The sequence below is a fragment of the Streptomyces sp. NPDC001443 genome, assembly GCF_053597355.1.
The window spans coordinates 115,344-172,547 of the sequence record NZ_JBSFIA010000009.1 but is presented as its reverse complement, the minus strand read 5'-3'; the positions used below and the strand labels follow the sequence as shown (position 1 = coordinate 172,547).

Sequence of the window (57,204 nt, the reverse complement as noted above, 5' to 3'; positions counted from 1 at the left end):
AGTGGATGGCGTTGGCGGCGTCGCCCAGCAGGAATCCGTACGTACCCGGAGTGTTGGCCGTGGGCGGCAGCAACTCGGCGGTGAAGCGCGGGCGTTGCACCATGTCCAGGCGGAACGAGGTGACCGCGCTCAGGTCTTCGGGCTCCACGCCGAACAGGCGCAGCCCTTCGCCCACCCGCTTCCACAGGGCCGAGCCCCTGATGAGCGCCGGGAGGAACAGGGTGCTGTGCGTGGAGCACTGGAAGTCGCCGTGTTCGTCGCGTGCCATCAGGCAGGGACGGGAGGCGATGCACTCCTCGAAGACACGGCGGACCGGATCGATGCCGACGACCTCCGCGACCTCCGCGTCCGTCAGACGCATGTTGAGGAAACCCTCGCCGCGCAGGGAGTTCAGCAGGAACCGGTTCTGCCCGACGGTCAGCAGTACCGCCATGGGATCGCTCAGGCCCGACTTCACGCGCAGGCCGAGGACCACGTCCTGGAGATGGCGGCCGTCCAGCGAGTAGATGGACTCGTCGGCCTTGCCGAACTTGGCGGCGAAGTGCTCGCGGGTGTGCGACCGGCCGCCGTCGCAGATCGCCAGTACGTGCTGGCCGGCCAGCGCGTCCTGCTGTTCGTCGATGCTGAACCGGGCGGGTACCAGCCGGATGCGGCCCCGCTTCTCGTTCGCCACTTCCAGGAGCCGGTCCTCGATGTAGGCGATCCGCATGTTGCGCGGGTGGTGATCGCCGATCGAGTCGGGGCCGGACGGCCACATCTCGGTGTAGTGGTCCGGGTCGAAGAGCCGGGCCTGTGTCTCCTCGGGCAGGCTGAGGTACTGGCGGCTCTGCACGGTCACCACCTGCTGGCGCCGCACGTTGCCCTGGCTCGCGTCCTTCCAGACGATCCTGCGGCCCTGCTTGCGCCACCTGCCGTCGTAGACGGTGATGCTCACCTGGGCCCCGAGGAGACGCTCCAGCAACAGCGCCAGGGACAGGCCGACGGGCCCTCCGCCCGCGATGGTGACCCGCAGCACGGGTCCGTGTTCGATCTCCTCGTCGCCGTGGGTCAAGGACCTCGGCAGGGAGAGCGCCATGATGGTCTCCATGGCGTCGGCAACCTCGAAGCGGAACGCCTGGTCGCCGATGGTGATGTCGTCACCGGGCTTGAGCAGTCGGGAGTCGATCTCCTCGCCGTTGACCAGGGTTCCGTTGCTGCTGCCGCAGTCGCGCAGCACATAGCCCTGGGTGTCGTCGAGGACGAGCTCCGCGTGGAAGCGCGAGACGCTCAAACTGGAGATGACGACGGTGTTCTCGGAGTTGCGTCCGAAGGTGACCCGGGTGCCGATCACCGGTATGCGTTCTCCGGCCAGCAGTCCTTCGTGCCCAACAAGCACCGGCGCCACAGCACTTCCTTCCAAGGGTTGACCACATTGCCGCTGCCGCGGTGCCACCGGAACGCACCACTGCGCGAGCAGGACCGGGCAGCGTGTGACGGGTAGGGCGGAGGAACTTCCGCGCGACGTAATTGAATTGTGAATGGTTCGGTTCTGGCGACAGGGTAGCGCCGCCTGACCGGTACAGATGACTCATCATGCCCGATTCCGAAGCCGTTCGGGAGAGGCCTTCCGACGACCGCGGAGTGGACCTCACCAGGGGTGAGTTGGCCATCCTGCTCCCCATGCGTCACTCCCGGACGCGCAGCGGAGCATGTCGCAGCGGATATCGACGAACAATGGCGAATTCCGCATCTTTTCGGGCAGTTCTACGGCTCGATTCCGACCGCCCGCACTCCGGAGGAACCGCCATGTACGCACAACCGCCGATCGACTGCGACCACGACGGCCGTCGACTCCGACAGGACTCCGACAGCAGGGCTCCGACAGCAGTACCTCAGCAGCACCTCAGCAGGGGCGAACACGGTCGAATGGATGTACGTTTGAACGTACTGGCTGCGTGACCGCCCGCGACGGCCGGGCCCACGGCGTCCGGTCCGCCGCCGGCGTACCGGAAGGGGCTCCGCATGACGTCGCAGCAGGCACCTTCGCACGGCCCGCGGACCAAGCGGGCACTCTGGCCCGTCCCCCTGCTGACGCTCTCGCTGGCGGCCACGGGACTGGGCGGCGCCGGAGTCTCGCACGCCGCGACCGCACCGGAGGGTCCCGCTGCGGCTGCCGCGAGCGCGACCTGCGCCGACAAGGTCTTCACCGCGATGTCGGAGTCACAACGGATCGGTCAGCTCTTCATGGGCGGCATCAACGCGGCCAAGCCGGACCAGAAGAGGATCCAGGTACTGCGCCAGTACCACGTCGGATCGGTGTTCCTTGCGGGGCGGAGCTCGGCCGGCACGAAGGCGACCAAGTCCCTCACCGACAGCCTTCAGGCGAAGGCCGACACCGTGTCCGGGCATCGCGTGGGCCTGCTGGTCTCCACCGATCAGGAGGGCGGCAAGGTGCAGGTGCTGTCCGGCCCCGGCTTCTCGACCATACCGAGCGCGCTGGTGCAGGGGGGCTGGTCCACGTCGGCACTGAGCAGCGCGGCCGCCGGATGGGCCAAGCAGCTCAAGTCGGCCGGTGTGAACCAGAACCTCGCGCCCGTCGCCGACGTCGTCCCGGCCAGCCTGGGCACGAACAACGCGCCGATCGGCCGGTACGGCCGCGAGTACGGCCACACCGCCTCGGTCGTGACCTCCCACAGTCTCGCCTTCGCCGCGGGCTTCACCCAGTCCAAGGTGCTGACCACGTTCAAGCACTTCCCTGGACTGGGCTACGTCCGCGGGAACACCGACACCACGGCGAACGTGGTGGACTCGGTGACGACGGCCAAGAGCGCGAGCCTCGCTCCGTTCAGCGCGGGCATCAAGGCGGGCGCGCCGTTCGTCATGGTCTCGCTGGCCAAGTACAGCAGGATCGACGCCAAGCACCAGGCCGTGTTCTCCCCCACCGTGATCAACGGACTGCTCCGCAAGACCCTGGGCTTCAAGGGCGTGGTGATCTCGGACGACCTCGGGAACGCGGTGGCCGTGAAGTCCGTGGCCGTGGGCAACCGCGCCGTGGACTTCCTGTTCGCGGGCGGGGACATGGTCCTGACCGTCGAACCGAACCTGGTCCCGACCATGGCCAAGGCCGTGCAGACCCGGATGACGCAGAGCTCGATCTTCCGCACCCAGGTGGACCAGAGCGTCCACCGCGTCCTGGCCGCCAAGCAGCAGGCGGGCCTGCTGTACTGCGGCTGACGTCGACGGCGGGTGGGGCGGGAACCGTGCACCGGCTCCCGCCCCCGGGTCCGCCGCCGACGGCCGGTGTCAGCTCGCCGCGGTGAAGGTGTACGTCCCTGCCGGCAGGTGATAGCCGGTCTCACCCACCGGGACCGCCTGGGGCGGTGCGACGATCGACTGCGGTCGCGAGGTGGGGACGGTCACGGCCGCGCAGGTGTTGACGGGTACGGTGACACGCAGTTCCAGTCGTCCGGCGGAGACCGACCAGCTGCTGGACGCGCTGCCGAAGGGCGTGTCGTACGTGCTCTCTGCGGAGGTCAGGCCGCCGCCGGGCCGCGGTGCGACGCGCAGGGAGGCGTAACCGGGACTCCCTGGGCCGAGACCGCCGACCTGGCGGTAGAGGAAGTCGCCGACCGAGCCGAGACCGTAGTGGTTGAACGAGTTCATGCCCGGGTCGTTGAACGAACCGTCGGTACGGATGCCGTCCCAGCGCTCCCAGACGGTGGTGGCGCCGTGATCGATCATGTAGCCCCAACCGGGGAAGCCGCGTTGCAGCAGGATCCGGTACGCGGTGTCGACGTGCCCGTGATCGGCCAGCACGGGCAGCAGGTTCTCGACACCGAGGAAGCCTACGCTGAGATGCCCGTTCGTCGCGGCGACCTTGGCGGCCAGCTTGTCCGCGGCCGACTGGACCAGGGAAGCCGGCAGCAACCCGAAGGCCAGGGCCAGCACGTAGCCGGTCTGGGTGTCACCGCGGACGGTCCCGTCGGCGGCGACGAAGCGCGTGGTGAAGGCCGACGCCACCTGATCGGCGAGCCGCCCGTAGGAAGTGGCCTCCGCCGTACGGCCGGTGGCCGCCGCCATGCGCCCGACCAGACGTGCCGACCAGGAGAAGTAGGCCGTGCAGATGAGGTCCTGCGCCGTGTCGTCGTTGACATTGAGCCAGTCGCCGAAGGTCTGCCGGTTGCGTATCAGGTCGCTGTCGGCAGTGCTGCGCAGATAGTCGACCCAGCGCGCCATCGCCGGGAAGTGCCGGTCGACGACGGCGAGATCCCCGAAGCGCTGCCACAGCGTGTACGGGATGATCGTGCCCGCGTCGCCCCAGCCGGCCGTGCCGGAACCGCCGATCACCGCGGGGGCGACATCGGTGAAGGCGCCGTCGGCCTGCTGGGCGTCCGTCAGGTCGTCGGCGAACTTGGCGAGGAGCGCGTGGGTGTTCAGGTTGAAGGTGGAGGTGGCGCAGAAGGCGGCGATGTCGCCCGTCCATCCCAGGCGCTCGTCGCGCTGGGGGCAGTCGGTCGGGATGGAGAGCATGTTGCTGCGCTCACCCCAGACGATGTTGTGCTGAAGCTGATTGATCAATGCGTCGGAGGTGTCGAACGTGCCCTGCTGCGCGGCGTCGGTCCACACCGCGCGTCCCGTGACGGTGCCGTCGTCCGGGCTGTACTCGGCCGGTAGGCCGCTGAGTTCGACGTACCGGAAGCCGTGGACGGTGAACCGGGGCTCGTACGTCTCGACGGCCCCGGTTCCGGCGAGGACGAACCGGTCGGTGGCCTGGGCGGCACGCAGGTTGGTGGTGTACAGCGTGCCGTCGGCGTCGAGGACCTCGCCGTGCCGGACGGTGACCGTGGTGCCCGCCTCGCCGCGGACCGCGATGCGGTTCCAGCCGGTGAAGTTCTGGCCCATGTCGAAGATCCACACCCCTGACCGCGGCTGCGTGATCGACACGGCACGGAACTCGTGCTGGACGGTGACACCGTTGTCGATCTGGGCGACCATGTGGGGTGCGGTCCCGTCGCGGACGACCGCGCCGGCCCAGCCGCTGTCGTCGAAGTCGGGGCCGTCCCAGCCGTCGAGGTGCAGACGCGCGTCGTACGTCTCGCCGTTGTACAGGTCGTCCGCCGTGATCGCGCCCGTGCTCACTCGCCAACTGCCGTCCGTCGTCACCAGTTGGGTACTGCCGTCGGTGAAGGTGATGTGCAGCTGCGCCGCGTACCACGGCCGGTTGCCGTAGTGCCGGCTGCCGGCGAAGCCCAGACTGCCGGAGTACCAGCCGTTGCCCAGCCAGGCGCCGAGGACATTGGCCCCCTGCCGGATCCCCGAGGTCACGTCGAACACCTTGTACTGAAGGCGTCTGGTGTAGTCGGTCCACCCGGGGGCCAGCACGTCCTGGCCGACCTTCGCCCCGTTGAGCCGGGTCTCGTGAAGGCCCAGCGCGGTGGTCAGCAACCGGGCGGAAGCCACCTGTCCGCCCACGGTGAAGCGCCTGCGCAGCAGCGGCGCGGGTCCGACGACGCGCACCCCGGACCCCCACGGACCGGCTCCGTACGAGGCGACCACGCGCGCGGCAGGCCAGTCGCCGTCGTCGAACCCGGGAAGCTGCCAGCCTGACGGCGCGCTCCGGTACGACCTCCACGACGCGTCGGAGACGACGGTCGGGCCGCCCGTCACCGTCAGCTTGGCGATGAGCGCCGCAGGCGACTCGCTCGTGTTGCGGCTCTCGATCGCGATCGTGTTGCCGCCGCTCCGGAGGTGGGCGGTGACGTCGACGAGGGCAGCGCTCTTCCACGAGTCGGTCACGCGCGGCGAGGCACTCACCAGGGTTCCGTTGATCCATACGTCCGCGGTGTCGTCCCCGGTGACGACCAGGGTCGCGGCGGCGGGCGCGCCGGTCAGTGCGAAGGTACGCCGGAAGCAGCGGGTCTCGACGGGACGTCCTGTCGCGGGATCGCCCTCGGGGTACCAGATCCAGTCGGCCCCGGACAGATCCGGATCCTCGGGCCGCCCGATGAACGCGGCACGCCACTCGTCGGCCGCGGCCAGCAGCCCGGTCTCGAACCACTGCCGCTCGCTCCACGCGCCCGTCCGGCCCTGGGTGTCCCAGACGCGCACCTGCCAGGAGTAGCGCGTCAGGCTCGCCAGACCAGGGCCGGCATAGGCGATGTCGATCTGCCGGTCCGACGGGACACGGCCGCTGTCCCACACGTCGCCGGTACCGGCGGCCGTGGCCGAGACCCGAATCTGGTAGCCGGCCTGCCGTTGTTGCCGCTCCGTCGAGTCGAGCCGCCAGCCGAACCGCGGCCGTGCGGTGTCGACACCCAGCGGGGCCGCGCGGTGTTCCACGGTGCAGCCGGCCACGCTCAACGGCGACGCGGCGGCGAGGTCGGGGGCGGCGACGCCGGAGTACCAAGGGGCGACACCGTAGGCACCCAGGTCGCGAACGGCGGGCCAGCTGCCGTCGCCGAAGCCGGGCAACTCCCAACCCTCGGGCACGTCCTTGCCCGCCGACCAGCTGCCGTCGGTGACGACGTCGGTCGTGCCACCGGAGGACTGGACGCGTACGCGCCCGATGACTCCCGCGGGTCCGCCTTGGTTGCGGCAGGCGAGCGCAAGCGTGTTGACCCCCGCCGTCACCGCCGGCCGCAGGTCCACGTAGAGGGCCCTGCGCCAGGAGTCGACGACTCTGGGCGATCCCGCCAGCGGCTTCCCGTTCAGCCATACGTCAATCGTGTCGTCGCCCGTGACGACGAGCTGCGCATCGCTCACATCGCCTTCGGCGACGGTGAATCCGGCACGGAAGTACCGGTGTCCCGCGGGGGCGACGGCGCGCGGATCGCCTTCCGGATACCAGATCCAGTGAGCCGGGGAGAGCCCGACGGGCGGCACCTGCGGTGTGCCGGTGGCCGCCTGCGCCGGGGCGGGCCAGGCACCGACGGCGCCCGCGGCGAGGGCGCCTGCGGCCAACGCCGATCCAGCACTGAGGAAGTGGCGTCGGCTGAGCGGGAGTTGGCGGCGGGGAGTGGGCGAGTCGGCGCCGTGGGGGGTGATGTGGCTGACCAACGAAGTACTCCTTCACACACGTGGTCGGGCGAAGCAGAACAGTTCGACTGTGCAGCGGACACGAACGGCATCGGCCTTTCCCGGCACAGGCGCGACGGTCGCGGCCGCCGGGTTCGTTGTCGTGCTGGTCGTGGTCGTGCTGATCGTGGTCGTGCTGTGCTGGTCGTGGTGGCCGTGGCGACGGCGAGGCGGTCGTCGATCCGAGGAACGCGTGCGCACGGTGAAGGCGACGGGATTGAAACGATTCAATTCATCAGTGCGATCGCACCATATGGGCGTTGCCGGAGGCGGTCAATAGGTTCGACGCGCCATTCGACACGGCATTCGACACGGCATTCGACACGGCACCACGCCCCCGCACCCCTGCCGCCGGACACGGCGTCGAACCCGAGGCAGGCACACAGAGCACTACGGCCTGCCCGGCGGATCATGCCGCAGACGCGGGGTGAGACATCGCGGGTTTTTGCGACTCGATCCGCCGGACAGGCCCTAGTCGATCAGCACCGCCAGTCCCGCGATCAGTCCCAGGACCAGGAGGTTGACCAGCACCGCGTACAGGATGCACAGCCAGCCCACGACGATGGCCACCAGTGACAGCCAACGGCCTTCCAGTTTCTGCCTCTTGGCGCGACGGCGCCCCAAGTGCCCGGAGACGATGGCGACAAGCGCGCAGACGATCAACAGGCCCAGGATCGGCACCGAGTACGTCACGGTGAGCCAGCCGCCCATGACGGAACCGCTCGCATAGACCACGGCGGCGAAGGCGGCGTAGACGCTGACGACGGCGGGCTTGTTGCGGGTCCGGTCGGCCGGTTGGGGTGGAGCGCTCATGATCGGAACGATACCGACAGGGCGGAGGCGTCCGTGATGCCGCTGTCTCGACTCCTCACCCATGGGCGCTTTCCGGCCGACCCGGCCGGAAGACGGCTTGCCAGTCGATCAGTTCACGGGAGACACTTCTACAGGACTGTAGATCGTGCAGGGAGAGGCAGGCCCGATGTTCGGCTTGAGTGAGCTGGCAGTGATTCTCGTCGTGGTCGTCGCGGTCCTGGGAGTCAAGAAGCTGCCCGAGCTGACGCGGTCGGCGGGCAAGGCCGCCCGGATCTTCAAGAGCGAGACCAAGGCGTTCAAGGAACAGGACGCTCCGGGCGGGGCATCCGGATCCGGCCAGGTGATCTCCGGCGAGGTCGTCGACCGGGACGGAGCACAGGGCTCCTGAAGGCGGGCCCGGTGCCGGGTGGCCGGACACCGGGCCGCGCGGTCGGATCAGGTCGCGCGGGCGAGTGCCGCGGCCCGGCGCAGGCTCTCGGTGACGGCGTGCGGGATGTCGTCGACCGGGAACAACACGTGCCGTACTACGCGTTCGGCGTCGACGACCAGGATCAGGCGCTTGTGACACAGGCGGCCGGCGGCACGGAAGGTGGGCAGTCGTAGCGCCGTCGTCAGTTGATGAGCGGCATCCGAGTGAAGGCCGTAGGGGATGTCCTCCGTTCGGGCGAACTCCAGCTGTTCGTGCACGGGTTGGGTGCTGACACCGCGCACGTCCACCCCCGCCTTCCGGAAGTCGGGCCAGGCGTCGCGGAATCGCCTGGCCTCCGGCGTACCGCCGACGGCACCGGGAATCTCCTCGCCCCACTCCACCCCCGCGCCCGGACAGGTGAACAGTACGGTCGCCGCGGCGTCCGGGGAGACGAGCGGCAGGTCCGCCCCGTGCGTGCCGGGCAGTATCAGGCCGTCGGGCAGCCGGGTGCCGACCAGTGCGTGGACACGGGCGTGTTCGGCGCCGCCCTCCCGCACGGTCGCGGTGAGACTCCCGTCGCCCAGCACCCATCGGTCGCCCCAGTCCTGCATCGCCGCGAGCAGCGGCAGCAGGGCCACGCCCGCGTCGGTGAGCAGGTACTCGTAGCGCACCGGTCGCCGTTGGTACAGGCTGCGGCGCAGCACGCCGTGGGCGACGAGACGGCCCAGACGTTCCGTCAGGACCTTGCGGGACAGGCCGATCTCGGCGGCCAGCGCGTCGAACCGGACGTGTCCACGGGCGACTTCGCGCAGCACGAGCACGTTCCACCAGTCCCCCAGGACCAGGGCGGCCTGCGCGATGCCACAGTTCTCGTCCGCGTTGTGCATCCTCATGCGCCCATAGTAAGTTCCTTTTCGGGACTCACTTTGTTTCTGGAGAAAACTTTCTGCCCGCGTCAGGCGGGCCCAGCATGAGGAGTTGCACCGTGACCGCCATCAGCCGGGTCGTCGCACGGGAGATCATCGACAGCCGGGGCAATCCGACCGTCGAGGTCGACGTGGAACTCAAGGACGGGTCACGCGGCCGCGCGGCCGTCCCGTCGGGCGCCTCCACCGGCGCCCGCGAGGCGGTCGAACTGCGGGACGGGGATCCGGCGCGGTTCCACGGCAAGGGCGTACAGCGCGCGGTGGACGCCGTGACCGAGAGCATCGCGGACGCCGTGGTCGGTCTCGACGCCGACGATCAGGCGACCGTCGACCGCACCATGATCGAACTGGACGGCACCGACACCAAGGCGCGGCTCGGCGCGAACGCCCTGCTCGGCGTCTCCCTGGCCACCGCCAAGGCCGCCGCGGCCTCGCACCACCTGCCGTTGTACCGCTACGTCGGCGGGGTCGACGCCCACCTGCTGCCGGTGCCGATGATGAACATCGTCAACGGCGGTGCCCACGCGGACAATCCGCTGGACTTCCAGGAGTTCATGATCGCCCCCATCGGCGCGGCGACCTTCGCCGAGGCCGTCCGGATGGGCTCGGAGGTCTTCCACACCCTGCGCGGCAACCTCGTCGCCGCCGGCCACAGCGTCAACGTCGGCGACGAGGGCGGCTTCGCCCCCGACCTGCGCACGGCCGAGGAGGCCCTGGACTTCGTCGTACAGGCCATCACACAGACCGGCTACAAGCCCGGCACCGACATCACCCTCGTCATGGACCCGGCCACCTCGGAGTTCTTCCGCGACGGCGTCTACGACTACACGGGCGAAGGCGTCCGCCGTACGCCCGCCGAGCACGCCGACTACCTCGCCGGCCTCGTGGACCGCTACCCGGTGGCGTCCATCGAGGACCCCATGGCCGAGGACGACCACGACGGCTGGCGCGACCTGACCGCCCGACTCGGCGGCCGTTGCCAGCTCACCGGCGACGACGTCTTCTGCACCAACGAGAGCCTGCTGCGCGCCGGAATCCGCGACGGCGTGGCCAACTCCATTCTGGTGAAGGTCAATCAGATCGGCACCCTCACCGAGACCCTGGCCACCGTCTCCACCGCCCACCGCGCCGGGTACACGGTCGTGATGTCCCACCGCTCCGGCGAGACCGAGGACACCACCATCGCCGACCTCGCCGTGGCCACCGGCTGCGGTCAGATCAAGACCGGCTCGCTGTCCCGCTCGGACCGCACCGCCAAGTACAACCAGCTCCTGCGTATCGAGGAGGAGCTGGGGACGAAGGCGCGCTACGCCGGCCGGGAGTTCCTGGGCCTGCGCCGATAGACGCCGCCCTCCCCCTGCACGCCTCGGCCCGCCGGACATCCGGCGGGCCGAGCTGTTGCCGCGGCGGGCAGAGGGCCCGCCGCGACGCGCGGGCGGCGGCATCGACACCAGAACCGACAACTTTTCTTTTCTTGACAACTCATCCTGTCGGAAGCATGCTGGAGCGGCAGCCGGGCATCACCGCGAACCGGACATCACCGGGAAACCGAGGGAATCTCATGCGCACCTTGATCAGCACGGCCTTCGTCTCGCTCGACGGCGTCGTGGAGGCACCGGGCGGCGAAACCGGGTACCGGAACTCCGGCTGGACCTTCAAAGACATCGAGTTCCTCCCTGCGGCGTTCGACATCAAGGGCCGCGAGCAGAAGGAGGCCACGGCGATGCTGCTGGGCCGGACCAGCTACGAGGCGTTCAGCCCGGTGTGGCCCGACATGGCGGAGTTCGCCGACTACAACGCCATGCCGAAGTACGTCGTCTCCACGACCCTCGCCGAGGACGGGCTCGTCTCCAACTGGGGCGAGACCACCGTCCTGCGCTCACTCGACGAGGTCGCCGCCCTCAAGGAGACCGACGGCGGCCCGATCATCGTCCACGGCAGCGCCTCCCTGAACCACGGCCTCTCGGACGCGGGCCTGATCGACCGCTACCACCTGCTCGTCTTCCCGCTGCTGCTCGGTGCGGGCAAGCGGATGTTCAGCACGACGGACAAGGACACCCAGAAGCTGAAGCTGGTCGAGCACGAGGTCTACGCCAACGGCCTGCAGAAGCAGGTCTTCGACGTGGTCCGCTGACGGCACCGCATGGCCGTCACCATGCGGCCGCCACCACGCGCCCGTCGGTCCGTCGCGGCGGGAAGACGCCCGGTGATGGGATGGACGGATGTTCTACGAAGACCTCAGCACCTACGCGTACACCGATGGCGACGACACCTTCTCCGACCTCGCCACCGGTGTGCGGTTCGTCAGCTTCCGGCCCGCCTACGAACGGCTCGACGTGGGCTGGCTGGAGGCCGGCCCTGGACGCAAGGGCGGGGCCCCGAGAGATTCACGGACAAGTTGCTGGAGATCCTGGCGGCCCAGCAGGTGAACCAGATGCTGGGCCTGCACTATTGCGACCTCTGCGGGGCAGCGCCCTTCGGCGACCACCCGTGGTTCACCCCGCGCCCCGGACACCACTGTGCGGCCGCGGGTACCGGCGAGATCCGTGTCCCCGGCCCGTCCGGCGTCGCCTTCGCCGCTCCACAGCTGATCGGACACTATGTGGCCGACCACGGCTATCTGCCGCCCCGGACGTTCTGTGACGCCGTGTTCGCCTTCGACCCGCGGCAGGCAGCCGCCCCCTCGTACCCCTGGATCGGCTTTCCCTGGATTCCCGACGGCGCGGAACTCTACGACGCCGGAGTCGAGTGACGGCGGCTGCGCGGGGAGGCCGTGCCGCTACCTCACCTGGAGGGTGTACGAGCCGGTCGCCCGGGCGGTCAGGCGCCAGCCTCCGGGCCGCTCCGACAGCTGGACGCCGGTGAGGCCGTGAACCGTGGTCGCCGGGCGGCTCGCGCCGGGGATCCACACGTCCAGGATGCCCTTCCCGCTGCCCGACAGCCGCAGGTCCCGGTCGGGGACGGAGGACTTGAGGGAGGTCAGACGGCCGGGAGCGCTGCGCGGGTACGCCTGGGACAGCGCCGTGATCTCGAAGGCCGGGCTCGCCAGCGGTTTGCCCTCGGGGCAGGTGTAGAGCACGACGCCGCCGCCCGAGGTGGTGGCCGCGGGGTCGTTCTGCGGATCACCGCAGGCCTTCTTCCACACCCAGATCGCCGAGCCGAGCATGTCCGTGTTCTGCCGTTCCAGGTACCGGTCGAAGCGCGCGCGGAAGTCCTCGGGCTCCCCGAACCATCCCCACTCGCCCGACCACAGCGGTGCCCCGTACGCCCGGGCGGTGCGCTCGGCGGTGGTGTAGCCCTGCTCGATCGAGGTCAGGGTGACGCCCAGTCCCTGGTCCATGGTGATCGACTCGCTGTAGAGGTGCGGCGAGAAGACGAGCAGTGGATCGTCGGCGAACCCGGTCGGCGGGGTGGTGTCGAAGCCCAGGCCCGACCAGAGGATCGAGGGCTCGAAGAACACCAGGTGGTGGAAGCCGCCGTGGGTCTTCGTCTCCGCGGCCCGGATCGAGGTGATCGCCTGCTGGTACAGGCGGCCGAGCAGGACCGAGGAGGTGACGCCCGGAGCGTTGCCGGGTCCCGGCTCGTTGAGGAGGTCGTAGCCGGCGACCGCGGGCTCGTCCGCGAAGATCTCGGCGAGGCGGCCCCAGGCGCGGGCGAACTCGGTGCCGACGCCGTCGGTGTCGTCGTAGAGGTTGGTGAACGCCTGCTGCACATTGGGCGCGAGGTCCCGGCCGAGGAAGCCGCAGGCCTGGGCGCCGTCGGTGCGGGTCGCCCACTCGGGTGCGCCGTCGTTGCCGAACTCCGGTGACGCGTTGGCGCGGCACCGCGTGCCCGGCGCGGCGCTGACGTACTTCGAGAAGGTGTCCTGGTGGAGGTCGAGGACGGTGTGGATCCCGTGGGCGGCGGCCTGGTCGACCGCGGTGCGCACCCGCGCGAGGTACGCCCCGTCGAAGACGCCCCGCTTCGGCTCCAGTGCCGACCAGGACAGGGCCAGCCGCTGGACGTCGAACCCGTACCGGGCCATCAGCGCGTAGTCGGAGTCCTCCAGGGGCCACACCGTGGGCTTGGCCGGGTCGGGCTGTCCGTAGTCGATGAGCTGGTTGACGTTCACGCCGCGGAGCAGCACCTGCCGCCCCGCGCTGTCGCCGATCACCGGGGGCTGCCCGTCCTGGCGCAGCACGGTCAGCGGCAGCAGCCCGTCCAGGTCGCGGCCCGCGGCCTGGGTCTGCGCGTCGACGAAGGCCATCGGCGTGTCCGTCGTGGCCGAGGGCAGGGTGCCGGTGGCGAGCGCCAGCACGGCGGCGACCGCGACGGGCGGCGCCCACCGGGCGACATGGGGGAGACGGCCGCGCTCGGCCGAGGGCTGCGTCCGGCGCCGCCAGGCCAGCTCGGCGACCCAGGGGACGCACACGACGCCTGCGCACGCGCCCGTGGTCACCCCCTCCGCGATGCGTACGAGCACGGACGCGACCGGGAACAGCGCCCCGCCGAAACCGTTCAGGACCCCGTCGAGGACCCACAGCGGCACGAACCCGAGGACGCCCGCCGCGATGAGCGTCGTCGCGAGCGACCACAGCGTCGCCCCGGTACGGGCCTGGGTCAGCCCGGGCGACACCACCCGGCGCCACAGCACGACACCGGCGGACACCGCCACGCCTCCGGCGACCAGCGTCGCCACCGCGACGCCACCGGGTATCGGGCCGGCGGCCCAGGCGAACACACCGGTACCCGCCTGGAGCGCCACGGCGACACCGGCGGGCAGCCAGGCGAACCCGGCGATGTGGTTGATGTCCGCGCCCGAATCCTCTGCGGCACGCTCACCACCCTCGACGCCCTTGTCGCCCTCGCCGGCCTTGCGGCGCAGGCGCCACACGCCGATCCGGTACGCCGACGCCGCCGGACCCGCGACCAGCGGCCCGAACGCGGCGTACTTCGCGCCGGTCAGACCGCACTCGGCCAGCAGCGACCCGATCGTGGGAATCAGGTGCAGCCCGTCCGGGCCGGCGATCGCGAGCAGCAGCACGCTGTAGACCAGCTTGGCCAGGAACGCCACCAGGATCAGACTCGACCAGACCGCGCCGAGGACCCAGCGCGCGCTCGCCCGGGGAGCGGCGCGCACCACCCGGTGGACGGCCAGCGCGCCGCCACCGATCAGGAGGGGCAGGAACACCACCGTGGCCCAGGCGGGGCTGGTGGCATTGCCGGGTACGAAGCCCGCGTCCGGCCAGTTCTCCGGGGCGAACAGTCCGGTGCCGTCGACATGGCCGAGGGCAGCACAGAGCACCGCGAGTACGACCGCGGTGGTGAGGGACGCGATGCGGGCAAGCCGACGGCCGCCGCGCTGATCATCGAGCATGGATGGAGAAGATAGAGCAGCCCGAAGACCTGCGGAAGGCCTGTGAGCAGGAATTTCTTCCGGCACGCGCGTCCTGACAGGTCTGGACGACATGCTAGGGGCGGGCTGCGTCCGGCTCCGGAGGGCGGGCCGCCGCAGGCGCCGTCCACGGCGTGTGGCATCCGCGTCATGTCGGACACCTACGGTGCAGCGGTCGCGCTGAGCGGCGGGGGTGGGCGCCCCCTCGCGTGCGTGAGACTGCGTGCGCCGGTTCGCCGAGGAGTGGACCGGCGTCCCGCTGCGCCCGGCGGACGGCTTCACCCGGGAGGGAACTGGGAGGAGCCGAGGCGGAGTTGGGCTTCGGACTGCGCGAGGACCCGGCCGGGAGCGTGGACCACGGCCAGGTGCGGACGGCCGAGGACGCCGGGGATGAAGGTGATCCCGGTGTCGTGGGCGGTGGTCGCCACGGCGGTTCGAAGCAGCCGCGGGTCCCGTAAGAGCTCCGGACGGACGTCCGGGGCGACGACACCGGCGTGCGGGCAGCGCGGCCGCCGCCGTCGACCGGCCATTGCGCCTCGCGCCGGTCGGCGGCGGCCGCTCGCTGTCTCACAGGACCCGGCGCCGACGCCCCAGCCAGGTCTGCGCGACGACCACCACGGCCAGGAAGGCACCGCTGACGACCTGCTGGTAGGCCGAGTCCAGCGAGCCGATCTGGTTGATGACGTTCTGGATGACCTTCAGCAGCAGCACACCCACGAGGGAGCCGCTGATGAAGCCGAAACCGCCGCTGAGCAGGGTGCCGCCGATGACCACGGCGGAGATCGCCTCCAGTTCCATGCCGGTGCCGAGGATGGTCACGCCCGACACCAGCCAGGCCGCGTTCAGCGCGCCCGCGAGTCCGGCGCACAGCCCGGAGAGGGTGTAGACCGCGACCTTCGTACCGGCCACCGGCACGCCCATCAGGGCCCCGGCGTCCTCGTTGCCACCGACCGCGTACACGTACTGCCCGAATCTGCTGCGCCGCAGCACGACCGCACCGAGCACGAACAGGGCCACGGTGATCCACACGGGCACGCCGATGCCGAGCAGCGAGCCCTGGCCGAGGGAGGCGAAGAAGGAGTGCTTGTCGACCAGGTACGTCGTCGAGCCCTCGTCGGTGATCGCCAGGAGCAGGCCCCGGGCGCCCAGCATCGCGGCCAGGGTGACGATGAACGGGGCGAGCCGGACCCGTGCGATGAGCAGTCCGTTGACGAATCCGATCAGCCCGCACACGGCGAGCGGGAGCAGCAGGGCCACCGCGCTGCCGTACCGCGAGCCCCAGGCCGCGAGCACCCCGCCCAGGGCGAACAGCGAGCCCACCGACAGGTCGATCCCGCCCGTGACGATCACGAAGGTCATGCCGAGGGCGACCACGGCGAGGAACGCCGAGGACAGCGCCATGTTCTCCAGGTTGTCGCCGGTCAGGAACGTGTCGAAGCTCAGGGACGCCACGGTCATGGCGATCACCAGGGTCACCAGCGCGCCGTGCTGCTGGGCGAGGGCGCCGAGCCGGTCGGAGCGGCTCGCGCGCGGGGGTCCGTCCCCGGCGGGGTCGTCGGTCGTGACCGGCACGCCGGCCTCCTCGGTGTGCGCGGTCATCGCCTGCCTCGTTCCCGGGCCGCGTAGACGGCGAGGACGATCACCACGGCCTGGGCGATCTGGGTCCACGACGGCGGAAGGTCGTGCTTGATGAGGGTGGTGGTGAGCAACTGGATGAGTACGGCGCCCGCGACGGTGCCGCCGATGCGTACCCGGCCGCCGCTGAGCGGGGTGCCGCCGACGACCACGGCGGTGATGGCGGACAGCTCCATCAGGGTGCCGAGGGAGGTGGGGTCGCTCGCGCTCAGGCGGGCGGTGGCGAGGATGCCGGCGACGGCGGCCAGCGCGCCGGAGCAGACGTAGACCACCACGAGGACCCGGCTGACCGGGAGTCCGGCGAGCCGGGCCGCGGGGCGGCTGTCGCCGATGGCCAGGACCTGGCGTCCGAAGGTGGTGCGGCGCACCACGAACGCGACCAGGAGCGCGAGCGCCGCGGCGATCAGGACCAGGTAGGGCACGCCGAGCACGTCGCCGGAGCCGAGCGCCGCCATGCCGGGATCACGTACGTCCTTGAGCTGTGGGAGCAGCACCAGGGCGAGGCCGCGTCCCGCGACCATGAGGGCGAGGGTGGCGACGATGGGCTGGACGCCGACGAAGGCGACGAGCGCGCCGTTGGCCACGCCGACCACGACGCCGCCGAGCACCGCGATCAGCGCGGCGATCCAGGGTCCGTAGCCGAGGTAGAGGGAGAGCAGCGAGGTGGACAGGGCCATCACCGAGCCCACCGACAGGTCGACGCCCTCGGTGCCGATGGCCAGTGCCATGCCGAGCGCGACGACGAGGACCGGGGCGACCTGGACGGCCTGGGTGCGGAAGTTCTCCGTGGACAGGAAGTACGGGGTGAAGGCGAAGTTGAACAGCAGCAGCACCGCGACGCCCGCGTAGACGCCGTACTCCTGGAGCAGGTGCAGCAGCCGGGCGCGGTCGAGTGTGCCGCGCGCGAGTGCGAGGTCAGCCATCGTGTCCTCCGGCGGGTGCGGATGCGAGGGCGCGCATCAGGCCGTCCTCGGTGACGTCGTCGCCGGTCAGTTCGCGCACCACCACGCCTTCCTTGAGGACGATCACGCGGTCGCTGCCCTCGATGAGTTCCTCGGTGTCGGAGGAGATCAGCAGGACGGCGAGTCCGTCGTCGGCGAGTTCGTCGATGAGGGCCTGCACTTCGGCCTTGGCGCCGACGTCGATGCCGCGGGTGGGCTCGTCGAGCAGCAGTACCTTGGGGTGCAGGGCGAGCCAGCGGGCCAGCAGTACCTTCTGCTGGTTGCCGCCGGAGAGTTCGCCGACCTTCTGGTGCGGTCCTGCCGCCTTGATGCGCAGCCGCTCCATGAAGGTCTCGACGATCCGGTCGATGCGGGAGTCGTCGACGAGGCCGAAGCGGGAGAGCGCGGGCAGCGCGGCGAGCGCGATGTTCTCGCGTACGGAGAGTCCCGGCACGATGCCCTCGGCCTTGCGGTCCTCCGGCAGGAGGCTGATGCCGGCGCGGATCGCTGCGGCGGTGGAGCCGGTGCGTACCGGGGTTCCGGCGACGCTCACCCGGCCCGCGTCGGTGGGCAGTGCTCCGGCGATGGCCTTCGCGGTCTCGCTGCGGCCGGAGCCGAGCAGGCCGCCGAGTCCCACCACCTCGCCGGGCCGCAGCGCGAGCGACACGTCACGCAGTCGATGACGTACCGTCAAATTGTCTGCGCGTAGGACCGGTTCGGCGGTTGCGGTGTGGGAGCCGGAGAACTTGGTCAGGCCCTCCGTGCGTACCTCGCCGATCTCCCGGCCGAGCATCATGGACACCAGCCGCAGCCGGTCGAGGCCGGCCAGCGGGCCGGTGTGCACCACGCGTCCGTCGCGCAGGACGGTGACCGCGTCGCAGATCTCGTACAGCTCGTCTATGCGGTGGCTGACGTAGATCACCGCGACGCCGCGCTCGCGCAGCATGCGGATCACCCCGAACAGGGTGGCCACCTCGCGTGGTTCGAGCGAGGAGGTCGGCTCGTCCATGATGACGACGCGGGCGTCGACGGCCACGGCCCGGGCGAGGGCGACCATCTGCTGGGCGCCGACGCCGAGTTCGCGCAGCGGACGGCGTACGTCGACCCGGATGCCGAGCCTGCGCAGGGCCTCGTCGGCCTCGCGGTGCAGGCGTCCGAAGTCGATCAGGCCCAGCCGGCCGCGCGGTTCGCGGCCGAGGAAGAGGTTGCGGGCCACGCTCATCAGCGGGACGAGGTTGACCTCCTGGTAGATGGTGGAGATGCCCGCCTGCTGGGCCTGCAGGGGGGTGGCGAAGCGCACCGGCACGCCGTCGTACGACACCTCGCCCGCGTCGGGCCGGTAGACCCCGGTGAGGACCTTGATGAGCGTCGACTTGCCGGCGCCGTTCTCGCCGACGAGCGCGTGCACCTGCCCGGCGCGCGCGGTGAAGTCCACGTCGGACAGCGCGCGCACGCCGGGGAAGGTCTTGGACAGCTTGGTGACCGAGAGCACGTCAGTAGGCCTTGCCGAGGTCCGTCTGGGCGTTGCCCTTGGCGTAGGAGCTGTCCTGGATGACGATGTCCTGGCCGACCTTCTGGCCCTGGGTGAAGGTGTCGAGGGTCTGGAAGGCGAGCGGGCCGAAGCGCGGGTTGGACTCGATGACGCCGTAGATCCAGCCGTCCACGATGGCCTGGACGGCGTTGCGGGTGCCGTCGATGGTGACGATCTTGACGTCGCCGGGCTTCTTGCCCGCGCCCTTGAGGGCGTTGACGGCGCCGAGGCCCATCTCGTCGTTCTCGGCGTAGATCCCGGTGATGCCGGGCTTGGACTGGATGAGGTTCTCGGTGACCGACTGGCCCTTCTCGCGGGCGAATTCACCGGTCTGCCGGAACACGATCTTCAGGCCCGGGGCCTTCTCCTTGATGCGGTCCTCGAAGCCCTTGGTGCGCTCGGTGGTGACGTTGTTGCCGGCCGCGCCGAGCAGGATGGCGATCTCGCCCTTGCCGCCGGTCGCCTCGATCATCTGGTCGGCGGCCCGCTGCCCCTGCTGGACGAAGTCGGAGCCGATGAAGCTCACGTAGTCCTTGCAGGCGGTGGCGTTGATCTTGCGGTCGATGGTCACGATCGGGATGTGCTTGGCGGCCGCGGCGCGCAGCACCGGCTCCCAGCCGTCGGAGTTCAGCGGTGCGATGACCAGCAGGTTCGCGCCCTTGGCGATGAGGTCCTGGACGTCGCTGATCTGCTTGGAGAACTGCGACTGCGCGTTGGCGGTGAGCAGTTTGATGCCGCGCTTCTGCGCCTCGGCCTTGATGGAGGCGGTCTCCGCGATCCGGAAGGGGTTGGCCTCCTTCTCGGACTGGGAGAAGCCGACGGTGGCGCCCTTGAGGTCGAGCTTGCTGCCGCCGTAGGCGTCGATGGCGCAGGTGGGTCCGGAGTCGGTGCTCGGTGAGGCGACCTGCTGCCCGGCGTCGTCCTGCGTGGCGCTGGAGGTGTTCTTGCCCGAGTCGTCCTCGGACTTGGTGCATGCGGTCACGAGCGCCAGGCTCGTCACGAGGCCTGCTGCGAGGAGGTGGCGTGCGAAGGCGGGACGGGCAACTGCGGTGGTCTTCATGGGAGTCCCCCAAACGGCGCGGCCCCGGGGCGTGAGAGCGCTCTCGGGGAGGCTGGCTCTTGCGGTCAACTCGGCGTGCTCGTCGTTCCGGTGAGGTTTTTACATCGTTGGAAGGAGGCTGTAAACCCCCTCCGTTCGAAATCCCGTCAGCGTCGCCCCAGCGTGCTCTCCCGCTCAACCAGCCTGAATTCCGCGGTCAGTTCGCGTCCACCGGGCACTTCGCGCCCGGACAGACTGCGCAGCAGCGAGGCGACGGCCATCCGGGCGATGGCCTGCTTGTCCGGCGAGACCGTGGTCAGGGTGACCGCCCCGAAACGGCCCTCGGCGAGGTCGTCGAAGCCCACCACCGCCACGTCCCACGGCACCCGCAGTCCCCGCTCGTGCAGCACCCGCATCGCCCCGATCGCGATCAGGTCGTTGTACGCGAAGACGGCGTCCGGACGCACGCCCGAGTCGAGCAGCTGGGCCATCGCCCGCGCCCCGTCGTCGCGGTCCCAGCCGCCGACCGGCACCACCAGGCTGTCCGGGGCCGGCACCCCGGCGACGCCCAGCTCCTCGCGCCAGCCGGCCAGCCGCAGGTGGGCGGGCCGGTTCGCGGAGTCGGTGCGCGCGCCCAGGTAGGCGATCCGGGTCCGGCCGCGGCCCAGCAGATGACGGACCGCGCACCGGGCGGCGGCCACGTTGTCGATCGCGATGTGGTCGTAGGGCAGGTCGTACACGCGCTCGCCGAGCAGCACCAGCGGCACGTCGTCGGACCGGCCCTGGAGGTCCTCGGCCTCCAGCTCCAGCGGGCTGAGGATCAGCCCGTCGATCACCCGGGCCGGCAGGCCCTGGCTGACCAGGATCTCCTGCTCGCGGTCGCCGCGCGTGTGGTCGAGCAGGACGGTGAACTCGTGCTCGGCGGCCGCGTCGATCACGGCCCCGGCCAGTTCCGCGAAGTACGGGTTGCCGAGCTCGGGAACGGCCAGCGCGATGATCCCCGTACGCCCCTTGCGCAGATGCCGAGCGGTCAGGTTGGGCCGGTAGCCGAGCTCGTCGATGGCCGACTGCACCCGGGCCCGCATCGCCGGGGTGACGTGCGGATAGTTGTTCACCACGTTGGACACCGTCTTGATCGAAACGCCCGCGCGTTCCGCCACGTCCTTCAGGCTGACCCGCAAGGGATCTCCTCAGCGTCGATGGGCGCCGCGTCCTCGGAGCCCGTGCTGTGCCCCTGGACAGCGGCCGGGAGCCGTGCTCTCATGCCAACTGCCGTTCCTTCCAACGTTGTACAGACTGAAGCAACGAGCCGCCACCCTTCCTCAGCCAAGGAGGATCAGTGCGCACCAAACCCCTCAGGCAACGCCTCGCCCTGCTGCTCGCCGCAGCGCTGGGCGCCGCGGGACTCGCCGCGACACCCGTCGCGCACGCGGCCGACGACCCCGTCGAGGTCCATGGCCTCAAGGGCGAGTACTACACCCAGTCCGCCCCCGGCGCCTTCGACTTCCACCAGCTCAAGGCGACCGGGCTGGACCCGAACCTCGACTTCGACAACCTGGAGCCGCGCCTCGGTTTCGCCACCGGACAGTCGGACGACGTCAGCGTCCGCTGGACCGGCGAAATCGTGCCGGAGAAGACCGGCCCCACCACCTTCTCGATCATCGGCGACAACGGCTTCCGCCTCTGGGTCGGCGACACCCTGGTCATCGACCACTGGGTCGACGACTGGGACCGCGAACAGACCGGCTCGCCCGTCGAGTTGACCGCGGGCAAGGCCTACGACATCAAGGTCGAGTACTTCGAGCACTACGGGGGCTCCAACCTCCATCTGCGCTGGACCCCGCCCGGTGGCACCAAGACCGCCGTCCCGTCGTCCGCGCTGCGGCTGCCCGCCGGCTACGACTACGACGGCGCCACCGCCACCGCTGTCCGCGCGGACGGCCGCACCCTGCGGCTCGACTTCGCGCAGCCCCTCGCCGCTCCCCCGGCGGACCTCACCGACCACATCGACGCCGTGATCGGCGGCGCGACCTGGCCGCTCGGCGCGGCCCGGCTCGACCCCGCCGACCCCAGGACGCTCCTGGTCACGCTGGAACAGCCCGTCGTCGGCAACAAGGACGGCACCGCCTCCGGCCTCGCCGACGTCCGCTACGACGGCGCGGGCGGCCTGGCCGGAAAGGACGGCAACGTTGTCAAGTCTTTCTGGAGCAGCGGTGCCAACCGGTCCACGTACGAACTGCGCACGAAGTGGGCCGACGAGGTCTCCGCGCGCAACGCCCATCCCGAGTACCCGCGCCCGCAGTTGACCCGCAGCGCCTGGCAGAACCTCAACGGCTCCTGGCAGTTCGCCACCGCGCAGGCCGGGGAGCAGCCGCCGGTCGGCAGGAATCTCGGTGAGAAGATCCTCGTCCCCTACCCCGTCGAGTCACAGCTGTCCGGCCTCGAACGGCACGAGGACCGCATGTGGTACCGGCGCACCTTCACCGTCCCGGCCGGCTGGAAGATCGGCTCCGGCAAGCGTCTCCAGCTGAACTTCGGCGCGGTCGACTGGCAGGCCGAGGTGTACGTCAACGGCCACAAGGTCGCCGAACACCAGGGCGGCTACGACAAGTTCGGCGCCGACATCACCGACGCCCTCAAGCCGGGCCGCACCCAGGAGCTGATCGTCGGCGTCTACGACCCGACGGACGCGGCCGACGGCGAGAACCCGCCGGTGGGCAAGCAGCGCCTGGACCCGAGCGGCATCTGGTACACCCCGTCGTCCGGCATCTGGCAGACCGTGTGGCTGGAGCCGGTCGCCGCCGACCACGTCGACACGCTCAAGCTCATCCCGGACGTGGCCGCGGGCACCCTGACGATCGAACCGCAGGGGGTGCGCGCCGGACTGCCGGTCACCGCCACCGCGTACGCCGGGAAGCGCCGCGTCGCCACGGTCATCGGCCGCAGCGGCAAGGCGCTCACCCTGCGGATCCCGAAGGCCCACCTGTGGTCGCCGGACGACCCCTTCCTGTACGACCTGAAGGTGAGCGTCGGGCACGACCGCGTCGGCAGCTACTTCGGGATGCGCTCGATCACGGTGGAGAAGGTGAACGGCGTGCCGCGCACCGTGCTCAACGGGCAGCCGGTCTTCATGATGGCCACGCTCGACCAGGGCTTCTGGCCGGACGGTCTCTACACCGCGCCGACCGACAGCGCCCTCGCCTACGACCTGAAGATGCACAAGAAGATGGGCTTCAACTCCGTACGCAAGCACATCAAGGTGGAACCCGACCGCTGGTTCTACTGGGCCGACCGGCTGGGCCTGATGGTCTGGCAGGACATGCCCGCGATGACGGCCGGGGTGAACCCGTCGACCGCCGCCCGCGCCGAGTACGAGCGCGAGATGAAGCAGATGATCGACGAGCACATCAGCAGCCCGTCGGTCGTCATGTGGGTCACCTTCAACGAGGGTTGGGGCCAGTACGACATGGCCCGCATCGCCGACCAGGCCAAGGCCTGGGACCCGACCCGACTGGTCAACAGCATGTCGGGCATCAACCTCGGGGCCGACGGAGGCACCGGCGACATCATCGACGAGCACGGCTACCCCAGCCCCGCGCTGCCGCCCCATCCGGACGGCCGGCGCGCCCTGGTCAGCGGCGAGTACGGCGGCCTGGGGCTCGCGGTACCCGGTCACGCCTGGTCGGTCCAGCAGTCGTACGTCGACGTCGACCCCTCGACCTACACGGACGACTACCTCCAGAAGCTGGCCGAGGTGCACGCGCTGGCCTGCCGGGGCGGCAACGGCGCCGTCTACACCCAGATATCGGACGTCGAGGGCGAGCTCAACGGCCTGCTGACGTACGACCGCAAGGTGGTCAAACCCGATGTCGAGCGGCTCGGCGCGGCCCAGCGGGCGCTGATCGCCGACGCCTCGCGGGCGACGCCCGCCGGCTGCGCCTGACCCGGTGACGGCTCTCGGCGGACGCCTCCCCGCGACCCGCCGAGAGCCGTGCCGGTCCCCGTACGGGTGCGGTCCGCCCGCCGCTCACGGGCGGCGGACGGACCGCGCCACCGCCCGGCCCGTGGGCCCGGCGGTCTCACGGCCCGGCAGTCCAGCAGTCCGGCGATCCGCCGGGCCGGGAGGCGGCCTCAGCCGACTCTCCCCGTTCGCCCCTCCCTCCACCCCCCACTCCCGACTGGAGAAGTCGTATGGCCATCGCCCGGCGACAGTTATTGCAGACCGGAGGCCTCACCGTCGGCGCCCTGGCCGTCGGCGCCCTGCTTCCGGCGGCGCCCGCGGTCGCGGCGGCCGGTCTCGCCCCGGACGCCTTCACCCGGCTGCCGCCCGGCAGCATCAGCGCCCGCGGCTGGCTCGCCGGCCAACTACGCCTGCAACTGGCCGGACTGTGCGGCCGCTACGCCGAACGCTCCCACTTCCTCGACCTGTCCACCAGCGGCTGGGCCCACCCCGAGCGCGACGGCTGGGAGGAACTCCCCTACTGGCTGCGCGGCTACGTCCCCCTCGCCATCGCCACCCGCGACTCCACCGCCCTCGCCACGGCCCGCCGCTGGATCGACGCCGTCCTCACCACCCAGCAGAGCGACGGTTTCTTCGGCCCGCGCGCCCTGCGCACCGCGCTGAACGGCGGCCCCGACTTCTGGCCCTTCCTGCCCCTGCTCCAGGCGCTGCGCACCTACGAGGAGTACGCGCACGACACCCGGATCGTGCCCTTCGTCGGCCGGTTCCTGCGCTTCATGAACGCCCAGGGATCCGGCGCGTTCGACTCGAGCTGGGTGTCCCTGCGCTGGGGCGACGGGATGGACATCGCGCTGTGGCTGTACCGCCGCACCGGTGAGGCCCATCTCCTCGACCTCGTCGACAAGATGCACGCCTGGGGCGCCGACTGGACCGGTCCGCTGCCCAGCGCGCACAACGTCAACATCGCCCAGGGCTTCCGGGAGCCCGCCCAGTACGCCCAGCGTTCCGGCTCCGCCGACCTGACCCGGGCGGCGTACCGCACGTACGACCAAGTCCTGGGCGGCTACGGACAGTTCCCGGGCGGCGGATTCGCGGGCGACGAGAACATCAGGCCGGGATTCGGCGACCCGCGGCAGGGCTTCGAGACCTGCGGCATCGTCGAGTTCATGGCCAGCCACGAGCTGCTGACGCGGATCACCGGCGACCCGGTGTGGGCCGACCGCTGCGAGGAACTGGCGTTCAACCTGTTGCCCGCCTCCCTCGACCCCGACGGCAAGGGGGTGCACTACGTCACCAGCGCCAACTGCGTGGACCTGGACGACGTCCGCAAGACCGAGGGCCAGTTCCAGAACGGCTTCGCCATGCAGTCGTACCAGCCGGGCGTCGACCAGTACCGCTGCTGCCCGCACAACTACGGCATGGGATGGCCCTACTTCAGCGAGGAGCTGTGGCTGGCGACCCCGGACGGCGGGCTGGCCGCCGCGATGTACGCGCCCAGCAGCGTGACGGCGACCGTCGCGGGCACGGCGGTCACCGTCACCGAGGACACGGACTACCCGTTCGACGAGACCGTCACCCTGACCCTGTCCACCCCGCGTGCCGTCGCGTTCCCGCTGCTGCTGCGGGTACCGGGCTGGTGCGCGGCGCCCGTGCTGCGGGTCAACGGCGCGGCCGTCGCCGCCCAGGCCGGGCCCACGTTCGTACGCGTCGAGCGCACCTGGCGCGACGGCGACCGCGTCACCCTGACCCTGCCGCAGCGCACCACGATCCGTACCTGGTCCGCGAACCGCGACGCGGTGAGTGTCGCGCACGGCCCGCTGACCTACGCGCTGCGGATCGGGGAGCGGTACGACCGGTACGCGGGCGACGACACCTTCCCCGAGTACGCGGTCCACGCCACGACACCCTGGAACTACGGTCTGGTGCCCGGCACTTCACCCGTGCTGCACCGGGCGTCCGGGCCCCTCGCGGCCAACCCGTTCACGCTCGGGACCACTCCGCTGACGCTCACCGCCCAGGCTCGCCGGGTCCCCGAGTGGGTCGCCGACGACGAGCACGTGGTCGCCCCGCTGCAACAGAGCCCGGCCCGGGCCGCGGGGGCGGTGGAGCAGGTGACGCTCGTCCCGATGGGCGCGGCCAGGCTGCGGATCACCTCGTTCCCGACCGCCTCCCCGGACGGCCGTCCGTGGGTGCCGGAGCCGTCGTACCGGCGCATCCTCAACAAGCACAGCGGGAAGGTGCTCGGGGTCGACGGGATGTCCACGGCGAACAGCGCGCGGGTGGTGCAGTTCGACGACAACGGCACGGGGGACCACGCCTGGCAGTTGATCGACAAGGGCGAGGGCTGGTGCCTGGTGCGCAACGGCCAGAGCGGCAAGGTGCTCGGCGTCGACGGCATGTCGACCCAGAACAGCGCCCAGGTCGTGCAGTACGAGGACAACGGCACCGACGACCACCTGTGGACCCTGGTGGACCGGGGCGACGGCTGGTTCCTCGTGCGCAACCGGCACAGCGGCAAGGTCCTCGGCGTCGACGGCATGTCGACCCAGAACAGCGCCCAGGTCGTGCAGTTCGACGACAACGGCACCGACGACCACCTGTGGCGGCTGCTCTGAACGGACGGCGTCCTGTTCTCCTCCCGTCGGTGGAGAACAGGACGCCGTAGGCTCCCGGTCGGCGACATCCCCGCGATCGGCGCCGGTGTGCGGGTCGGTCGGTGGAACACGATGCCCCCTGTCACCGGTGATGCGCGTGGGTTGATCCGCATGCAGACTGGCCGTAGAGGTCCGACAGTGCTGCGACGGCGCGGACCCGGTCCGCGCCACCGGAGCGAAGAGGTCGCCACGACCTCGAGACGCCGGAGGTGTCCATGTCCCGTCCATCGATCTCCCGCCGGGTCAAGCTCGCCCTGGCGACCGGTACCGCCCTGCTGCTCGCCTGGGCCGTGCCCACCGCTGCCTGGCCCGCCTCAGGCGATGTACAGGTCGTACTCGGCCAGCCCGGGGAGGATTCCATCCTGCTCGCCCCGCGACTGGTCGTGAACAACCCCCAGGACGGCCACTGTTACACCGTCCTCGAGCTGTTCCCCAACGCTCCCGAGGGCAATTACTTCCGTTCGGTGGGCAATTACACCATCAGGCCCGTCTCCGTGTACGAGAGCGGCAACTGCACCGGGACTCCGTACGGCGGGTCGGCCCTGTCGTACGCCATAGGTGTGTCCGGCGCCCCGCTCCACTCCTTCAGGGTCGGCTGAGTTCCTCCGCAGGACGTCCGGACACGACTCCCGCATCCCCGGGTCACGGTCGCAGGCCCGCGTGCCTGAGCGTGACCTCGGACAGGGCGGTGATGACCTCCTGGTCGCCGCGGCGCCAGGCGTCCGCGAGACCGCCGGGCGGTGCGGGGATCGCGGCGAGCGCACGCTGCGGCCCGGTGAGGGCGCGCAGGGCGAGCAGGTCCGCGCCGCCCGGCGCGTCGAGCAGCCGGCGGGTGGTGGCGCTGCGCCTGATCCAGTGCAGCCGCGGCGGGAGCCACAGCACCAGGACGAACGCCACCGGAAGAACGATCAGGGCGACCGCGGTCAGTGTGGCGACCTGGCCCACGGTGTCCTGCAACGACCGGCCGGCGTCGGACAGGCCGTTGCCGGCGTCGGCGGCGGCCAGCAGCGGCTGTTTCAGGGAGTCCCCGACGAACGGCACCTTCGCGGCCGCGTCACCGGCGTCGTTGAGACCGCCCGCGAGGGCGTCGCCCGCGTCCTGTGCCTTCTGGCCGGGCTCCGCCAGCAACATGATCACGTGCCGGACGGCCAGGGCGAACCACACCGCGGCCGTGATCAGGACCAGTGCGACGAGGTCCGCGAGCACCTGGCGGCTCCGGCGCACTGGGGTCTGGGCGTAAAGACGCATGCGTTTGCTCCTGTTCCGGCGGTGGCAGCGGGACGGGCCGGCTCCGGCGGGGCGGGCCGGGCGGCCTCGGGCGGTCGCGGTCGCGGTGACGGGATCGGGCCGGTGGCCCGGCCGTACGTGAGCCGAGCGGTGGATTCGGGGCACGGGTGTCCGCGTCCGCGAGCCGGGGCGGTCGAGCGGTCTTGCGTCGGATGCCGATGGATGGTCCCGGGGGTGGTCGGGAAGACTCCTCGGACCATGGTGGCATTCCGTCCCAGCGGCCGGAAGTACGGCGCCCGGGGCTGATCCGCGGCACGCGGGGTGGATGCCCGGCCGGTTCGGGCAGGCGCAGCGGCGACGAGCCGGGTGGCGCCGTGACTACGACGACGGGTGCGCCATGGTGTCGCCATGGTGTCTCCGTAGGGGAGCGTCCGTGGCGGTCGGAGGGGGACGCGGGGAGACACGACAGTGGCCGTGTCGCCGTACCCGCCCTGCGGGCGTGCCTCCGCTCCCGGCCGACGGCCGCCGTGACCCGGCCGTGGCCGGTGCCCGGACCGCCGGGTCCGCGGCGGGCTCCGACGGTCCCGGTCGCCTCGCGAGGCCGGGACCATCGGCCCGGCAGATCGTGTCCTGTGGCCCATGACGTGCGGCGACGGCGGGACGACAATGGAGGTGCGACGCCGGGAGGACGGGCGCGCGGCCCGGGTCCGGCGGTCGCCTGGAAGTGGGTGACGTGATGTTCTGGTACGGCCATGATCCCGGCGGCTGGGGCTGGTTCGGCATGTCGGTCGGCATGATCCTCTTCTGGGCCGCGCTCATCACCGTCGGCGTTCTGCTGTTCCGTGCCCTGTCCCGGCCGTCCGGCTCCGGGCCGACGGGCCATCTCCCCCCGTACCGGCCCGGTCCCGAGCAGCTGCTCGCCGAGCGGTTCGCCCGCGGGGAGATCGACGAGGACGAGTACCACCGCCGTCTGGACGTCCTGCGCGGCAGCGGCGGTACCCGGCTCGACAAGGCCTGATCCGGCGTCCGCGCGGGTGTCCGCCGAGGCGCCGGGCACCGCCGTCCGACGGTCGCGCGTGGCCCGGTCCCCGGTGCCATAGTGGGAAGAGCGCACAGGTGGAGGTGGCGGGAGTCGCCTCCTCGTGGACGAACGGTCGGCCCTGGAGGGAGGCGGGTCCGTTGTCGGTACGCACACTCGACGCGAAGGTCGTGACGGCCCTGGTCGCGGACGCGACGGCCGCGCCCTCCATGCACAACGCCCAGCCGTGGAGGTTCCGCTTCCGACGCGAGGACAGCGCCTTCGAGGTGTACGCGGACCTCGACCGCGCCATGCCGCACACCGACCCCACCACCCGCGCCCTGCACCTGGGCTGCGCCGCCGCCGTGTTCAATCTGCGCGTGGCCGCCGCGCACGCGGGCTGGGAGCCCGTCACCCGGCTGCTGCCCGATCCGGCGGACCCCAACCTGCTCGCCGAGGTACGGCTGACCGGCCCCACGGCCGCGGACAGCGACCTCGCCCCGCTGTATCCGGCGATCCGTCGCCGCCGCACCAGCCGTCACCCGTTCACCGACGAGGAGATACCCCAGGCCGTCAAGGACACCCTGAGCGGCGCCGCCGTGCTGGAGGGCGCCCAGCTCGTCTTCCCCGGGGCCTGGCACGTCCGGACGCTGCTGCGTCTGGTCCAGGACGCCGAGGGACGCGATGACAGGGACTCCGCCGCCGCCGAGGAACTGAGCCACTGGACCCGCGTGGGCGCACCGGCGGCCGGACAGCCGAGCGACGGGGTGCCGGAGGAAGCCTTCGGCCCGCGCAAGCGCTTCGGCCGGGCCCCCGTGCGTGACTTCGCCGGCCGGCACCCCGTGTCCGGCCGGGAGACCGCCGTGTTCGAGGAGACACCCCAGCTCGCCGTTCTGGGCACCCAGGACGACCGGCCGCAGGACTGGCTGGCCGCGGGCCAGGCGCTGGAGCGCGTACTGCTCCGGGCCACGCTCGACGGGCTCGCCACCTCGCTCACCTCCCATGCCCTCGAATGGCCCGAGCTGCGCTGGACCGTACGCGACCCGGAGTCGGCGATGGGCTACGTCCAGATGGTCCTGCGGCTCGGCTACGGCCCCTCGGGGCCCGGGACGCCCCGGCGCCCCGTGGACGAGGTGCTCGACATCGAGTGCGACTGACGGCACGGCACCGGCCTCCGTCTTATAAAGCTGCATCGAGCCGAATCGAGCCGAGGAGGAGAGCGATGTCGCATACATCGGAATGGAAGGTCCTTATTCGTCTGTACGAGGACGACGCGGGAACGACGAAGGCGGAGCTGCTGCTGGACACCGGCGCGGGCGAACTCACCGCTCTGGGGACCGCGCACTGCAATCCCGCGGACGAGGACGTGCCGCGGATCGGCGACGAGCTCGCCACGGGCCGGGGTCTGAGCGACCTGGCACGGCAGTTGCTGAAAGCCGCCGAGCAGGACATCCAGGACATCGGCACGCCCCGGCCGGAAGACCGGCAGATCGCCGGGTGGCCCGACTGACCGGCGGCGGGCACCGGCCCCGGAGCCGCGGGTGTCCGGGGTGATCAGCTCCTGCGCACCGCCGCCGCGCGCGGCACGTCGGAGACGGCACCACACTCAGGGAAAGGCGGCGTCATGAGGGCTCACGTCGGCGATCGGCTGGTCATCGACAACGTGACGACCGAGGGCACCAGACGCGACGGCGAGATCGTGGGAATCCACCACGACGACGGGACACCGCCCTACGACGTGTGCTGGTCGGACACGGGCGAGGTGACCCTGGTGTTCCCCGGGCCCGACGCGCACATCCGTCCGCTCGAACACGGGCAGCCCGCGAGCGTTCGGGACCCGCACCCGGCGGACGGGGACGTCACGACGGCCGGGGACGTCACGGCGGCCGGGGACGTCACGGCGGCCGGGGACGTCACGGCGGCCGGGTACGAGGCCGCGGCGCTGCGGGTTCCGCGCCCCGGTGACATCGGTCGACGCGTGATCGTCGAACGCAGGAGACGAGGGCTCAGCCGTGAGGAGACCGCCCGCCGGGCCCGGATGTCCCCCGCCTATCTGCGGTACCTGGAGGAACAGCCCGCCGACCCGGGAGTGGCCAGCCTCATCAGGCTCGCCGACGCACTGGGCACCACGGTGGCCTCCCTGCGCGGAGCCGACGCGGAGCTGCCACCCGGCCAGGGCCACGCCCTGCTCCATCCTCGGCTGCGGGACCTCGACACGGAGGAATGCCGTGCCTTGCTCTCCACCCACGGCGTGGGGCGCATCGCGGTGTCGGCACCCGACGGCCGCCCCGCGGTCGTCCCGGTCAACTACGCGGTCGTCGACGACGCGATCGTCTTCCGGACCGCGCCGCACTCCACTCCCGCGGCGGCCGTCGGGGCGGAGGTCGCCTTCGAGGTCGACCACATGGACGAGGCCCTGAGCAAGGGCTGGAGCGTCCTCGCCGTCGGTCCCGCGAGCGCCGTGACGGCCCCCGACGCGGTGCGCCGCCTCACCGAGCTGGCCCCCAGCACGCCGTGGGCGGGCGGCGTACGCGAGATGTGGGTGTCGATCCGGCCCGAACGCCTGACGGGCCGCCGTATCACCGCGGCCCCCGGATGACGGATACCGGGCGCCGCCCGCCGGGCCCCACTTCTGTTCGGAGCTCTCAGGCCGCCCGCACGGCGACCTCGTCGTGCGACGGCTCCCCGAGGATCACCTTGAGGGCGCCGGTGTCCGTGGCGCGGGCGAAGACGTCGTACGCCTCCTCCATCCGGTCCGGCGGGAAGGTGTGAGTCACCAGCTGTGCCGTGGGCAGCCGGCCGGCGGCCGTCATGCTCAGCAGGGTGGGTGTGGAGTGGGTGTCCACCAGGCCGGTGGTGATGGTGACGTTCTTGCTCCACAGCTCTTCGAGGTGCAGCACGGCGGGTTCGCCGTGGACCCCGATGTTGGCCACCCGGCCGCCGGGCCGCACCATGCGCGTGCACAGCTCGAAGCTCTCCGGTACGCCGACCGCCTCGATGACCACGTCCGCGCCGAGTCCGTCGGTGAGGTCGGCGACCAGCTGCTCAGGAACCTCGCCCGCCTCGGCCACGGCGTCGGCTCCCAGCCGTCTGGCGGCCTGAAGTCGCGATGCGACCAGGTCGACGGCGATGATCCGCTCGGGGCCGAACAGACGTGCCGTGGCGATCGCCGCGAGGCCGATGGGACCGGCCCCGACGATGGCGACGGTGTCGCTCGGGCGGACGTGTCCTTTACGCACCCCGACCTCGTACGCGGTCGGGAAGATGTCCGCGAGCAGGACGGCGTCCTTGCTGTCGACCGCGCCGGGAAGGGCGTACACGGACAGGTCGGCGAAGGGGACGCGGACGTACTCGGCCTGGGTGCCGTCGATCAGGCGGCCGAGGATCCAGCCCCCGCCGCCCCGGCACTGGCCGTAGGCGCTCTCGCGGCAGTAGTGGCAGCGGCCGCAGGCGCTGATGCAGGAGACCAGTACGCGGTCGCCCGGACGGACGGTCCGCACATCGTCGCCCACCTCCACGATCTCGCCGACGGCCTCGTGCCCCAGGACCGTTCCGGGGCGTACCTCGGGCAGGTCGCCCTTGAGAATGTGCAGGTCGGTGCCGCAGATGGTGGTGGTGTCGACCCGCACGACGGCGTCGGTGGGCTCCTTGACCGCAGGGTCGGGGACATCCGACCAGGCGGACTGTCCCGGGCCGTGGAAGACGAAGCCTTTCATGGCGTCCCTCACCTTCCGTCGCTCGACTGACGAAAATGCCCCGCACAGCCATTCTGTCCGGCATTCGCCCGCTTCGTCACCCGTACGGTCGGCCGCTCGTACGGTCGGCCGCTCGTGCGGCCGCGGAGGAGCCGGAAGCCGAGGGGCAACAGCCCAAGGCACCCGCCGTCGACCGTCGGGCACAATCGGCGACATGCCTCTGTCGCTGCATCACATCGTCATCGACACCCATGATCTGCCCTCGTTGGCCCGGTTCTGGGCCGAGGTGCTGAACTGGCGGATCCTGTCCGAGCGCGAGCGGGAGGTGGTGATCGGGCCGGAGGAGGCCGGCCCGATGGGCATGTGCTTCATGCCGGTGACGGGTCGCAAGGTCGTCAAGAACCGGCTGCACCTGGATCTGACGTCCGCCGCCGAGGACCGGGAGGCCGAGATCGAGCGCATCCTCGCGCTCGGCGCCCGCCGGGTGGACATCGGGCAGCGGGGCGACGAGTCGTGGACCGTGCTGGCCGATCCGGAGGGCAACGAGTTCTGCGTGGTCCGCCCGAAGACGAGCCTGATCGCCTAGAGGTCCTGGCCCGAGTCCGACAACGACTCGTGCGGGTAACGGCTTTGCGGGATCGCGATTAGGCCGGTTGCCCCGGTGCGGATGCGCCTCGCCCTCGTCCCACCGCAGGATCCTGGACATGCGGACATCCCCTGGTACCCGGTCCCCGGTTCGACGGCGGCTGCGCGGCGGTGCGCGTCGGGCCATAGCCGCATCCGCGGCCCTCGCCTGCGGCGTCCTGCTCTGGGGAACCGCGGCCTGTGCCCCCACCGCCGAGCCCCCGGGCCCCGGCGGTGCACCGGCGAACAGCCTCCCGGCGGCGGGTTCGCCCCGACCGGCCCCGGGTTCACCCCGTCCGGCGGCGACTTCACCCCGTCCGGCCCCGGACCTGCGCCCCGAGGGCATCGGGGCGCGGATGTGGCGGCAGGTCCCGGCCGCCACCCGTCAACTGGTCGTCGTCTACGGCGACGACCGGGACTCGCCGGACGGCGTCGTCGCACTCTACGAGAAGCAGGGCACGGCCTGGGAGCAGACGGGCAGTTGGCCCGCCCACAACGGCAGGAAGGGCTGGACGGCGGACCATCACATGGACGACGAGCGCACTCCCGTCGGGGTGTTCACGCTGACCGACGCGGGAGGCGCGCGCCCGGACCCGGGCAGCCGGCTGCGGTACTGGTACGACGACCACGCGTACGCGTCCATGACGATCCAGACCGAGGCCCACGCCCATGACTTCGACTACGTGATCGCCGTCGACTACAACCGGCGCAAGGGCGTCCAGCCCTTCGACTGGGCCCGGCCCGACGGAGTGGAGCGGGGTGGCGGTATCTGGCTGCACCTCGACCACGGTGACGGCACGTCGGGGTGTGTCACCCTCCCCGAGTCGGGGATGCGGACACTGCTGAGCACCCTCGACCCCGAGAACCGTCCCGTCGTGGTGATGGGCGACCGGGAACGCCTCGAAAGCTGACACCCGCGGCTCCGGGAGCGGGTGGTCAGCCGGATACGGTTCCGGCCGCGCCCTCGGCGGACGCCGTCTGGCACTCCGCGCACCGCCCCCACCAGGTGATCTCGGCCTCGTCAACGGCGAAACCCCGCTCCTGCACCGGGGCGAGGCACGGAGCCGGGCCCACGGCGCAGTCGATGTCCTCGATGCGGCCGCAGCCGCGGCAGACGAGGTGATGGTGGTTGTCGCCGACCCGCAGCTCGTAGCGGGCGGGCGACCCCGCCGGTTCGATGCAGCGGACGAGCCGCGCACCGGCCAGGTCGTCCAGGACGTTGTAGAGGCCCTGGCGCGAGAGTCCGCCTCCCGACGACCCGGCTCCGCCGATCCTCGTCTCCAGGTCGGCCGCCGTGGAGTGCGGGTGGCCGCGCAGCGCGCTCAGGACGGCTCGCCGCTGTGCCGTGCTGCGCAGCCCCTTGCTCCTGAGCAGGTCGTCCGCCGACTGCTCCATGCCCGGCTCACACTCCTCGCATCCGTCGCGTCCCGTTCGTCACCGTACAACCCGTGCCGTGCCGGCCCGGCGGGCCGGGGCGGTCAGCGGGCGAGCTCGGCCGTGCGGCAGGTGGCGCAGACCAGGCGCCGTGCCGCGACGGGGCTGGTCCGCGGCACGACGCCGACGGGCCGCTGGACACCGGCGCCCACGATGCGGGCGTGATCACGGCAGACGAACAGGCCGCAGCCGGTGCAGGCGCCGATGCCGGCCGTCGTACCGCTGCCTTCCTGGGTGCAGTCGAAGCAGTGCATGGCGAACTCCGTCGGTCGTCGGCCCACGTGGGGTGAGTGGTTCGGGTGGCTGCCGCCGCTCGACGGCGGACCGGGGCGATCGCGCGGGCGCGCACAAGACATGCGGGGAACCGGAAGACATGCGGGGGAACCGGACACCGCCGCGGGACATGACCCGTCGGCCGTCCGGTGAGGACAGCCTAGCCCGCTAGTTTTGACAGAGTCAAAACTAGCCACTGCCCATGGTGTCCGGCGCTTCAGTCCGGACCTCCGGCATGGTGGGCCCACACATGTTCCGCACGGTGATCGCGCCTCTAGCCTCCCGCCTGTCCCCCACTCGACCCGGAGGAATCGGATGCCCTCAGCGCACACCGTCACCACCCCGCCCCGTGAACGCCCCGGCCGGCCCGTACGGCCCGCTCGACGTACCGCCCTCGGCGCGCTGTCGCTGGCGGCCGTGTGCGCGCTCCTGCCCACGGCCGCACCCGCAGCCGCCGCGCAGGGGACGCCCGAGGGCCACTGCGCCGCACGCGCCCTGATCCGCGTACCGGGCGCGGCCCGCCAGCAGGCCGACTGCCTGGAGGAACTGACCACCGCCGGAACAGTGGCCTCCGGCCACACCGACCCGGCCGACTTCGCTGGGCTCACCCCCCGGGATCTGTCCACGCCCAGTGGCGTTCCGGGCATCCAGATCGACGGCTACTTCCCCGACTCCTCGACCACGAACACCAACCACGGCTGGAACCACGACGCGCAGTTCGTCATCCGGCTGCCCGACCACTGGAACGGCGGACTGGTGGTCTCCGGGACACCGGGCAACCGCGAGCAGTACGCCAACGACCGCGCGATCTCCGACTGGGTGCTCTCCCGCGGCTACGCCTACGCCGCCACCGACAAGGGCAACACCGGACTCGCCTTCTACCGCGACGGCCGCAGGCCCGGCGACGCCATCGCCGAGTGGAACACCCGCCTCACCCAGCTCACCCGGGCCGCCCGCGCGGTCGTCGCGCAGCGCTACCACCGGCCCCCGGCCCGGACCATCGCCACGGGCATCTCCAACGGCGGCTACCTGGTGCGCTGGCAGCTGGAGAACCACCCCGAGCTGTACGACGGCGGAGTGGACTGGGAGGGCACGCTGTGGCGCGCCGACGGCCCCAACCTGCTCACCTTCCTGCCGGCCGCGCTGCGCGCCTACCCCGTGTACGCCGCCGGCGGCCCCGGCGCCGCGGACGCCCTGGAGGCCATGCACCGGGCCGGGTACCCGGCGGGCTCCGAGTTCCTGTGGCCGTACCACGAGCAGGTCTACTGGGACCTGACCCAGCGCATCTACCGCGAGGAGCTCGACCCCGGCTTCGACGGGGCCACCGAGGCGGGCACCCCGTTCTGCGCCTCGGGCACCCCGGACTGCGACGCCGACTACTCCTACGCCACCCGGCCCGACGAGGTGCGCCGTGCCGTCGGCCGCATCGCCCTGACCGGCCGCATCGGCAAGCCGCTCATCACCCTCCAGGGCACCCTCGACGTGCTGCTGCCCATCGGCCAGGACTCCGACGTCTACGCCCGGATGGTGCACGACGCCGGGCGTGGCGCGCTGCTGCGCCACTACCGGATCGAGGACGGTACGCACACGGACTCGCTCGTCGACGTGTTCCCGGACCGGCTGCGTCCGATGGTCCCCTGCCACCGCGCCGCGTTCACCGCCCTGGAAGGGTGGCTGGGCGGGGGCGGTCCGCCGCCGGCGGACCACACGGTCCGACGGCCGGCCGGAGCGGATCCCGCGACCCTGCTGACCGACTGCCCGCTGGACCGGACGGTGTCGTCGGGCTGACGGGCCGGCGCCGGGCCGGGGGCGTCCGCCCGGATCAGACCGGCAGCCGCGGCACGCTGTCGATCAGACGGCGGGTGTACGGGTGTTCCGGGGCACCCAGCACCTGCCGGGTGTCGCCCTGCTCGACCAGGCGGCCCCGCTCCAGGACGGCCGTGCGCTCGCACAGGGAGGCGACGACCGACAGGTCGTGGGAGACCATCACCAGGGTCAGCCGCCGCTCCTCCTTGAGCTCGGCGAGCAGGTCGACGACCTTCACCCGGGTCGTGACGTCGAGGGCGCTGACGGGTTCGTCGGCGAGCAGCACGCGCGGGTCGCAGACGATGGCGCGGGCGATGGCGATGCGCTGGCGCTGGCCGCCGGAGAACTCGTGCGGGTAGCGCTCGGCGGCGTCGGCGGGCAGGCCGACCCGCTCCAGCGCCGCGGCCACCTTGGGCGCGGCGCTCGCCCGGCTGTCCAGGCCGAGGGAGCGCAGCGGTTCCGCGACGATCGCGGCCACGCGCCGGCTGGGGTCGAGGGAGGAGTACGGGTCCTGGAACACGCACTGGACGCCGCGCCGGAAGCGGCGCATCTGCCGCCGGTCGCGCGGGGACAGCGGCTCGCCGTCGAAGCGGACGGTGCCGGCGGTGGGGCGGGCGAGACCCAGCAGCAGGCGCAGCAGGGTGGTCTTGCCGGCGCCGGACTCGCCGACGAGGGCCAGGGACTGCCCCGGCTCGACGGCGAGGGACACGTCCTGTACGACGTCGGTCGCGGCGCCCCGGTAGCGCACGGCCACGTCCGTCAGTTCCAGCACGGGTGTCATCGCGCGCTCCTCAGGTCCAGGGCGGACTCCAGCTTGCGGGCGCCCGCGACGAGCGCCTTGGTGTACGCGGCCCGCGGTGCGCCCACGACGTCCAGGACGGGTCCTTCCTCGACGGCCCGGCCGTCCTTCATGACCAGGGCGCGGTCGGTGACCGCGGCGACGACGGCGAGGTCGTGGCTGACGAACAGCACGGCCATCTCCCGTTCGCGCACGAGCGTGTCGAGGAGTTCGAGCATCTCGGCCTGCACGGACACGTCGAGCGCGGTGGTGGGCTCGTCGGCGATGAGCAGGCTCGGCTCGCAGGCGAGGGCCATGGCCAGGGCGACGCGCTGGCGCTGGCCGCCGGAGATCTCGTGCGGGAAGGCGCGGGCGATGCGCTCGGGTTCGGGCAGCCGTACCCGCAGCAGCGCCTCGGTGACGGCGGTGCGCAGGCTGCGGCCGCGCAGGCCGGTGCGGCGGGCCAGCGGCTCGGCGATCTGGCGGCCCACCCGCATCAGCGGGTCGAGGGCGGTCAGGGGTTCCTGGAAGACCACGGCCGCGTCCCGGCCCCGGACCGCGGTGAGCCGCTTCTCCGGGGCGCCGACGATCTGCGTGCCGGCCAGCTCCACACTGCCGGTCGCGGTCATGCCGTCGGGCAGCAGGCCCAGGACGGCGAGCGTGGTCAGGGACTTGCCCGAGCCGGACTCGCCGATCAGGCCGAGCCGTTCGCCGCTGTCGACGGTGAAGGAGAGGTCGTCGACCAGGGTGCGCCCGTCGTCGGTGCGCACGGTCAGGCCGCGTACGTCGAGCAGGGTCATGACCGCCTCCGGCGGGTCGCCGGGTCGAGGGTGTCGCGCAGTCCGTCGGCGACGAGGTTGACCCCGACGACGAGCACCACGAGCAGGATGCCGGGGGCGAGCGCGCCTGCGGGGGCGGTGGTGAAGGTGGCCTGGGCCTCCTGGAGCATGCGGCCCCAGGAGGCGTTGGGCGGCGGTGCGCCGAGGCCGAGGTAGGACAGGCCGGCCTCGGCGAGCACGGCGAGGCCGAACTGGAGGGCCAGGTTGACCACGAGGGTGGGCCAGATGTTCGGCAGGACGTGTCCGGCGACGGTACGCGGCCAGGAGGTGCCCGAGGTCCGGGCGGCGGTGACGTAGTCCTGGGCCAGGACCCGCTTGACGAGGATCCGCACCAGCCGGGCGACGACCGCGCTCTGGGCGAGGCCGATCGCGAGGACGGCCGAGCCGAGGGTGGCCGAGCGGGCGGCGACGACGAGCATCGCCAGCAGCAGGGTCGGGAACGCGATGAGGATGTCGAGGAACGCGGCGAGGGTGTCGTCCAGCCAGCCCTGCGCGAACGCGGCGAGCACGCCCAGGGTGACACCGACGAGCGCGGCGATCGTCACCGAGCCGAGGCCGGCCTCGATCGCGATCCGGGAGCCCGTCATCAGCTGGGTGAACAGGTCCCGGCCGAGCTTGTCGGTGCCGAGCAGGTGTCCGTCGCCGGGTCCGGCGAGCCTGCCGCCGGAGGTGTCGTCGGCGTCGTAGGGCAGCCAGACCAGCGAGACGACGGCGAGCAGCGCGATCAGGGCGGTCAGCGTGCAGCCCGCCAGCAGGGTGGCGGAGCGCCGGCGGCGGACCTCCGCCGGCTTGCGCAGGACGTCCGTGTACGTCACCGGGCACCTCCCGAGAGACGGCCGCGCAGCCGCGGGTCGATGAGCCGCTGGACCAGGTCGGCGGCGAAGCCGATCACCAGCACGGCGAGCGTGGACACGAACAGGACGCCCTGGATGACCGGGTAGTCGTGCTGGGCGATGCCGGTGGCGAGCAGCGAGCCGAGGCCGGGCAGCGCGTACACCGACTCCACGACGACGGCGCCCAGCAGCGTCGAGGCGAGCTCGATGCCGAGGACGGAGATCACCGGTACGGAGGCGTTGCGCAGTCCGTGCCGCCACATGGCCCGGGGGAAGGAGGCGCCCAGGGCGCGGGCGGTGCGCAGGTAGTCACTGCCCAGCACGTCGAGGGCGGCGGAGCGGACGTAGCGGATGAGCGAGGCGCTCATCACCAGGGCGATGGTGACGACCGGCAGGACGAGGGAGCGTACGGCGTCGGCGGGCGCGGACCAGCCGTCCAGCGGGAACCCGCCGGACGGCAGCCAGCCCGCGTTCAGCGCGAACACCGCGATGAGGATCATGCCGAGCCAGAACACCGGTACCGCGATGCCCAGTTGGGAGATCCCGCTGAGCAGGGCGCCGTACCAGGTGTGGCGCTTGTGCGCGGCCACGAAGCCGACGGGTACGGCGATGACGACGGCCAGGACGAACGCGGCCAGCGTCAGCGGGACGGTCACGTTCAGGCGGGCCGTGACCTCGGGGCCGACCGGCAGCGAGCTGACGAACGACGTGCCGAGGTCGCCGCTCGCCAGCTGCCCGAGCCAGTGGGTGAACTGCTCGGGCAGCGGCCGGTCGGAGCCGATGGAGTGCCGGGCCGCCGCGATCTGCTCCGGGCTCGCGCCCACCGAGGTGAGCGCGTTGGCCGGATCGCCCGGGAGCAGGCGCAGCAGGACGAACAGCACCACGCTCGCCAGGGCCAGCGAGACCAGCAGGAAGGCGAAGCGGCGCAGGAGATAGCGCCCCATCAGCCCTGCTTCTTGATGTCGTATGCGTAGAACTGGGAGTTGAGGCCGTTGAGCGGGTAGCCGGAGAGCTTGCTGCTGGCGACGACGATCTGCGGGTACAGGTACAGCCAGTCGCTGGCCGCGTCCTCGGCGGTCTGCCGGTTGACCTTCTTCAGCAGTTCGGTCTGCTGCGCGGTGCTGGTGGCTTCCTCGGCCTGCGCCACCCACTGGGTGACCTGCTTGTTGTCGTAGCCCCAGTAGAAGTCGGGGTTGCCGTACCAGACGAGGTCGCGGTCGTTGACGTGCTCCTGGAGCGTGGCCGTGAAGTCGTGGTTCTTGTAGACCTTCGTGTACCACTCGTCCGGGGTGATCGTGTTGATCTTGACGGTGATGCCGACCTTCGCGAGCTGCGACTTGATGAAGGTCGCGGCGGTGGGGTGCGGGTCGTAGTTCGGGGTGTCGAGGGTGAAGGAGAAGCCCTTGGCGTAACCGGCCTCGGCGAGCAGCTTCTTGGCCTTGGTGACGTCGTAGGCGTTGACCTTGGTGAGGTCCTCGTACCAGGGGTCGGTGGGCGGCACCATGGAGCCGATCGGCTTGCCGTAGCCGCCCCAGACCGACTCCAGGAGCTTCTGGTCGTCGATGGCCGCGGAGACGGCCTGGCGGACCTTGACGTCGGTGAACGGCTTGGCCTTGTCGTTGAAGGCCAGCAGCAGCTTGGTGGTGGAGTCGCCGTCGTTGACCTTGTAGTTCTGGTTGCTCTTGAACTGCGCCAGGGCGTCGGGCGACTGCTCGCTGGTGACCACGTCGACGGCGTTGGTCAGCAGCGCGTTGTTCAGCGCGGTGGCGTCCTTGTAGTAGTGGAAGACCACCTGCTTGTTGGCGGCGGCGTCGCCCCAGTACCCGGCGAAGCGGTCCAGGCTCAGCGCGGAGCCGCGGGTCCACTTGGCGAGGGTGTAGGGGCCGGTGCCGTCCTCGCTCGTCTTCAGGTCCTTCGCCTCGGAGTTGATGATCCAGACGTAGGAGAGGTTGTAGACGAAGGAGATCGACTTCTGGGACAGCGTGACCTTGACGGTGTGCGCGTCCGGGGTGGCGATGTCCTTGACGACCTCGAGGTTGCTCTTGCGGGCGGACTGGGAGTCGTCCGCGAGGACCTTCTCCAGGCTGTACTTGACGTCGGCGCTGGTGAGTTCCTTGCCGCTGTGGAACTTCACGCCGCTGCGCAGGGTGAAGGTGTAGGTGAGGCCGTCGGCCGAGGCCTGGTAGTCCTGGGCGAGGAGCTTGTCGACCTTGCCGTCGTCGGTGAGCCGGAACAGGCCTTCGTACACGTTGCCGTTGAGGGCCTCGGTGACGCCCTGGCCGCCGCCCGCGGTGTTGTCGAGGTTCTGCGGCTCGTACAGGGAGCCGACGTTGACGGTGGCGTTCTTGTCCCAGGTGCCGGCGGAGGTGCTCTTCGCGCCGGAGCCGGAGCCGCAGGCGGTGAGGGCGAGGGCGAGGGCGGCCGTGGTGGCGGTGACGTACAGGGTCGACGTGCTCAGTCGCATGGTTCGGGGCGCTTTCGTGCTGGGTGGAACGGGAGGGCTGCGGACCGGTCAGTGCTGCGCGAGGAAGCCGTCGCGGAAGACGGGGCGCTTCTCGCCGGCCTCGACCGGCAGGTGGAAGCGGTTCTGCCGCGGCGGCATCGGACAGTTGTACTGATCGGAGAATCCGCAGGGCGGCACGAAGGCCCGGTTGAAGTCCAGGACGACGCGGCTGTCGTCGTCGGTGCGCCGGACGAACAGGAAGCGGCCGGCGCCGTAGGTGGTGTCCCCGTTGGTGGGGTCGCCGAAGACGAGCAGCAGGGTGCCGTCGTCGTCGAAGGCGCTGAGGGTGTACTCGCGGCCGTCGACGGTGAGCGTGATGTCGCCCGGCACGACGAGGTCGCGGGTGCCGCCGTTGTCCCGGAGGTGCTCGAAGGGGATGCGGCGGGCGCCGGGCACGGGGGTGTAGGTGGCTTCCAGGACCCAGGCCGGGTCGTACGGGAAGGCCTCGACGCCCTCGAAGTTCCGGATGGCGGGCGCGTCCGCGTCCCAGAAGCGCAGGCCGTGCTCGGGCTCGCCGGTGACGAGGTCGGTGCGGCGCAGCGTGGTGACCGTCACACTGTCCGGCCGTCCGGCGCGGGCCGCCTCGACGTCGGGCTCCTCGCCGGCCGGGAGCCAGCGGGTCTCCACGAGGGCGAGGTTCCCGGTCGGCGCGGGGAGCGCCCGAAGACGCTCGGCACGCCAGACATTCCACTCCTCCCCGGGGTCTACGGGGGTCGGGACGGCGGAGGACAGGGACACGGCGGGACTCATTCGGCTAGACGGGCACGACCATCACGAAACGTTACCTGATGGCCAAAGCATGTTCTTTATCAGCCATAAGATGTCCTAATGTCAAACCTGCTTCTCAGCAGGTGAGACGTCCGGTCTCACTCGTAACACACGGAAACGATCTCGTCCCCTTCACCCACAGTGACCGTTCCGCCCGGCCGAGGCCCCGCGGGAGACCGCTACGGGGCGGTCCTCGGGCAGATCCTGATCAGCGTGGTGTCGTCCGTCTCGATGATCCCGGCGGTCCTGAGTTCCGTCACCAGCCGGGTGAAGGCGCGCGCGTCCAGGCGCCGCACCACCTGCCACCACACGGCCGCGTCCGGACCCGCGGCGGAGCCGGCACGCTCCAGCAGCACCTGTGCGAGAGCGTCCGACGCCAGCACCAACATGTCCTGGGAGCCGATCCGGCCGTCGCACGAACGGATCGACTCGGCCGCGGTCCACGGCTCGGCGCGAGACGTCAGCAGGTCGGGGTGCGAGTCGAACGCGGCGGGGTCGTCCAGCGGATGGGCCGACAGGAGTCGGTCCCCTTGTACGTGCAACAGGCAGGTGTCGCCCACCGCGACCGCCTCATAACTCCAACCCTCCACAGAGGCGAAGAGTTTCAGTCCCAGCAGGGTGGCCGCGGCGACACCCCTCGTCTCCGCGTCCGCCACCCAGAAGCTCACCTCGCCGCGCTGTTTCCGGCGCCGCGACTCCTCCTCGTCCCAGCGCAGGCAACAGCGTTCGATCCACCGGACCACCGACTCGCGCGTGCGGTCCGGTCCTTCGTCGGTGTAGGCGGCGGCCAGCAGGCGGCCCCAAGGACCCGCCCGATAGGCCGAGCTCGCCCCGTCGCACAGCGCGTAGACGGTCCGGTCCGGGCTGACGGCCGGACAGTCCTGGTACTCCAGCGGCCGGTCCGGGGCCGAGGGAACGAAGTAGACATGGGCGTCCACGGCGGTGGCCGCGTGAGTTCTCATACGCGCCGCCCGTTGACCCGCGGCTCGACCCGGGTGCCGACGTTGAGCGCCTTGACCACGGCTTCGAGGTCGGCGTTGCACACGAAGCCCCGCGCCCCGGCGTCGGGACGGGGCAGCCCCGCCAGCTCCGCGTCGGTCCCGACGTACTCCATCATGCGTGCGGGCAGCGCGGAGGAGATGCGGAACAGCCCCGCCGTGTACGGGTCGGGCAGCCCGGAGGCGTCGCTGGGGAAGAGAACAGGGGTGGCCGCCCGCGCGGCGATGGCGATGTTGAACAGGATGAGCGGACCGTCCACCGTGCTCAACTGCTGGAGCTTCGCCGCCCGTTGGGCCACATCGTCGAGCGAACCGTCGGTCGCCGCGCCGTCCGTGACGTTGATGACCACCGGGGCCGGCGAGTCCTGGTGCGACGCGGTCCAGCCGGCGGCGAAGTCGTACGCGCGGTCCAGCGCGGCGCACATCGCGGTCTGCCCGTTGGACTCCGGTTCGAGCCACACGGCCCATTCCTCGCCGCCGGGACCGCGGTGGATCCGTGAGTACGATTCCGCCAGTTGGGGCGAGGCGACCATCGGGTTGCCGAATCCGTCGTTGCTCTTCAGCAGCGGCACAGCGTCGTCCGCGTAGCCGATGAGGGCGATGTCGAAGTAGTGCCGCGGGCCCGCCTCGTCCCGCGTGCAGGTCTGGATGAGCTGTGTGAGCAGGCGATTGGTCGTGTCCGCCAGCGCCTGGGCCTTGGTCAGGCCGTCGCCACCCTGCATGGGGGCGGACATCGAGTACGACTGGTCGAGCAGCAGGACGAAACAGGCGGGGTGCTTCCTGTCGACCCGGATCGTGTGGTTCATGTGTCGCCTCCGTGTCCCCCGAGTCCTCGGGCGATGTGTTCCGGTTGCAGAAGAAGCCGAGGGGGCAGCCCCTGCGCGTCGGGCTGCCACAGTTGGGCGCAGCTCCTGCAGGTGACGGCGGTACGGGCGGAGTTCTCGTCCAGGTCGAAGGATCCGCAGCCAGGGCACTGCGGCCCGATCTCGGGCCCGGTGAGGGTCTCGGCGAAGGCCCGGATGTCGAAGTACCGGGGTGTGGGCGGCCTGCTGTCGCCCGACGCGGGTGCCGGCGGCCTGTCCTCGGCCGGCGGAAGGGGTTGCGGCCTGCCGCCGGGCGGCCGGAGGGGGGCTTCGGGGACGCGGGGAGCCGCCTCAGGGGCCCCCGGACCGGCGGCGGTCACGCCTGTGCCGTTCACCGGCACGCCGTTCAGGGGCGCGCCGTTCACGCTCGTGCCCGGCATGCCCGTACCGGTCTCGTCCAGGCCGGTCGATCCGGTCGGGCCGGTGCGGGCCGTGCCCGTCGCGCCGGGATCGGCCGCCCGGTCGTACGACGGATGCCGGGGCGGCGCCGGTCGGCTCGGCGGCGCGGAGCCGGGCCGGCGGGCGGGGCCGGGGCGACGGCCCTGGCGGATCAGTGCCCTGGTGGTGGGCGCGAGGAGCAGTCCCACGGCGAGCAGGCCCATGACGCGCACCGGGGACGGACCGGGCTGTTCCGGCTCCGGCACGTCCGCGGCTCGCAGCACCGCGCCGCTGTCGTCGACGGCCTCCACCGACGGCGGCAGGGCCCGCGCCGCGCCACCGAGGTCCGGCGCCGCGGTGAACGAGAGGACCGCGGGTGGTTTCATCTCGGCGATGCTCCGCGCGAGTGCGGCGTCGGGCGTCCACGCCGGCCGGCGGTCGGTCACCTGGGGCGGCAGCGCCTGACGCTCGGGTGGGACGAGCAGCACGAGGTCGGCCCGCACCGCCGCGGCCCGCGCGGAGATCGCGTCGAGATCGGCCGGCCGGGGCTTGGCCGCCAGCCTGGTCACCAGAGTCCGCCGGGGCGGCTCGCTCGCCGCTCCTCCCTCGGTGGGCAGCACCGCCGCCAGCAGCGCCCCGGCCAGGGCGAGGAGCAGGATCACGGCTCCCGCGGGCGAGGGCCGGGTTCTCGCGGCCCGGCGTTCGGTACGGGGCTCGTTCATGACATGACTCCGAGGACCATGACGAGGACGACCGCCAGCAGCGTCACCAGGGCGACACCGGTCAGCAGCAACGACCTCGGGCGCCGCGCGCGCTCGGGCACGGGGGACCGCGGCGACCGGACGGGCCGGGGCGGCAGGTGCGGTACGGGCTCGGACGGACGGGACCCGGGCCGAGAGGCCCGCTTCCGGTCCGGCGAACCGACCGGTTCCGGCCGGCGGTCCGGCTTCCGGTCCGGCGAACCGACGGGCTCCGGCCGGCGCTCCGGCTTCCGCCGCAGGTCCGGCTCAGGCTCCGGCTCCGGACGCCGATCCGGCATCGGATCGGGAAGGCGCTTCATCGGCCACCGGTCCCCCACCGGCTCCGGCTCCGCCGTGGGCAGACCGACGTCGGTGAGCGCCTCGAGGGCGGGCACCTCGTCCAGGGAGGCCCGGCAGGCCCGGTCGAGCAGCGCCGTCAGCTTCCTGACGTGCAGGCTCCTGCTGGCCGCCAGCCGGAACCACAGAGGGCACGCCATGGGCCGGGCGAAGTCCTCGGCGGTGAACAGAAGGTTGTCCTCGTTGTGGAACTCGTCCCACAGCCCGGGGTCCGCCGCCACGGCCAGGATCGACAGATGGATGACCAGTGCCGAGAAACGGTCGATGTTCCGGTTCCAGTGATGTGCCTGCAACCGCTCGGGGTGCTGGAAGTGCGGATGCCCGAACTCCTGGGGCGGATCCTTGGACAACTCGGTCAGCCACACGGCGTCCAGATCGATGAGCCGCAGTCCGCCCCCGTCCGTGACCCGGATGTTGTCGTGCTGGAGGTCGCCGTGGGCCAGGTCGTTCCGATCCAGGTGGTCGAGGACGCCGAGCCAGCCCTCGGCGAGGCGGTTGAGCTCCTCGGGCCGGTCGAGACGGGATTCGAGGTGGGCCCGCAGGCTCCGGCCCGCGACATGTTCCATCACGACCGCGGGCCACCAGCGCCCTTCGATGTTCACCGCCTCGGGCAGCCACATCGCGTCCGCGAGCACGGGCGGTCGCCGCCGGTCCTCGTCCCTCCCCTGGGCCGCGGCCCACCGTGTGAGGGCTTCGTAACGTCGCTGGAGTGCCGGCGCGGGTCTGTCCTTGAAGCACCGCAGCACCAGTTCGCCCTCGGGCGCCTTCAGGACGTAGGCCGCGGCGTTCGCTCCTTCCATCCGGCGTGTCAGGCCGGCGGACCGGTCGACCACGGCCGCGCCCAGTCTGCTCTTCGGGGGGAACGCCGACGACTGCACCGCCCTGTCGAAGGCCGTGATGTCCGGCCAGGGGGTCGGCGGCCTGCTCACGACTCGGCCTTGCCCGGGCCCTCGACACGGCCGGGCCTCGGCGCGCCGACGGCCGCCGACAGCTCGGCTCCCGCGCCGCGGACGTCGTCGGCGCGCTTCAGGAGCAGGCTCACCGACTCCGCCAGTACGGCCTCCGCTCCGTCGAACTCACCCGGCCAGATGGTCCGTTGCTCGCCGCGGCACACACGCTTCCACTCCAGCTCCACACCCGGGGTCCCGGTCGTCGCGTCGAAGAACTGGTACGCGGCGGCCACCAGCACCCGCACCATCGCCAAGGCCTCGGCGTGGAGTTGGCGTTCCAGCTCGCTCACCGTGTTCTCGACGGCCGCGACCAGGTCGCGGTGCAGCTGCTCCATGCTCGCGGTGGCCCGGGCGGCGTAACCGCCCGAGCCGTCGGCCGGTGCGGCCGGGTCGGCCGGCACCCCGCCCTGGCCGGGGTGGTGCCGAACCGGTGGCTCCTGGCGGAGGGACGCTTCCGGCCGCGTCGGCGCGGCCGGTCCGGCGGCGGGCGTGTGGAACCAGCTCGCGCGGCTGACCGGGCGCTGCGGATCGCCGTGCGGCGGAGCCTGCGGGGGTTCCGGGGAGAGGTGCGACCCCTGCCGGTCCGGGCCCGGGGCGGGCGGCTGCTGCCGGGGGGCGGGGACGGAGTGGATCTGGCCGGCCCAGTGCCGTACCTGCTGCACCAGGGGACTGCCGACCCGCAGGAAGAGACTGCCGTAGTCGGTGCGCAGGCCGGTGAAGTCCCGCAGCGCCTGTCGGAGGATGGGCACCGGCAGGCGCTCCACCCGTCGCAGCAGGGTCTCCAGCGGCTGGTCGCCGACGGGTACGAGGGCGTCGGTGAGCTGCCCGCGGAGGGCGTCGGCCATACGCTGCCACAGCAGGGCGACGGCACGGTCGACGGAGGTGTCCACGCGGCCGAACTCCTCGGCCAGTTTGGTGCGGGCACGGTTGAACCACAGGTCCAGCGCCTCGCCGCCGCTCTGGTACATCGCGGCCTTCGTCTCGGCCCGCCAGGTCGCCTCGTCCGCGGAGTCGAAGCCGGTGCGCGCCCAGGAGCGGACCCGTTCGGCGGCGTCGGCGACCGCCGCCTCGATCTGCGGGATGTGCTCCCGGCGCTGCACCATCCCCTCGTAGTCCTCGTACACCTGGGCCAGGTCCTGGGCGAGCTGGTTGCGCAGCCTCTTGACCAGGTTCTGGAGCCGGTCGGTCTCGTCCGGCACGCCCAGTTGCCACTGCTCGCTCGCGGCGGCCACCTCCCGGGCGAAGCCCACCACGTCGCGGGTGACCTCGGACATCCGGCGCCGCAGGCCGTCGAACACCGCGCGGTCCATCTCCGCCAGCCGGTCGGCGAGGTGGCCGAGCACCACGGGCAGCAGCCGTTCCCGCACGGCGGCGTCGGCCGTCCCGGTGCTGCGTCCCAACGGGCATTCCACGGTCCGGACCTGGTAGTTGCGCGCCGCGTCACGGGCCTTGTCCAGGAGGTTGCGCGCCGACTCGGGGGTCAGCGTCTCGTCGGCGTTCACCACGACCATGGTGAAGTCCGCCAACGGCACGTCACCGCAGGCGAGTTGGGCGAGGTGCAGATCCGCGAAGTCCTCCTGGGCGAAGAACGCCTTGTCGGGCGCGCCCCTCTTCACATGGAGCAGGAAGTCCACTTCGTGGGTGAGGTCGTGCAGGAAGTGCCGCTGTACGTCGAGGCCGGCCTCGCCCGCTCCCGGCAGGTCGACCAGGACCATCGCGGCGGTGTCGAGATGCGGGAAGTCGCAGTGGATGTGGACGTCCCGCACCGCGTGGTACAGCCTCGGCATGCCGTCGTCGTCACGGCCGCCCGGGTAGCTGACGTAGGGCCGCAGTTGCTCCAACGGGACCACGAGCTGCCGGTGTTCACCGCCGCGCCGGCTGCTCTGCTCGAGCAGCGGCAGATATTCGTCCAGCGCCTGCTGCGCCTGCAGCAGCTTCTTGAGGTAGGGCAGGGCCTCGGCGCTTCGCTCGTCGGTGACCGCGCCCTTGCCGTCCGCCTCGGGGTACGGATACGCACGGAACGACGCCGCGTCCCTCGGCGGTCTTCCGCTGAGCTGCGCGGCGCTGTGCAGGGGCGCGAGGTACTGGTCCGCGAACTCGTCCCAGGTGCGCAGGGTGACCCGGGCCTCCGCCTTGCCCCGCTGATGGTGGATCCAACTGCGGGACGCGGTGGTGGGGTTGTCCTGGTGCGACGGCAGGACCGTGCCGTCGAGTCCGCTGGCCGCCCGCAGCACGGTGCTCTTGCCCGCCTTGGTACGGCCGACGACTCCGATGTTGACCGTGTCGCGGTTCACGCGGGCTTCCACGGCCGCCAGATGGGCCCCGGTCCGGCGGACCTGCTCGGCCAGCCGGTCGAGCGGATCCGGCCCGCCGTCGGCGGCCGGGCGGCGCCAGGCCTCGACCGTCCGCAGCGCGTGGTCCGGGTCTCCGGACGGCGCCCCCGCCTTCGTCGCCTCGGCCACCAACCGGTCGACGGCTTCCGTCAGTTCCTCGAAGTGGTTCCTGAACGCTTCCCACTGGCGGCCGATCTCCCGCACCAGCGGACGGTTCGTCGTCCGGTTGGCCAGCGCACGGTTGATCGACGACTCCAGACGTGACCGATCCACGCCTTCCCCCTCGGAGTTCTCAGAATGTCTCATCCTGTGATAGGCCGAATATAGCCATGGATTCCCCGGATAGTCCCCATTACGCAGACATCCGACACAAGCGGAAGGAAACGAGCGAAGTAGGCCTTCCAGGTGGGAAATTCCGGACCTGAGCGGGGCGCGGAACGACTCCGCGTGTACGGCGCCGGCGCCGCGTACCGCGTATCGCCCGCTCGGCGGCGGCGCTCCGGCAGCGCTGATTCAGGTCACGTCGACGTGGTCCACCGCGGGGCCGTACGGGCCCACGCGATGTCCCACCGTGCGAGGTTGCGCCGCTCCAGCCTGCGCGCGGCCCAGCCGTACGCGGCGGCACCGACGGCGGGCACGGTCAGGGCGGCGACCAGCGCGGCGCCCATCGTGCGGTTGCGGACCTGTTCGGCGGTCAGTGGCGGGCCGGTGATCCGCCCTTCCTCGCCGACCCAGACCCGGACCTCGCTGCCGGCGCGCAGTGCGGGTTCGACGTCGGCCCTCGCGGTCCGTGTCCGTCCGTGCGGATCGGTGAAGCGGACGGTGACCGGATACCGGGTCGACTTCGCCTCGGGGGAACCGGGTTCGGGATGGCGCGGGGCGTCGTGCAGGAGGACCGCGGGGGTGTGGTGCCGTACGGCGGCCTCGTCCCGCGCGGTCTGCCGGTGGTGACGGTAGGCGGCGTCGCCGACCAGGAACATGGCGGCGGGGACCGCCGCCGTCACGGCGAGGATCAGGCCGAGCGCGATCCACGCCTGCACGAGATCGGTACGGCGGCGCAGCGGGTTGCTCCGCAACCGCCACAGCAGGACACCGGGCGGGTGTTCAGGGGGGCGGCGGCTGTACCGGGGTGTTTCACGGGCCACCATGTGTCTCCTTCTGTATGGGCGCGCCCGCTCCTGGCTGCGCTACTGCGGGTGCGCGGACCCGGTGAGTCCGGTGGTCGAGGGATGTGCGTGGGCGTCTTCCAGCAGCCGGCCCGCCCCGCGGACGGCCGCGGTGTGCGGGGCGGGCACCGGTGTGACGGGGGCGTGCAGTCGCCCGCTCAGGCGGTGGACGATGTCGGGACGCAGCGCGCCCCCGCCGGCCAGGAGCACGCCCCGTCGCAGCGCGTCGAGCGTCTGGGTGGTGCGGTCCTGTTCCAGCATGGTGGTGACCATCGCGACGGCCGCGTCGGCGATCCGGGCCGGCGGGGTGCGGCTGTCCAGGTCGCCGATGCCCAGGGCGGTGCGGCGGGCGTCGGTCACGAAGCCGTCGGTGAGCAGGACGACCTCGGTGACGTGGGCGCCGAGGTCCACCACGAGCAGGGGCCTGCTCAGGTCGGCGTCGACCGCGGTGGCCACGGCGCGCGCCGCCGGGACGGTCAGCACGCCGTGCGGCCGCAACCGCTCCACCGCGGCACGGGCCGCCGACCGGAAGGCGGGTCCGCTCAGTACGGGTGTGGTCAGGATGAACATGGGGCGGGTGGCGTGCGGCAGCCGGTGGCCGAGCAGGCGATCGAGCATCAGGGCGGTGCCCGGGACGTCGACGATGGTGGCGCGCTGGACGGGGTGCACACCGCCGTCCCCCGGGAAGGTCACCGTGGGCACGTCCAGGATCACGCCCCGGCCGGACGCCCAGACCCGGGTGCGTACGCTGCCCAGGTCCAGGGCGATGCCACAGCACTGCGGGCAGCAGGGCCAGGGGCGGTGCCGCGTGCTCCGGGAGCGCGGGCGGGGTGTCATGGTCACCGGCCTGCCTCCCGCACCTGCTGGCAGCGCCCGCAGTAGCGGGCCTGCGGCACGATGACCAGGCGCTCCCGGGCGATGGGTCTGCGGCACAGGTGGCAGTTGCCGTACCGGCCCTGCTCCATGCGCACGAGGGCCGCCTCGACGTCGGCGAGGACCATCCGGGCGGAGGCGGCGAGCTTGACCCGGACCTCCGTCTGGGCGGCGGCGCGCCGCTCGGGCAGTGCCGGGGGGCGGTGCGCGGCGGCGGCCGAGAGCTGCTGGAGCTGTTCCAGGCGGAACAGGCGCTGCTCGTGCAGGTTCGCCCGCAGGGCGGCGAGGTCCTCGGTCGACAGGGTCGTGTTGCGGTGGCGGGTGCTCTGCTGGTTCACCAATTCCCCCTCGGACGGGGCAGCGGACGGAGGCTGGGCGGACGCCGGTCAGGCGGCGTCGCGCTGGCAGGGGACGCAGTACCGCGTGTGCGGCAGGATCTCCAGGCGCTCGACGGGGATGGGCTTGGCGCAGCCCTCGCAGTCTCCGTAGCTGCCGTCCTGGACCCGGGCGAACGCCGCGTCGATCTCCTTGAGGACCCGCCGCACGGTGTCCCGCTGCGCGGTCGCCATCGGGTCTGGCGTGCTCGGCTCGGCCTCGGCGATGGCCCGCAGCTGCGTCAGCCGGGAGTTGCGTTCGTGTTCGAGCCGCTGACGGGCCTCGTGCGCCGTCAGACGCTCGGGGCGGGCTTCGGGACGGGGGGCGGTCCGGGGTTCGGGACCGGGTTCGGTCCGGGGCGTGTCGAGCGGCATGGCAGGTCCTTTCCTCGACGGAACGGGGGCGTACGGAGCTGAGGTGAGGCGCGAAGCCTCGGAGCGGAGAGGCCTTGGACCGCAGAGGTGCGCCCCGGACCGGGAACGGCGGGGTCACGGTGAGTGGTCCGGACCCCACCTTGGCCGAGGCGCCGTACGAAACCCATCGGGCGCGATACCCATCTGCGCCGCCGCGGAGCCCGTCGCGACCTCGGCGGCCCGGCCTGCGGAAATGGGCATTGGAGCCCATCGACGGGTCGGGCGCGGCGGAGGGAGGCTGGCCACGGACCGGTCGCCGAGCCGCGCCCACGACTCGGGCGTGGGGTGCGCGGTGACCGACAGTGGAGACAGAGCCGTATCGCACGAGGAAGGGTTGTCATCCCGGTGTCGCTGTTCTGGCGGATCTTCGCCCTCAACGCCGTGGTGCTGGGGTCTGCCACCGCGCTGCTGCTGTGGGCCCCGGTGACGGTGTCCGTGCCGGTCGTGCTGACCGAGGCGGTCATCCTGGTGGCCGGCCTGGCCGTCATGCTGGTCGCCAACGCGGCCCTGCTGGGGATCGGCCTGGCGCCCCTGGGCCGGCTCGCGAAGCTGATGACCACCGTCGACCTGCTGCGCCCCGGCCAGCGCCTGCCGGAACGCGGGCACAGCGAGATCGCCGAGCTGATCCGCACCTTCAACGCCATGCTCGACCGCCTCGAACACGAACGGGCCGCCAGCAGCGCCCGCGTCCTGCTCGCGCAGGAGGCCGAGCGGCGCCGTATCGCCCAGGAACTCCACGACGAGGTCGGCCAGAGCATGACCGCGATCCTGCTGGCGCTGAAGCGGGCGGCGGACACGGCGGCCGAGCCGCTGCGCGGTGAGCTGCAACAGGCCCAGGAGATCACCCGCGAGAGCCTGGACGAGGTCCGCCGCCTGGTGCGCCGGCTGCGGCCGGGCGTGCTGGAGGATCTCGGCCTGGTCAGCGCCCTCACCTCGCTGACCACCGAGTTCGCCACGCACGCCGGGCTGCGCGTGGTGCGCCGCTTCGACCCCGGGCTGCCCGCGCTGGACGAGCAGACGGAACTCGTGCTCTACCGGGTCGTCCAGGAGGCCCTGACCAACGCCGCCCGGCACGCCGAGGCCGGCCGGGTGGAGGTGACCCTGCGCCACGCCGACGACTCGGTGGTCCTGACCGTCGCGGACGACGGCCGTGGGAGCGCCGTCGTCCGCGAGGGCGCCGGGATCCGCGGGATGCGCGAGCGGGCCCTGCTGATCGGGGCGGCGCTCGACATCACCTCCGAGCCGGAGGCCGGTACCCAGGTCCGGCTGACCGTGCCCGCCAGCCCCAGAAAGTCGTGACCATGACCGAAACACCGACGATCCGGATCCTGCTCGCCGACGACCACGCGCTGGTACGACGCGGGGTGCGGCTCATCCTCGACGGCGAACCCGACCTCGAGGTCGTCGCCGAGGCCGGGGACGGCGCCGAGGCCGTCGCCCTGGCCCGCACCCACCAGGTCGACCTGGCCGTCCTGGACATCGCGATGCCCCGGATGACCGGTCTCCAGGCCGCCCGCGAACTCCTCGCGGTCAAGCCCGGCGTGCGGGTCCTGATGCTGACGATGCACGACAACGAGCAGTACTTCTTCCAGGCGCTCAAGGCCGGGGCCGGCGGGTACGTGCTGAAGTCCGTGGCCGACCGCGACCTGGTCGCCGCCTGCCGGGCCGCCATGCGCGACGAGCCATTCCTCTACCCGGGCGCGGTCACCGCCCTCGTCCGCAACTACCTCGACCGTGTCCACGACGGCGAGGAACCCCCGGACCAGGTGCTGACGCCCCGGGAGGAGGAGGTGCTCAAGCTCGTGGCCGAGGGCCACTCCTCCAAGGAGATCGCGGAGCTGCTGTTCATCAGCATCAAGACCGTCCACCGGCACCGGGAGAACCTCCTGCACAAGCTCGGGATGCGCGACCGCCTGGGCCTCACGCGCTACGCCATCCGGGCCGGCCTCATCGAACCCTGACCGCCGGCCCCTCCGACCGCCTCAAGGCTCCGGCCGTCCACTCCCCCGCCGGAGCCTTGAGGCACCCCGCTCTCCCAGGACCAGCGCCCACCGCAGCCGAAGCTAGGACGACGTATGGCACGCTCCTCGCTCACCCCCGCACGCTCGTGCGTCCTCGGGGCCTCGGCGGTGGTCGCGATCCTGCTCGCCGCGCTCGCCGCGCTGCTCACCGCGACGACACCCGGCGGCCCGTCCCCGGTCACACCCGTCGGCGCGAGGGGCACGACAGCCTCGACGGCCATGACAGCGGCACCGCGCTCCACCCCCGCATCGCCGTCGGCGTCACCGACGGCCGCCGGACCGGTTGCCGCGACCGTCCGGGCCGAGGGCGGGCATCACGCGGACGACGGGCATCCGGCCCTCCGCGCCGGTGCGGCACGAATCCAGCGCCCCGCCGTCGGCGAGCGCCACTCGCCGCCGCCCGCCCTCGGCACCCCGGGCCGCCCGGGCGGCGCCCTGCCGCGCACCGTCGACGTCTCCGCGGCGACGCTGCCCGCGTCCACCTCCGCACGACCGACGTACGACGTCCGTCTGCGGGCACCTCCTCGACGGCCGGGCACCTGACCCCTGCGCTCGCTGCCTCCGTCTCTCCTCGCCGTGGACCACGCCCTGGCCGCGGCATGCCCGCCGAAGGACCGTCGTGAACCGATCTCTGCATCTCAGAGGGCTGATCGCCCTCGCCGCCATCGCCGTGTCGCTGTACGTCGCGCTCACGGTGCCCGTCCATCTCGGCCTCGATCTGCGCGGCGGCACGCAGATCGTTCTCCAGACCCGGCCGACCACCGCAGCCGACGCGGACGGCGACGCCGCGGACGCGGACGGCGACGCGGTCGAGCGCACCGTCGAAGTGCTGCGCGACCGCATCGACGCGCTCGGTGTCGCCGAACCCGGCATCGTCGGCTCCGGCAGCAACCGGATCATCGTCGAACTGCCCGGTGTGCAGGACCCGGCGAAGGCCGCCGAACTCCTCGGACGCACCGCCCAGCTCACCTTCCACCCGGTCGTCGGCACCGCCTCCGGCACCGACGACGTCCCCGAACCGCAGCCCGGTCGGCCTCGCCCGCTGGTGCTGCCCGACGAGTCCGGGCAACCTCTGCGCCTCGAGGCCGCCACGCTGACCGGCAAGGACGTCCGCAAGGCCGCCGCGCGCTTCGACCAGCAGGGCGGCGCCGGATGGCACGTCACCGTCGACTTCGAGGGCGCCGGGAAGGACGGCTGGGCCCGTCTGACCGGAGCGGCCGCCTGCCATCCGGCGGGGGACCCGTCCCGCCGGGTCGCCATCGTCCTGGACGACAGGATCGTCTCCTCGCCGCAGGTCGACCCGTCCGTCGCCTGCCGCTCCGGGATAGCCGGCGGTTCCACGCAGATCACCGGTTCCTTCGACGACGGGGAAGCCAGGGAACTGGCTCTGCTCATCAACGGCGGGGCCCTGCCCGTGCCGGTGGAGATCGCCGAACAGCGCACGGTCGGCCCCACCCTCGGGGCCGCGGCCATCACGGCCAGCGCCTGGGCCGCCGTCATCGGCACGGCGCTGACCTCGCTGTTCATCATCGTCGTCTACCGGTTCCTGGGCCTGCTGGCCACCGTGTCCCTGGCCTGCTACGGCCTCGTCTCCTACGCCGCCCTGGCCGCCCTCGGCGCCACCCTCACCCTGCCCGGACTCGCCGGGTTCGTCCTCGCCATCGGCATGGCCGTCGACGCCAACGTGCTGGTCTTCGAACGCGCCCGCGAGGAGTACGCCGCCCGGCGACGGGCCACCCCCCGCTCCTCGCTGACCGCCGGGTTCCGCGGCGCCCTCAGCGCGATCGCCGACTCCAACATCACCACCCTCATCGCCGCCGGCCTGCTGTTCTTCCTCGCCTCCGGACCCGTCCGCGGCTTCGGGGTCACGCTGGGCATCGGCGTGCTCGCCTCCATGCTCAGCGCGCTGGTCGTCACCCGGGTGCTCGCGGAGTACTCCGCCGCCCGCTCCTGGGCACGTCGCCGCCCCGGTCTCTTCGGTGTCGCGCACACCGGCACGGTCCGCAACCGACTCGGCCGCAGGAACCCGCAGTTGATGCGTCACCCGCGCAGATGGCTGGCCGTCTCCGCCGCCGCCCTCGTCCTGGCCGCCTCGGGGATCGCGCTGCGCGGCCTCGACCTCGGCGTCGAGTTCACCGGCGGGCGTCTCGTCGAGTACACCACCGCCACCGCCGTCGACCCCGACCGGGCGCGCGCGTCGCTCGCCGACGCGGGCTTCCCCGACGCCGTCGTGCAGACCTCGGGCGACGACCGACTCACCGTACGGACAGGACCGCTGACGGACGATCGGACAGCGGCCGCCACCGAAGTCGTCCGCGACCTGGCCGGCGGTGCCGATGTTCTCCGCGACGAGAGCATCGGCCCCAGCCTCGGCAAGGAGCTCCGCCATGGCGCCCTCGTCGCCCTCGCGGTCGCCCTCGGGGCCCAACTCGTCTACCTGGCCGCGCGGTTCCGCTGGCTGTTCGCCACCGCTTCGGTCGCGGCCCTGGCCCACGACGTGGTGATCCTCACCGGTGTCTTCGCCTGGCTCGGCAAACCCGTCGACGGCGTCTTCCTGGCCGCGCTGCTGACCGTCATCGGCTACTCCGTCAACGACTCGGTCGTCGTCTTCGACCGGGTCAGGGAACTCGGCCACCACCGCAGAACGCCGTTCCGCGAGATCACCAACCGGGCCCTCCTGCAGACCCTGCCCCGCACCGTCAACACCGGCATGGGCGCCGCGTTCGTCCTGGCCGCGCTGGTCGTCCTCGGCGGTGACACCCTCACCGACTTCGCCCTCGCGCTGCTCATCGGCCTCGCGGTCGGCACCTACTCCTCCATGTTCACCGCCGCACCGCTGGCCGTCGCGCTGCACGAACGCGACTGAGGTCTCTCGTCAGGGCTCGTCGGCTGCCGGCCTGCCGTCAGAGCGGGGGGTTGGCAGCCAGCCGGCAGGCGCCGGTCGCGGCGCCGCCCGGCACGCCGAGCGCGCCCAGGGCGTCCGCACAGCCCCGCAGGTCGGCGTGGACGCCTCGGGTGCACGCCGTGGTCACGGCGTCGGAGACTTCGACGCCCGTCTGCCGGACCATGTTCGTACAGGCCGGGATGTCCGCCTGTGCGGCGGGCGCGGCGAGGGCTGCCCCGCCGAGCACCAGGGTCAGACCGGTGAGGACACCGGCGACGCGGGCCGATGTGCGCATGGCAGATACCTGCTCTCCAGGATCGGTGGGACGCGCGGATCCGGCACCGGGCGGCGGACACGGCGGGTGTACGACTCCTCACCCGGGGCCCGCACCCGGGCGGCCCCACGCCCGCCCGTCGGCCGGGCGGAACCGCCCCTCCCCACCTCCGACGCTAGAACAGCCCGACCCCACGCGCACCCGGGCCGAGGCGCCGACGGGCATCTCACTCGCGCTGCATGGCGAACAGTTCCAGGTGCGCGCAGGCGGGGCAGCGGTAGGCCTCGATCGTCCAGCGCGGCCGGCCCAGCCTCCTGACACCGCCCAGCGGGCCCCGTTGAAGGGCGCCCTCGATCCACCGCGCGTTGCCGCGGGCACCCTGCCCCGAGTCCTCGACGAAGCCCGGCTCCAGCCCGACCGTGCCGCAGTGGGTGCACTGTATGTC

At 71.9% G+C, this 57,204-nt stretch carries 52 protein-coding genes (2 of these 52 running past the window's edge); 20 read left to right on the top strand and 32 right to left on the bottom strand.

The genetic code is table 11. The features are described from left to right. A protein-coding gene (locus ACWC24_RS13265; protein ID WP_450662908.1) for an FHA domain-containing protein crosses the window boundary here: on the bottom strand, window positions 1-1,375 show its 5' portion. Its footprint begins 524 nt before the window's first position; only the first 1,375 of its 1,899 coding nucleotides appear in the window; it begins with the start codon at window positions 1,373-1,375; its stop codon lies off the left edge, out of view. 626 nt (window positions 1,376-2,001) lie between these two features. Here ACWC24_RS13265 and ACWC24_RS13260 point away from each other — a divergent pair. After that, window positions 2,002-3,213: a glycoside hydrolase family 3 N-terminal domain-containing protein gene (locus ACWC24_RS13260; protein WP_450662907.1), complete on the top strand. Its 1,212-nt coding sequence runs from the start codon at window positions 2,002-2,004 to the stop codon at window positions 3,211-3,213. Between the two features lie 69 nt (window positions 3,214-3,282). Here ACWC24_RS13260 and ACWC24_RS13255 read toward each other — a convergent pair whose 3' ends face one another. After that, a complete protein-coding gene (locus ACWC24_RS13255; protein ID WP_450662906.1) occupies window positions 3,283-7,035 on the bottom strand; it encodes a family 78 glycoside hydrolase catalytic domain in 3,753 nt (1,250 codons plus the stop codon). A gap of 489 nt (window positions 7,036-7,524) precedes the next feature. After that, window positions 7,525-7,866 (bottom strand): DUF4190 domain-containing protein, encoded by a 342-nt coding sequence (locus tag ACWC24_RS13250; protein ID WP_450662905.1) that lies wholly within the window; start codon window positions 7,864-7,866, stop codon window positions 7,525-7,527. Window positions 7,867-8,032: 166 nt separating this feature from the next. Here ACWC24_RS13250 and ACWC24_RS13245 point away from each other — a divergent pair, with 166 nt between their 5' ends. Continuing rightward, window positions 8,033-8,254: a twin-arginine translocase TatA/TatE family subunit gene (locus ACWC24_RS13245; RefSeq protein ID WP_450662904.1), complete on the top strand. Its 222-nt coding sequence runs from the start codon at window positions 8,033-8,035 to the stop codon at window positions 8,252-8,254. A gap of 47 nt (window positions 8,255-8,301) precedes the next feature. Here the strand turns inward: ACWC24_RS13245 and ACWC24_RS13240 are convergent, their stop codons facing one another. Next, a complete protein-coding gene (locus ACWC24_RS13240) occupies window positions 8,302-9,168 on the bottom strand; it encodes a winged helix-turn-helix transcriptional regulator (protein ID WP_450662903.1) in 867 nt (288 codons plus the stop codon). Between the two features lie 92 nt (window positions 9,169-9,260). Here ACWC24_RS13240 and eno point away from each other — a divergent pair, with 92 nt between their 5' ends. The 4 genes from eno to ACWC24_RS13220 all read left to right on the top strand — a co-directional run bounded on the left by eno (window position 9,261) and on the right by ACWC24_RS13220 (window position 11,953). Next, window positions 9,261-10,544: a phosphopyruvate hydratase gene (gene eno, locus ACWC24_RS13235; RefSeq protein WP_450662902.1), complete on the top strand. Its 1,284-nt coding sequence runs from the start codon at window positions 9,261-9,263 to the stop codon at window positions 10,542-10,544. Window positions 10,545-10,762: 218 nt separating this feature from the next. Continuing rightward, on the top strand, window positions 10,763-11,335 hold the full coding sequence (locus ACWC24_RS13230) for a dihydrofolate reductase family protein (protein WP_450662901.1): 573 nt from the start codon (window positions 10,763-10,765) through the stop codon (window positions 11,333-11,335). Window positions 11,336-11,423: 88 nt separating this feature from the next. Continuing rightward, window positions 11,424-11,630 (top strand): hypothetical protein, encoded by a 207-nt coding sequence (locus tag ACWC24_RS13225; RefSeq protein WP_450662900.1) that lies wholly within the window; start codon window positions 11,424-11,426, stop codon window positions 11,628-11,630. Next, the gene (locus ACWC24_RS13220; protein ID WP_450662899.1) at window positions 11,600-11,953 is read left to right on the top strand and encodes a DUF7919 family protein; all 354 of its coding nucleotides are present in this window, start codon (window positions 11,600-11,602) and stop codon (window positions 11,951-11,953) included. The genes ACWC24_RS13225 and ACWC24_RS13220 overlap by 31 nt, the downstream gene beginning before the upstream one ends. Window positions 11,954-11,980: 27 nt before the next feature. Here ACWC24_RS13220 and ACWC24_RS13215 read toward each other — a convergent pair whose 3' ends face one another. The 7 genes from ACWC24_RS13215 to ACWC24_RS13185 form a co-directional block, all read right to left on the bottom strand. Continuing rightward, window positions 11,981-14,557 carry a glycoside hydrolase family 5 protein gene (locus ACWC24_RS13215; protein ID WP_450662898.1) on the bottom strand — a complete coding sequence of 859 codons (2,577 nt, stop codon included), beginning with the start codon at window positions 14,555-14,557 and terminating at the stop codon, window positions 11,981-11,983. 296 nt (window positions 14,558-14,853) lie between these two features. Then, window positions 14,854-15,003, bottom strand: coding sequence for a hypothetical protein (locus tag ACWC24_RS13210; RefSeq protein ID WP_450662897.1), 150 nt, complete (start codon window positions 15,001-15,003; stop codon window positions 14,854-14,856). A gap of 139 nt (window positions 15,004-15,142) precedes the next feature. Continuing rightward, entirely contained in the window at window positions 15,143-16,174 is a 1,032-nt protein-coding gene (locus tag ACWC24_RS13205) for an ABC transporter permease (protein ID WP_450662896.1), read from the bottom strand. Next, window positions 16,171-17,133 carry an ABC transporter permease gene (locus tag ACWC24_RS13200; protein WP_450662895.1) on the bottom strand — a complete coding sequence of 321 codons (963 nt, stop codon included), beginning with the start codon at window positions 17,131-17,133 and terminating at the stop codon, window positions 16,171-16,173. The genes ACWC24_RS13205 and ACWC24_RS13200 overlap by 4 nt, the downstream gene beginning before the upstream one ends. Continuing rightward, window positions 17,126-18,643 carry a sugar ABC transporter ATP-binding protein gene (locus ACWC24_RS13195; protein WP_450662894.1) on the bottom strand — a complete coding sequence of 506 codons (1,518 nt, stop codon included), beginning with the start codon at window positions 18,641-18,643 and terminating at the stop codon, window positions 17,126-17,128. The genes ACWC24_RS13200 and ACWC24_RS13195 overlap by 8 nt, the downstream gene beginning before the upstream one ends. Window position 18,644: 1 nt before the next feature. Beyond that, the gene (locus ACWC24_RS13190; RefSeq protein WP_450662893.1) at window positions 18,645-19,742 is read right to left on the bottom strand and encodes an ABC transporter substrate-binding protein; all 1,098 of its coding nucleotides are present in this window, start codon (window positions 19,740-19,742) and stop codon (window positions 18,645-18,647) included. Window positions 19,743-19,888: 146 nt separating this feature from the next. Next, on the bottom strand, window positions 19,889-20,902 hold the full coding sequence (locus tag ACWC24_RS13185) for a LacI family DNA-binding transcriptional regulator (protein WP_450662892.1): 1,014 nt from the start codon (window positions 20,900-20,902) through the stop codon (window positions 19,889-19,891). Between the two features lie 158 nt (window positions 20,903-21,060). Here ACWC24_RS13185 and ACWC24_RS13180 point away from each other — a divergent pair, with 158 nt between their 5' ends. The 3 genes from ACWC24_RS13180 (at window position 21,061) to ACWC24_RS13170 (ending at window position 26,935) form a co-directional block, all read left to right on the top strand. Then, window positions 21,061-23,664 (top strand): PA14 domain-containing protein, encoded by a 2,604-nt coding sequence (locus ACWC24_RS13180; protein ID WP_450662891.1) that lies wholly within the window; start codon window positions 21,061-21,063, stop codon window positions 23,662-23,664. Between the two features lie 248 nt (window positions 23,665-23,912). Continuing rightward, complete coding sequence (locus ACWC24_RS13175; protein ID WP_450662890.1) at window positions 23,913-26,297, top strand: beta-L-arabinofuranosidase domain-containing protein; 2,385 nt, start codon at window positions 23,913-23,915, stop codon at window positions 26,295-26,297. A 254-nt stretch (window positions 26,298-26,551) separates the two neighbouring features. Then, complete coding sequence (locus ACWC24_RS13170) at window positions 26,552-26,935, top strand: hypothetical protein (RefSeq protein ID WP_450662889.1); 384 nt, start codon at window positions 26,552-26,554, stop codon at window positions 26,933-26,935. Between the two features lie 43 nt (window positions 26,936-26,978). Here the strand turns inward: ACWC24_RS13170 and ACWC24_RS13165 are convergent, their stop codons facing one another. Beyond that, window positions 26,979-27,584, bottom strand: coding sequence for a hypothetical protein (locus tag ACWC24_RS13165; RefSeq protein WP_450662888.1), 606 nt, complete (start codon window positions 27,582-27,584; stop codon window positions 26,979-26,981). A 712-nt stretch (window positions 27,585-28,296) separates the two neighbouring features. Between ACWC24_RS13165 and ACWC24_RS13160 the strand changes: the two genes are divergently transcribed. The 4 genes from ACWC24_RS13160 to ACWC24_RS13145 all read left to right on the top strand — a co-directional run bounded on the left by ACWC24_RS13160 (window position 28,297) and on the right by ACWC24_RS13145 (window position 31,180). Beyond that, on the top strand, window positions 28,297-28,581 hold the full coding sequence (locus ACWC24_RS13160; protein ID WP_450662948.1) for an SHOCT domain-containing protein: 285 nt from the start codon (window positions 28,297-28,299) through the stop codon (window positions 28,579-28,581). Between the two features lie 161 nt (window positions 28,582-28,742). Further along, a complete protein-coding gene (locus tag ACWC24_RS13155) occupies window positions 28,743-29,738 on the top strand; it encodes an Acg family FMN-binding oxidoreductase (protein ID WP_450662887.1) in 996 nt (331 codons plus the stop codon). A gap of 65 nt (window positions 29,739-29,803) precedes the next feature. Next, entirely contained in the window at window positions 29,804-30,091 is a 288-nt protein-coding gene (locus ACWC24_RS13150; protein ID WP_450662886.1) for a DUF1876 domain-containing protein, read from the top strand. Between the two features lie 114 nt (window positions 30,092-30,205). Next, entirely contained in the window at window positions 30,206-31,180 is a 975-nt protein-coding gene (locus ACWC24_RS13145) for a pyridoxamine 5'-phosphate oxidase family protein (protein WP_450662885.1), read from the top strand. 46 nt (window positions 31,181-31,226) lie between these two features. Here the strand turns inward: ACWC24_RS13145 and ACWC24_RS13140 are convergent, their stop codons facing one another. Next, window positions 31,227-32,297, bottom strand: a complete 1,071-nt coding sequence (locus ACWC24_RS13140) for a zinc-dependent alcohol dehydrogenase family protein (protein WP_450662884.1) — start codon at window positions 32,295-32,297, stop codon at window positions 31,227-31,229. A 193-nt stretch (window positions 32,298-32,490) separates the two neighbouring features. Here ACWC24_RS13140 and ACWC24_RS13135 point away from each other — a divergent pair, with 193 nt between their 5' ends. Both ACWC24_RS13135 and ACWC24_RS13130 read left to right on the top strand, forming a co-directional pair. Then, complete coding sequence (locus ACWC24_RS13135) at window positions 32,491-32,862, top strand: VOC family protein (protein WP_450662883.1); 372 nt, start codon at window positions 32,491-32,493, stop codon at window positions 32,860-32,862. Window positions 32,863-33,256: 394 nt separating this feature from the next. Continuing rightward, complete coding sequence (locus ACWC24_RS13130) at window positions 33,257-33,811, top strand: L,D-transpeptidase family protein (RefSeq protein ID WP_450662882.1); 555 nt, start codon at window positions 33,257-33,259, stop codon at window positions 33,809-33,811. Between the two features lie 25 nt (window positions 33,812-33,836). On the opposite strand, the gene ACWC24_RS13125 is transcribed toward ACWC24_RS13130, so the two are convergent. Beyond that, window positions 33,837-34,295, bottom strand: coding sequence for a Fur family transcriptional regulator (locus tag ACWC24_RS13125; RefSeq protein WP_450662881.1), 459 nt, complete (start codon window positions 34,293-34,295; stop codon window positions 33,837-33,839). 83 nt (window positions 34,296-34,378) lie between these two features. Further along, window positions 34,379-34,588: a DUF2180 family protein gene (locus ACWC24_RS13120; protein WP_450662880.1), complete on the bottom strand. Its 210-nt coding sequence runs from the start codon at window positions 34,586-34,588 to the stop codon at window positions 34,379-34,381. A 334-nt stretch (window positions 34,589-34,922) separates the two neighbouring features. Here ACWC24_RS13120 and ACWC24_RS13115 point away from each other — a divergent pair, with 334 nt between their 5' ends. Next, window positions 34,923-36,395 (top strand): tannase/feruloyl esterase family alpha/beta hydrolase, encoded by a 1,473-nt coding sequence (locus ACWC24_RS13115; protein ID WP_450662879.1) that lies wholly within the window; start codon window positions 34,923-34,925, stop codon window positions 36,393-36,395. Between the two features lie 34 nt (window positions 36,396-36,429). Here the strand turns inward: ACWC24_RS13115 and ACWC24_RS13110 are convergent, their stop codons facing one another. The 15 genes from ACWC24_RS13110 to ACWC24_RS13040 form a co-directional block, all read right to left on the bottom strand. Further along, a complete protein-coding gene (locus ACWC24_RS13110) occupies window positions 36,430-37,194 on the bottom strand; it encodes an ABC transporter ATP-binding protein (protein ID WP_450662878.1) in 765 nt (254 codons plus the stop codon). Next, a complete protein-coding gene (locus tag ACWC24_RS13105; protein WP_450662877.1) occupies window positions 37,191-37,991 on the bottom strand; it encodes an ATP-binding cassette domain-containing protein in 801 nt (266 codons plus the stop codon). Before ACWC24_RS13105 ends, ACWC24_RS13110 begins: the two co-directional genes overlap by 4 nt. Continuing rightward, window positions 37,988-38,845, bottom strand: coding sequence for an ABC transporter permease (locus tag ACWC24_RS13100; RefSeq protein WP_450662876.1), 858 nt, complete (start codon window positions 38,843-38,845; stop codon window positions 37,988-37,990). The genes ACWC24_RS13105 and ACWC24_RS13100 overlap by 4 nt, the downstream gene beginning before the upstream one ends. Then, complete coding sequence (locus ACWC24_RS13095; RefSeq protein WP_450662875.1) at window positions 38,842-39,807, bottom strand: ABC transporter permease; 966 nt, start codon at window positions 39,805-39,807, stop codon at window positions 38,842-38,844. The genes ACWC24_RS13100 and ACWC24_RS13095 overlap by 4 nt, the downstream gene beginning before the upstream one ends. Further along, a complete protein-coding gene (locus ACWC24_RS13090) occupies window positions 39,807-41,327 on the bottom strand; it encodes an ABC transporter substrate-binding protein (protein WP_450662874.1) in 1,521 nt (506 codons plus the stop codon). The genes ACWC24_RS13095 and ACWC24_RS13090 overlap by 1 nt, the downstream gene beginning before the upstream one ends. Before the next feature lie 48 nt (window positions 41,328-41,375). Next, window positions 41,376-42,116: a DUF1684 domain-containing protein gene (locus ACWC24_RS13085; protein ID WP_450662873.1), complete on the bottom strand. Its 741-nt coding sequence runs from the start codon at window positions 42,114-42,116 to the stop codon at window positions 41,376-41,378. Window positions 42,117-42,313: 197 nt separating this feature from the next. Further along, window positions 42,314-43,096, bottom strand: a complete 783-nt coding sequence (locus tag ACWC24_RS13080; RefSeq protein WP_450662872.1) for a hypothetical protein — start codon at window positions 43,094-43,096, stop codon at window positions 42,314-42,316. Further along, on the bottom strand, window positions 43,093-43,938 hold the full coding sequence (locus tag ACWC24_RS13075; RefSeq protein ID WP_450662871.1) for a vWA domain-containing protein: 846 nt from the start codon (window positions 43,936-43,938) through the stop codon (window positions 43,093-43,095). Before ACWC24_RS13075 ends, ACWC24_RS13080 begins: the two co-directional genes overlap by 4 nt. After that, window positions 43,935-45,095, bottom strand: coding sequence for a hypothetical protein (locus tag ACWC24_RS13070; RefSeq protein ID WP_450662870.1), 1,161 nt, complete (start codon window positions 45,093-45,095; stop codon window positions 43,935-43,937). Before ACWC24_RS13070 ends, ACWC24_RS13075 begins: the two co-directional genes overlap by 4 nt. Continuing rightward, window positions 45,092-46,399: a protein kinase domain-containing protein gene (locus tag ACWC24_RS13065; protein ID WP_450662869.1), complete on the bottom strand. Its 1,308-nt coding sequence runs from the start codon at window positions 46,397-46,399 to the stop codon at window positions 45,092-45,094. Before ACWC24_RS13065 ends, ACWC24_RS13070 begins: the two co-directional genes overlap by 4 nt. Then, the gene (locus tag ACWC24_RS13060; protein WP_450662868.1) at window positions 46,396-49,026 is read right to left on the bottom strand and encodes a hypothetical protein; all 2,631 of its coding nucleotides are present in this window, start codon (window positions 49,024-49,026) and stop codon (window positions 46,396-46,398) included. The genes ACWC24_RS13065 and ACWC24_RS13060 overlap by 4 nt, the downstream gene beginning before the upstream one ends. Window positions 49,027-49,271: 245 nt before the next feature. Then, window positions 49,272-49,898 (bottom strand): Rv1733c family protein, encoded by a 627-nt coding sequence (locus ACWC24_RS13055; protein WP_450662947.1) that lies wholly within the window; start codon window positions 49,896-49,898, stop codon window positions 49,272-49,274. A gap of 42 nt (window positions 49,899-49,940) precedes the next feature. Then, complete coding sequence (locus tag ACWC24_RS13050) at window positions 49,941-50,756, bottom strand: rod shape-determining protein (protein ID WP_450662946.1); 816 nt, start codon at window positions 50,754-50,756, stop codon at window positions 49,941-49,943. 2 nt (window positions 50,757-50,758) lie between these two features. Further along, the gene (locus ACWC24_RS13045; protein WP_450662867.1) at window positions 50,759-51,133 is read right to left on the bottom strand and encodes a TraR/DksA family transcriptional regulator; all 375 of its coding nucleotides are present in this window, start codon (window positions 51,131-51,133) and stop codon (window positions 50,759-50,761) included. A gap of 45 nt (window positions 51,134-51,178) precedes the next feature. Beyond that, the gene (locus tag ACWC24_RS13040) at window positions 51,179-51,541 is read right to left on the bottom strand and encodes a TraR/DksA family transcriptional regulator (protein WP_450662866.1); all 363 of its coding nucleotides are present in this window, start codon (window positions 51,539-51,541) and stop codon (window positions 51,179-51,181) included. Between the two features lie 384 nt (window positions 51,542-51,925). On the opposite strand from ACWC24_RS13040, the gene ACWC24_RS13035 reads away from it, so the two are divergent. The 4 genes from ACWC24_RS13035 (at window position 51,926) to secD (ending at window position 56,467) form a co-directional block, all read left to right on the top strand. Further along, window positions 51,926-52,879: a HAMP domain-containing sensor histidine kinase gene (locus ACWC24_RS13035; RefSeq protein ID WP_450662865.1), complete on the top strand. Its 954-nt coding sequence runs from the start codon at window positions 51,926-51,928 to the stop codon at window positions 52,877-52,879. A 2-nt stretch (window positions 52,880-52,881) separates the two neighbouring features. After that, entirely contained in the window at window positions 52,882-53,541 is a 660-nt protein-coding gene (locus tag ACWC24_RS13030) for a response regulator (protein ID WP_450662864.1), read from the top strand. Between the two features lie 114 nt (window positions 53,542-53,655). Continuing rightward, window positions 53,656-54,144, top strand: a complete 489-nt coding sequence (locus ACWC24_RS13025; protein ID WP_450662863.1) for a hypothetical protein — start codon at window positions 53,656-53,658, stop codon at window positions 54,142-54,144. 76 nt (window positions 54,145-54,220) lie between these two features. Next, window positions 54,221-56,467 carry a protein translocase subunit SecD gene (secD, locus tag ACWC24_RS13020; protein WP_450662862.1) on the top strand — a complete coding sequence of 749 codons (2,247 nt, stop codon included), beginning with the start codon at window positions 54,221-54,223 and terminating at the stop codon, window positions 56,465-56,467. A gap of 37 nt (window positions 56,468-56,504) precedes the next feature. Here the strand turns inward: secD and ACWC24_RS13015 are convergent, their stop codons facing one another. Together ACWC24_RS13015 and ACWC24_RS13010 are read right to left on the bottom strand one after the other, a co-directional pair. After that, window positions 56,505-56,780, bottom strand: a complete 276-nt coding sequence (locus ACWC24_RS13015; protein WP_450662861.1) for a hypothetical protein — start codon at window positions 56,778-56,780, stop codon at window positions 56,505-56,507. A gap of 205 nt (window positions 56,781-56,985) precedes the next feature. Further along, window positions 56,986-57,204: the 3' portion of a hypothetical protein gene (locus ACWC24_RS13010; RefSeq protein ID WP_450662860.1), read on the bottom strand. The gene runs 6 nt beyond the window's last position; 219 of the gene's 225 nt are visible here — the last part of the coding sequence; the start codon falls outside the window, past its right edge; its stop codon occupies window positions 56,986-56,988.

Coding starts and splice junctions, on each gene's coding strand:
- ACWC24_RS13225 (WP_450662900.1), top strand. CDS start 11,424: ATGTTCTACGAAGACCTCAGCACCTACGCGTACACCGATGGCGACGAC.
- ACWC24_RS13040 (WP_450662866.1), bottom strand. CDS start 51,541: ATGCCGCTCGACACGCCCCGGACCGAACCCGGTCCCGAACCCCGGACC.
- ACWC24_RS13110 (WP_450662878.1), bottom strand. CDS start 37,194: ATGACACCCGTGCTGGAACTGACGGACGTGGCCGTGCGCTACCGGGGC.
- ACWC24_RS13080 (WP_450662872.1), bottom strand. CDS start 43,096: ATGAGAACTCACGCGGCCACCGCCGTGGACGCCCATGTCTACTTCGTT.
- ACWC24_RS13245 (WP_450662904.1), top strand. CDS start 8,033: ATGTTCGGCTTGAGTGAGCTGGCAGTGATTCTCGTCGTGGTCGTCGCG.
- ACWC24_RS13115 (WP_450662879.1), top strand. CDS start 34,923: ATGCCCTCAGCGCACACCGTCACCACCCCGCCCCGTGAACGCCCCGGC.
- ACWC24_RS13030 (WP_450662864.1), top strand. CDS start 52,882: ATGACCGAAACACCGACGATCCGGATCCTGCTCGCCGACGACCACGCG.
- ACWC24_RS13200 (WP_450662895.1), bottom strand. CDS start 17,133: ATGGCTGACCTCGCACTCGCGCGCGGCACACTCGACCGCGCCCGGCTG.
- ACWC24_RS13120 (WP_450662880.1), bottom strand. CDS start 34,588: ATGCACTGCTTCGACTGCACCCAGGAAGGCAGCGGTACGACGGCCGGC.
- ACWC24_RS13240 (WP_450662903.1), bottom strand. CDS start 9,168: ATGAGGATGCACAACGCGGACGAGAACTGTGGCATCGCGCAGGCCGCC.
- ACWC24_RS13095 (WP_450662875.1), bottom strand. CDS start 39,807: ATGGGGCGCTATCTCCTGCGCCGCTTCGCCTTCCTGCTGGTCTCGCTG.
- ACWC24_RS13140 (WP_450662884.1), bottom strand. CDS start 32,297: ATGAAAGGCTTCGTCTTCCACGGCCCGGGACAGTCCGCCTGGTCGGAT.
- ACWC24_RS13230 (WP_450662901.1), top strand. CDS start 10,763: ATGCGCACCTTGATCAGCACGGCCTTCGTCTCGCTCGACGGCGTCGTG.
- ACWC24_RS13125 (WP_450662881.1), bottom strand. CDS start 34,295: ATGGAGCAGTCGGCGGACGACCTGCTCAGGAGCAAGGGGCTGCGCAGC.
- ACWC24_RS13250 (WP_450662905.1), bottom strand. CDS start 7,866: ATGAGCGCTCCACCCCAACCGGCCGACCGGACCCGCAACAAGCCCGCC.
- ACWC24_RS13215 (WP_450662898.1), bottom strand. CDS start 14,557: ATGCTCGATGATCAGCGCGGCGGCCGTCGGCTTGCCCGCATCGCGTCC.
- ACWC24_RS13130 (WP_450662882.1), top strand. CDS start 33,257: ATGTGGCGGCAGGTCCCGGCCGCCACCCGTCAACTGGTCGTCGTCTAC.
- ACWC24_RS13025 (WP_450662863.1), top strand. CDS start 53,656: ATGGCACGCTCCTCGCTCACCCCCGCACGCTCGTGCGTCCTCGGGGCC.
- ACWC24_RS13070 (WP_450662870.1), bottom strand. CDS start 45,095: ATGAACGAGCCCCGTACCGAACGCCGGGCCGCGAGAACCCGGCCCTCG.
- ACWC24_RS13105 (WP_450662877.1), bottom strand. CDS start 37,991: ATGACCCTGCTCGACGTACGCGGCCTGACCGTGCGCACCGACGACGGG.
- ACWC24_RS13145 (WP_450662885.1), top strand. CDS start 30,206: ATGAGGGCTCACGTCGGCGATCGGCTGGTCATCGACAACGTGACGACC.
- ACWC24_RS13205 (WP_450662896.1), bottom strand. CDS start 16,174: ATGACCGCGCACACCGAGGAGGCCGGCGTGCCGGTCACGACCGACGAC.
- ACWC24_RS13050 (WP_450662946.1), bottom strand. CDS start 50,756: ATGACACCCCGCCCGCGCTCCCGGAGCACGCGGCACCGCCCCTGGCCC.
- ACWC24_RS13150 (WP_450662886.1), top strand. CDS start 29,804: ATGTCGCATACATCGGAATGGAAGGTCCTTATTCGTCTGTACGAGGAC.
- ACWC24_RS13085 (WP_450662873.1), bottom strand. CDS start 42,116: ATGAGTCCCGCCGTGTCCCTGTCCTCCGCCGTCCCGACCCCCGTAGAC.
- ACWC24_RS13175 (WP_450662890.1), top strand. CDS start 23,913: ATGGCCATCGCCCGGCGACAGTTATTGCAGACCGGAGGCCTCACCGTC.
- ACWC24_RS13170 (WP_450662889.1), top strand. CDS start 26,552: ATGTCCCGTCCATCGATCTCCCGCCGGGTCAAGCTCGCCCTGGCGACC.
- ACWC24_RS13165 (WP_450662888.1), bottom strand. CDS start 27,584: ATGCGTCTTTACGCCCAGACCCCAGTGCGCCGGAGCCGCCAGGTGCTC.
- ACWC24_RS13075 (WP_450662871.1), bottom strand. CDS start 43,938: ATGAACCACACGATCCGGGTCGACAGGAAGCACCCCGCCTGTTTCGTC.
- ACWC24_RS13015 (WP_450662861.1), bottom strand. CDS start 56,780: ATGCGCACATCGGCCCGCGTCGCCGGTGTCCTCACCGGTCTGACCCTG.
- ACWC24_RS13190 (WP_450662893.1), bottom strand. CDS start 19,742: ATGAAGACCACCGCAGTTGCCCGTCCCGCCTTCGCACGCCACCTCCTC.
- ACWC24_RS13260 (WP_450662907.1), top strand. CDS start 2,002: ATGACGTCGCAGCAGGCACCTTCGCACGGCCCGCGGACCAAGCGGGCA.
- ACWC24_RS13090 (WP_450662874.1), bottom strand. CDS start 41,327: ATGCGACTGAGCACGTCGACCCTGTACGTCACCGCCACCACGGCCGCC.
- ACWC24_RS13135 (WP_450662883.1), top strand. CDS start 32,491: ATGCCTCTGTCGCTGCATCACATCGTCATCGACACCCATGATCTGCCC.